The following is a 55,028-nucleotide window of genomic DNA, read 5'->3' on the forward strand; positions in this document are numbered from 1 at the left end:
CTGCAACATCTTCAACGACGGCGCCTTCGAGGTCCTCAAGGAGCCCGGCACCCGGGACGAGGCGCTGATCCGGCTGGAGCACGGGCAGCCGATCCGCTTCGGCGCGGACGGGGCCAACGGCGTCTTCCGGGGCACGGACGGCGAGCTGTTCACCGCCCCGGTGACGCCGGACAACGAGGCGCGGGTGCTGGTGCACGACGCCCACGCGGCCAGCCCGACCGGTGCCTTCGCGCTCTCCCGGATCGCCGACGCGGACACCCTGCACCACACGCCGATCGGTGTGCTGCGCGACGTCCGGCGCCCGGTCTACGACGACCTGATGGAGAGCCAGCTGGCCACCGCCGTCGCCCAGCGCGGGCCGGGCGACCTGGCGACCCTGCTGGCGGGCGGCGACACCTGGACGGTGGACTGACCCCCGCCTCGCCCTGCCGCGACGCGTCGGCGCCCCCGTCCCGGAGCGGACGGGGGCGCCTTCTCGTCGGTGGTGCGCGTCAGAAGACGCAGGGGATGCCGCCGTCCGAGGTGGCGTCGACGCCGGGGCCCTGCATCGGCAGGTTGGCGGCCGGGTTGCCCGTGGCGGGGCCGCCGGGGGCGGCGGACTTGTCGTCGGCACCGGTGAAGGAGGTGCCGAGGGTGACCACCACGTGGCCGGCGCCGGCGGTGGCGGACTCGGTGGCGGTGACGCCGTAGCGGGCGGCGATCTGGTCGGCGGCGTCCTTGGCGCCCTTGCCGTAGGTCACCGTGGTGGTCTTCGGCTTGCTGCGGGCCGGGCCGGTGGTGCCCTCCTTGAAGCCCATCGCGACCAGGGCCTTGGCCTCGGCGGAGGAGGAGACCCCGGCGGCGGAGGAGGCGTTGTACACGTCGACGGTGGCCGGGGCGGCCGCCTTGGCCGGGGCGGTCGCGCTCGGCGAGGGGGTGGCGGGGGCCTCGGTGGTCGGGGCGTCGGTGGCGCCGTCCGCCGGGGCGGCGGGGGCGGCCGCGTCGGCGTAGCCGAACAGCTGCTTGACCACCTTCTGGATCTTCGACGGGGTGACCAGGTTGACGTCCTGGCCGTTCCTGGTGCCGAAGCCGTCGAAGGTCAGGGTGTTGAACTCGACGTTGCCGCCGGTCAGCGCCGGGGCCTGCTGGGCGAAGTCCAGGACGTTCCACTCGTTGTCGATCACCAGGTCCTTCTGGACGACGCCGAACAGGTCCTTGAGCTTGCCGAGGTCGCTGATGATGCCGTCCTGCTTGAGCTTGTGCACGACGGAGGAGATGAAGGCCTGCTGGCGGTGGGTGCGGGCGAAGTCGCCGGTGTTGCCCTTGCCGTCGTCCAGGTTGTGGCGCTGGCGGACGAAGGCCAGCGCCTGGGAGGCGTTGAGGGTGTTGATGCCCTTCTTGAAGTCGGCGCCGGAGCCCTGGCCCTCCATCGCCGGGTCCTTGGTGTCGTGGGTCAGGCAGACCTGGATCGGCTCCACGGCCTTGGCGATGTCGTAGAAGCCCATCAGGTTGACCTCGGCGATGTGGTCCACCGGCTGGTTCACGAAGGTCTGGACGGTACGGATGGTGGCCGCGCGGCCGGCGTCGCGGCCGGCCTTCTCCAGGTCGGCGCCCTTGAGGCCCTTGGCCTTCGCGCTCCGGTCGAAGGCGTCCTTGGCGTTGCCGTACGCCTCCTTGATCTTGTGCATGCCCTGCTGGGAGCCGTCCCCGTTGTAGGTCATGACGTAGTCGTCGCGCGGGATGGAGACCGCCTGCACCTTGCCGCCGCCCGCCGGTATGTGCAGCAGGATCAGGGAGTTGGTGTTGTAGCCGCCGATGTCCGAGCTGTGGCCGGCGTGCAGTTCGTCCTGGACGAACTCCGGGGGCAGGTCGGAGCCGTCCATCGCCTTGCGGCTGTCCAGGCCGATCAGCAGCAGGTTGACCGAGTTGTCCAGGTGCTTCGGGGCGTCCTTCTTGGTCTCCGAGATCGCGTTGGACGTGGTCATCCCGTCGGTCAGCGAGGTGTACTCGTACCAGACCACCCCGCTGGCCGCGAACACCGCGAAGCCCACCGTGGTGGCGACCACCCGGCCGGCGATCAGCAGCGGGGAGCTGCGGCGGCCCGCCGGGGCTCCCGCGGCCCTGCGGTCGGCGGTCCGGCCGCCTTCCGGTCGTTCCCGTTCCCGTTCCCGTTCCTGTTCCCGCTCGCGCCCGTCAGCCATGCCGCTTCCTCCGGTCCAGGGCCACCCGGGCCACGATCACCAGCAGGGCCGCCACGGCGGCCTGCGCCATCACCGGGAAACCGTGCACCACCCACTTCGCGGAGCCGGTGGCCAGGGCCTTGCCCCGGTAGGTGTCGCCGTTCGCGGCCAGCTCGGCCGCGGCCGTCACGCCGAGCACCACCAGCGGGGAGGCGGCGACCACCCACCACCAGCCGCGGCGGGTGCTGAGCCCGGCCGCCAGGCCGGTGCCGAGCACCGCGCACACCGCGAAGGCCAGGCCCATGCCCGGCCCGGAGAGCTCGTCGACCACCGCGCCGACCAGCGGCAGCCCGAGGGCCGCCACCGCGGGCAGTGCGGGCCCGCCGGAGAAGGGACGGGTGGGGCCCGCGGGCCGGCTCGCCGTCCGCCGCCGTGAACCCTGGTCGGACGACCGTCCTCGCTGCCCCGCCACTCACTCACCCCCGGTGTTCCCGTGCTTCGCGCGCCACGTCGGCGCTGCGCCGGGTCTGCCGTGGGAGAGCGGTTGCGGCGCTGCCAGTACGGGACGCTGGTGTTCGGCCGGCCGGTTCCCGTTCGCGGTTTCCCGCTGCTGCTCGGGGGCAGGCACGTTTTCGGATTTGCTCTACAGAGGTGTAGAGATCGTACGCAGCATAGAGCACGCCTGTTCGGTGGCAAGTCCGCTCGTGAACGGGCCAGCAGACACTACACCGGGCAGTTTCTGAGCCGGTCGGCGGGGCGCCGACGGAGAAGGAGGAGGGTCGTGGCGACCACGGGCGCAGCGGGACGGCCGGAGAAGCGCAGGGCGATCACCGCGGCCGCGACCACGGTGTTCGGACGGGAGGGGTACGTCCGCGCCAGCATGGACGCGATCGCGGCCGAGGCCGGGGTGTCCAAGCGCACGGTCTACAACCACTTCGCCGACAAGGAGACCCTCTTCCTGTCGGTGGCGCTGCAGAACTCGGCGGAACTGGCCGAGCGGATGCGGGGGTTGCTGGCGGAGCACCTGGCGGGGGCGGTGGACGTGCGCAGCGCCCTCACCGCCTTCGCGGTGGAGCGGGCGAACGCGGCGCCGGCCGCGGGCGAGCTGGGGGCGCTCGGCCGGGCGATCCGGGCCGAGGTGGCCAACATCCCGGCGGACGTCCTGGAGGCCTGGCTGGAGACCGGCCCGGCGGCCGCCCAGCGCGCCCTCGCGCAGTGCCTGGCGGAGCTCGGCGGGCGCGGGCTGCTGACCGTCCCGGACCCGGGGCTCGCGGCCGAGCGGTTCACCCTGCTGACCTTCCACGGCGTGGCCGAGCGCTCCTTCTGGGGCGCCCTGCCGGTGGCCGAGGAGGAGGTCCGGCGGCTGGCCGGCTCCGGCGTGGACGCCTTCCTGCGGATCCACGGCGGGCCGGCCGCGGGCTGAGCGCGGGCCGGCCACGACTGACGGTGTGCCGGTGGGTGTGCCGGTGGGTGTGCCGGTGGGTGTGCCGGTGGGCGGGCGGCCAGGAGCCGCCCCGCCCACCGGGTCATCGCCGATCACTGACGGTCACCGTCGCCGGTCACCGTTCGACGGGTCACTTCCAGTTGACGCCCTTGCCCAGGGTGTACGGCTCGCCCCAGTACTCGGCGCCCGACACCTTGGTGGCCGTCGGGGCCAGCGCCAGCACGCAGGAGGTGATCGACTGCCCGTTGGTGAAGCCCTTCGGGAAGGAGGGGTGCGGGCACTTGTCGAAGCTGCCGATCAGCATCACCTCGGCGGCCTCCGAGCCGTCCGGCAGGGTGCCCTTCACCTGGGTCAGGCTGGAGAAGGACAGGTCGGTGCTGCCGGTGTTGGTGACCTTGAAGCGGATGTAGTACGGCACCATGCCCGCGGCCTTGTCGCCGAGCTTGAGCGGGGTGAGGTCGGCCGGGTCGCCCTTGTCGATCGAGGTGACCGCGAGCGAGACGGTGCCCTTGGTGCTGCCCGAGCTGAACGGGATGGTCGCCGCGTCGCCGATCTTCACCGTGGTGCCGGGCGCCGCCGTCGGACCGGCCTGGGCCGGGGCGCCGCCGGTGGTCCCGCCGGTGGTCCCGCCGGTGGCAGCGCCGGTCGGCGCGGCCGCCGAGGCGGAGGCGGCCGGGGTGGTCGGCGCGGCGGACGGCGCGGCCGGGGCCTGGGTGGCCGGCGGGGTGGTGGCGCTGTCGGACGACGCGGCGTCGTCGTTGCAGGCGGTCATGGTGAGCGCGCCGACCACGGCCAGGCCGGCCAGGGCCATGGTGCGACTGTTGCGGATGGTCTTCATGTGACGTCCCCCGTGCATGCGGACCGCCGTGGCGGCGGTTCTCCTGAGGGATGTTCATAGCGCAGGGGGAAAGCCGGGCGCCATTCCTTTGGTGCCGTCTTGACTGCGCCGTGACGAGTCCCACGCGGGTTCGTGACAAGGGATGCCGAGTCGTGATCAGTGGTGCCCGAACCGCCGGCCGCCCCGGGCCGGCGGAACGGGCCCCGTGGAACGGGCCCCGTGGGGCGGCTACTTGTGCCAGCGCTGGGCCGGGTCGCTGCCGTTGCAGGAGGTCACCGAGGTGTACTGGGCGATGCCGTTGCCCTTGAGGCACTGCCCGGTGGCGACGTTGCGGATCAGGTACCAGCCGCGGTCCTCGTCGGTCAGCCGCCACTTCTGGTTGGCGCCCATCCAGGCGCCGTTCTGCTGGTTGAGGCCGTCCCAGCCGCCGGGGGTGTCCCAGAGCTGGACGGCTCCGGTGCCGTGCGAGTCGAGGTCGAGCACCTTGCCGTTGCCGCCGTGCGAGATGGCGGTGGTGCCGTCGCAGTAGTCCCAGAACGTCCAGGTCTGGGCGGGGGACTGGTTGGCGGTGTAGGTGCCGACCCGCTTGCCGTTGGTCTCGTCGTTGGACGGCAGGTCGAGGGCGCCGGCGGAGCCGTTGAAGACGTTGACGGTGGCGCCGACCGACGGCCCGAGGTCGCAGGGCCCGGGCGTGGCGGCCTGGGCGGCGGGGGCGGCGACCAGGACGGTGGTGGCCAGGGCCGCGGCGGCGCCGAGGCCGGCGAGCAGGCGGCGGGTGGGAGTGGTCATCGGGGTTCTCCTTCGGGTGGGGTGCGGTGGGCGTCGGACCCTGGCCGTCAGACCTGGCCGAGGGTCAGCACGTAGCGGCCCGGGGCGCCGGAGCGGCCGGGGGCGAAGCCGGTGCCGAGGTGGTTGAAGCGCGGGTCGAGCACGGCGTCACGGTGCCGGGGGCTGTTCATCCACAGCTGTACGGCCTGGGGCACGCTGTCGGCCGGGGCGATGAGCTCGGCGGCGAAGCGGAACGCGAAGCCGGCCGCCCGGACCCGGCGCCAGGGCGTGCTGCCGTCGGTGCCGTCCTGCTGGAGGAGGTCGTGCGCGGCGAGATCGGCCGCGTGGCGCTGGGCGGCGGCGTCCAGCCGCCCGTCCGGGGCGAGCAGCCGGGCGCCGGAGTGGACCCGCCGGAAGTTGACGGAGGTCAGCAGTTCGGTGCGGAAGTCGACGCCGGGTCCGGTCAGGTCGGCTGCCGCGGGGGTCAGGACCCGGCCGCCGTGCACGAGCGTGGTCATGGTTCGCGCCTCTCCTCGGGGTGTCGCCCCGGGGCGGCGGGTGCCGCGGTCCGGGGCCGGATGAGGAGTACGGTCCCGGACCGCGGTAGACAGGCGGTCAACGCGCGTAGCGGGCGATCACCCGGGGCCGGTCACCCCAACTCGGCCAGTACGGCGCTGACCTGGGCCGCGTCCTCGTCGAGGCCGAGCCGCCGGTAGCCGTCCAGGGCGTCGGTGAGGCAGGCCCGGGCCTGGCGCGGGCGGCCGAGGCCGGTGAGGGCGGTGCCGAGGGTGCGCAGCAGCCCGGCCTCCAGGGCGGGGCTGGTGCGGCGGGCCTGCGGCAGGGCGGCCTCGGCGACGTCGGCGGCGAGCAGCCAGCGCCGGGCCTCGCCGTGGATCCGGGCGGCGAGCTCCCCGGCGGCGGCCTCGAACACGGTGACCTGGAGGGCGGCGAACTCGTCCCGGGCGCCGAGCGCGTGGGTGAGGGCGGCCTGGCCGTCCCCGCACAGCCGCAGCACCCGGGCCAGGTAGTAGCGGCCGGTGGCGGCGGAGACCGGTCCGGCGGCGGTCATCAGCCGGGCGCCGCGCTCGGCGGCCTCCCGGGCCTCGGCGAGGCGTCCGGTCTGGGCGGCGTTGAACGCGAACTCGCCGAGGGCGCTGCCTTCGGCGCGTTCGGCGCCGAGGCGGCGGAAGAGTTCGGCGGCCCGGCCGGTGTGTTCGGCGGCCTCGGCGTGGCGGCCGTGGACGCGGGCGTTGCCGCCGAGGTTGACCAGGGCCTTGGCGAGGATCCGTTCGGTGTCGGGCGTGGTGCAGAGGTCGACGGCGCGGCGCAGCTCCGCCTCCGACTCGGCGTAGTGGTTGACGTGCCAGAGCATGGCGCCGCGCAGGTAGCGGGCGAGGGCGAGCGGGCCGTGTTCGCCGCGGGCCTCGGCCTCGTCGGCGAGGCGTCCGGCGAGGTCGACGATGACGCCGGTCTGGGTGCGTTCGGCGAGCACGGCGCCCATCCGGTCGGCGAGTTCGGCGGCGCGGTCCAGCGGCAGGGCGGGGTCGGCGCAGCTGAGCGCGATGGCGGCGGCGTGCACCTCGGCCTGCTCGCGCATCCAGCGCACGGCCTCCTGGCCGTCGGCGATGGGCACGCCGGGGGAGGTCACGGGGGCGCGGAGCAGGCTGAGTTCGGCGTCCTCGGCCTTGCGGGCGGCCCGGTCGGCGCTGCGGGCGGCGGCGAGGCAGAAGTCGGTGAGCCGGTCGGCGGCGGCGGTGTGTTCGGCCGGTGGTTCCTCGGCGGCGAGCCGGCCGCGGGCGTAGTCGCGGACGAGGTCGTGGAAGCCGTAGCGGCCGAAGCGCGGGGAGTGCAGCAGGTTGAGGTCGACGAGGCTCTCCAGCAGCTGGTCGGCCTCGTCCTCGGTGCGGCCGAGCAGCGCGGCGGCGCAGGGCAGCGGGAGGTCGGGGGCGTCGGGCAGGGAGAGCAGGCGGAAGGCGCGGGCGAGTTCCGGGTCGAGGCGGTGGTAGGAGAGGGCGAAGGTGGCCTCCACGGTCCGCTCGCCGTCGCTGAGTTCGGCCAGCCGGTGTTCGCGGCGCAGCCCTTCGGCGAGGGCGGCGAGGGTGAGCCCGGGGTCGGTGGCGAGCCGGGAGGCCGCGATCCGGACGGCGAGCGGCAGCAGCCCGCAGGCCCGTACGACGTCCTCGGCGGCGGCCGGTTCGGCGGCGACGCGCTCGGCGCCGACGATCCGGGTGAGCAGTTCCAGCGCCTCGGCGGGCGGCAGGGTGTCCAGGCGCAGGTGGTGGGCGCCGGAGAGGCCGGTGAGCCGCTGTCGGCTGGTGATCAGGACGGCGCAGCCGGCCGCGCCGGGCAGCAGCGGTTCGACGTGGTCGAGGGTGGCGGCGTTGTCGAGGACGACGAGGACGCGCCGCCCGGCGAGGGCCGAGCGGTAGAGGGCGCTGCGTTCGCCGGTGTCGTTGGGGATCTCGCCGGGGGCGACGCCGAGGGCGCGCAGGAAGCCGGCCAGGACGGTGCCCGGGTCGGGCGGGGTGCGGTCGGCGCCGCGCAGGTCGGCGAAGAGCTGGCCGTCGGGGAAGCGGGCGCGGACCTGCCGGGCGGTGTGCACGGCGAGGGCGGTCTTGCCGACGCCGCCCATGCCGTCCAGGGCGGAGACCACCACGGCGCGCCCGCCGGCCCCGGCCAGCCGGTCGGTGAGGGCGTCCAGTTCCTCGGTGCGGCCGGTGAAGTCGGGCAGTCCGGAGGGCAGTTGGTCGGGCGCCTGCCAGGGCTCGGCGGCGGGTTCGGGGTCGGCGCCGGCGGCCCGGGCGGGCAGCAGGGTGGTGTCCTCGCGCAGGATGCGCAGCTGGAGTTCGGCGGCGGCCCGGTCGTGCGGGGGCAGGGCGGGGCGGGCGTCCTCGTAGACGGCGAGTGCCTCGGCCTTGCGTCCGGCCTGGTAGAGGGCGCGCATCAGCACGGCGGTGAGCCGGGGCCGGCCGGGGTGTTCGAGGGCGAGCGCGGTGGCCTCGGCGGTGAGGTCGGTGCGGTCGCCGAGGTCGGCGTCCAGTTCGAGCTGGGTCTCCTTGGCCGAGATGCGCTGTTCGGCGAGGCGGGCCCGGAGCGCTTCGGCGTGCGGTCCGGGGAGCCCGGCCAGGGCTTCGCCGGCCCACAGCCGCTGGGCGCGGCGCAGCACCTCCCGGACCTCCTGCCCGGGCGCGTCCGCCCGGCGCAGGTGCTCGGCCTCGGCGAGCAGGGCCTGCCACTGCTGGGCGTCGGTGGGGGCGGCGCGCAGGGCGTAGCCGTCGCCGACGCGGTGCAGCGGCAGTTGGTCCGGGTCGCCCGCGATGTGCGGCCTGAACGCGGCGCGCAGCCGGGAGACGGCCAGCTGGACGGCCTTGCGCGGGTCGGACGGCGGGGTGCCGCCCCACACCCCCTCGACCAGCACCGAGGTCGCGACCGTCCGCCCGGCGGCGCCGATCAGCACGGCGAGCAGCGCGCGCTGCTGCGGGCGGCCGAGCTCCACCTCTTCCGTCCCGTACCAGGCCCGTAGCGGGCCGAGCAGCGCGAAGCGCAGTCCGGTCCCCCCGATGTCCACCATGTCGTCCCGTTTCCTGATTCGTCCCGTGCCGGATTCTCGCCACTTCCGTCCGGACGGCGGCGCCCCCAAGTCCCGGCTTCTATGCTCTGTTCACAGATTGTGCCCCGGACGCCGGAATTCCGAGAGGGTGGGGAGTGGAGCTCGATTTCCGCGTGCTGGGGCCGTTGCGCGCCCGGTGCGAGGGCCGTGAGGCCGACCTCGGCAGACCGCAGCAGCGTGCGGTGCTGGCGGCGCTGCTGCTCGCCCCCGGGGAGCTGGTGTCGACGGATCGGCTGGTCGAGGGCGTGTGGGGCGAGGACGACGCGCACTGGCCGAAGGATCCGGTGGGCCAGATCGGCACCCACGCACACCGGTTGCGGCGGGCCCTGGACGCGCCCGGGCTGCTGGTCGCGGCGGCCGGCGGGTACCGGTTGTCGGTGCCGCGGGACGCGGTGGACCTGTTCCGGTACGAGGCCGCGGTGGCCGAGGCCGTCGCGCTGCGTCACCGGGATCCGCTGCGAGCGCGGGAGTTGCTGGTCGGGGCGCTCGACGCCTGGGAGGGGCCGCGGGCGCTGGACGGCGTACCCGGTCCGCTCGCCGAGCGGGCCCGGGAGCGGCTCGCGGCCGGGCGGCTGGCGGCGCTCAAGGTGCGGTACGACCTGGACCTCGCGCTCGGCGGCCACGAGCAGGCGCTGGAGCCGCTGGGCGAACTGGCGCGGGCGTACCCGCTGGACGAGGAGGCGCACCGGCTGCACCTGCTGGCGCTGCACCGCTGCGGCCGTTCCGAGCAGGCGCTGGCGGCGTACGAGGAGCTGCGGGAGCGGCTGGACCGGGAGCTGGGCCTCGAACCGGGGGCCGCGGTGGCGGAGCTGGCCGAACGGGTCCGGGGCGGGGAGCCGCCGGCGGCGGCCCGGGCGCTGCCCCGGCCGTGCCAGCTGCCGCCGGACATTCCCGACCTGGTCGGTCGGGCGGGGCTGCTGGGGGAGGCGGAGCGGGCGCTGCGGGCGGGCGGCTCGCCGGTGGTGGGGTTGTCGGGGCCGTCCGGCAGCGGGGCCTCGGCGCTGGCCGTGCACGTCGCGCACACGGTGCAGGACGCCTTCCCGGACGGGCAGTTGTACGCGGCCGGCGGGGAGGCCGGCGCGGTGCTGGCGGGCTTCCTGCGCGCCCTGGGGGAGCGGCCCGGCGACGGCGCGGGGGTCGGCGAACTCAGCGCGCGCTACCGCGAACTGCTCGCCGGGCGGCGGGTGCTGGTGGTGCTGGACGGGGTGGCCGACCCGGGGCTGCTGCTCCCGGAGGTGCCGGGCTGCGCCGTGGTGGTGGCGGGGGCCGAGCCCGGGGCGCTGCCCGGCTGCGCCGTGCGGCTCGCGGTGGGACCGCTGGAGCCGCACGACGCCTATGAGTTGCTGGCCCGGATCGTGGGCGCGGAGCGGATCCGCCGCGAGCCGGACGCGGTGGCGGGGCTGGCCGCGCTCTGCGGGTACCTGCCCGTCCTGCTGCGGACGGCGGCGACCCGGCTGGCGGCCCGCCCGCAGTGGTCGGTGGCCGACCTGGTGCGGTGGTTCGCGGGGCGGGGGTGAGCCCGCCTCAGCGGCCTCAGTACAGGTCGGAGGAGAGGGGAACGGTGTTGGAGTCGCCGCCGGTGCTGCTGCGGGGGATGATGCCGCCGTTCCAGTGGACGCCGGAGCGGCCGGCGTCGAAGACCATCAGCTTGGCGTGCGGGTGGCCGGCCGTGCCGAGGGACCAGCAGACGCCGCCGTTGGCGGAGTAGACCACGAGGTTGCCGTCGGACTGCATGACGGCCTTGTAGCCGCAGCCGACGGTGTTGCTGGCATAGGTGACCTTGGTGAACTGCCCGCTGCCGTCGTTCTGGTAGACGACGAAGTTGCCGTCGGGCTGCATGATGACGCGCGTGGTCAGGGAGTCGAGGTGCCAGCCCGGGTAGAGCGGCTCGTCGTCGTAGATCGCCTTGTAGCCGTTGCCCTGTTCGAGCGCCGCCTGGGCGGTGCCGGTGGTGGCCACCGTCCCGGCCAGGGCGAGCGCGGCGGTCGCGGCGGCCAGCGCCGCGTGGCGGAGGGTCTTCTTCGTCCTCATGTCCCGTGTCTTCCTTCGGTGTCTTCGGTGCCCGTGGTCCATCCGTGCTGAACGCCCGCGCGCCGCGCCTCACCCGCGCGCCGCGCCTCGCCCGCGCGCTGGGCCGGCGGGCGGGGGGGTGAGCGGTGGGGGTGAGCGGCGGGGCCCGGCGTCAGTACAGGTCGGAGCTGCGCAGGCTCGCCCACTCGACGCCGTGGGAGGGCGGGTTGGTGAGGGCGATCGCGAGCCCGCCCTTGTTGGCGACCACCAGCGTGGCCTTGCCGGCGGGGTTCGACTTGAAGGTGTTGCTGGCCCAGCAGGGCTGGTTGTAGGCGTTGTAGACGACGAAGTTGCCGTCGCCCTGCATGATCGCCTTGAAACCGCAGCCGAGGGTCTTCGGGGCGACCCAGACGGGGGTGGGGGCGCTCGGGACGCCCCGGTAGAGGACGAGGTTGCCGTCGCCCTGCATGATCAGGCTGGTGTCACCGGCGGTGAGGCGGTCCCCCTGGTAGAGGACCCCGGGCTCGTCCATCCCCACACTGTCGTCCGCCTGCGCGGTCCCCGCCGACACCATCGTCCCGGCCAGCGCCAGCGCACCGGCCGCCGCGGCCATGGCCATGTGCCGCACGGTCTTCTTCGTCTTCATGTCCCCGTGTGCCTCTTCTCGTACCTCGCGCCCGTGATCCCCCGGGGCGCCTCATGGAACGATCATGGCGCAGGGCGGTAGACAACCGATGAACGCCCCCGTCGGCCCGGCGGCCGGCCGTTCCCGGGCGAGGTCAAGGGCCGTGCGGCCGGCGACAGCAACTGGAAGCCGGTCCGGTCGACGAGGAACGGACGGACCGGCGAGCCCTGCTGAGTGATTCCGTACCGTCCAGGTGCAACCGAACACCCGTCGCCCTCCGTTTCAGCAGGTGTGAAGCTCACCGGCACGCCGTTCCTCGTCCTCGCGCTGCTCCTCGTCCCGCTCTCCGTGGGCCTGCTGATGTACCTGTGGAACCGGGTGCGCGGCCCACAGGCCCTGCGGTTCGGGGCGCGGCTGCTGATGGTGGCCTTCGCCCAGGTCACGGCGGTGACGCTGGTGTTCGTGCTGGTGAACAACGACAACCAGCTGTACGGCAGCTGGGACGACCTGCTCGGCACCGGCAACCACGTGCGCGCCGTGCCCGTCCCGCCCCCGGCGGACGCCACGGCGGCGGCGAACGCGCCCGACCAGCCCAAGGTGGTGCAGCAGTTCGGGCCGGTGGACGACAACGCCGTGCCGAAGGACGTGCGGACGACCCAGCTCAAGGGCCGGGTGTCCGGGGTGGACGGCGAGGTGCTGGTCTGGACGCCGCCGCAGTACGACGACCCGGCCTACAAGGACAAGAAGTTCCCGGTGGTCGAACTGCTCGCGGGCTTCCCCGGTTCGTCCAGCGCCTGGTTCGGCAGCATGAACGTCTCCAAGCAGCTGGGGCCGTTGATGAAGTCGGGGCAGGTCGCGCCGTTCATCCTGGTCTCGCCGCGGGTGGTGCTGCTGGGCAGCCACGTCGACACCGGCTGCGCGGACGTGCCGGGCAAGGTCAACGCCGAGACCTGGCTGGCGCGCGACGTGCCGCAGATGGTGCTGGACAACTTCCGCGCCGAGCCGGGCCCGGAGCACTGGGGGGTGGCCGGCTACTCGGCGGGCGCGCACTGCGCCGTCCGGCTCGCGCTGGGGCACCCGAACCGGTTCCACGCGGGCGTCAGCCTGTCCGGCTACAACGACCCGATGGGCGAGTCCGACTCGCTGACCGCCAAGGACGCGCACCTGCGCGAGGTCTCCAACCCGGTCTACCTGCTCCAGCACGCGCAGACGCCGCCCAACGTCGCCCTGTACGCGACGGGCAAGAAGGGCGACGGCCTCGAGGACGCCCTGGCGCTCCAGAAGAACGCCAAGGCGCCGACGGTGGTCACCCCGGTGGAGGTCAACGGCCCGCACCTGACCTCCACCTGGCAGCCGCTGGTGCCGTCGGTGTTCACCTGGCTGACCCAGACCATCGGCAAGACCGGCTGACGGTCTGCCCTCGGCCCTCGGCGGTCAGTGGACGGCGGTCAGCGCTGCGGCAGCTCGCAGCCGTCCGGCCCGCAGGCCTCGGCCTCGCCGGGCGTGCCGACCTGGACCAGCGGGGCCGGCACCCGGCTCGCCCAGGCCTGCTCCAGCGCCATGGTGAAGGTCTCGGCGGGCTGGGCGCCGGACACCCCGAGCCGCCGGTCGAGGACGAAGAAGGGAACGCCCGTCGCCCCCATGGCGCTCGCCGTCGCCTCGTCCTCGCGCACCGCCTCGGCGTACGCCTCCGGGTCGGCCAGCACGGCGGCCGCCGCCCCGCCGTCCAGTCCGGCCTCGACGGCCAGCTCGACCAGCCGCCCGGGGTCGAAGGCGGAGCGCTCCTCGGCGAAGTTCGCCCGGTACAGCGCGTCCAGCAGCTCGGCCTGCCGGCCGTGCTCGGCGGCGAAGTGCAGCAGCCGGTGCATGTCGAAGGAGTTCGCGGCGTCCCGGCCCTCGTCCAGGTACGGCAGTCCCTCGCCGCGCGCGTTCTCGGCGATCCGGGCCTCCGCGGCCTCGGCCTGCTCCAGGCTCATCCCGTACTTGGTGGCGAGCAGCGGGATCACCGGCCGGGCCGCGTCCGGCGCGTGCGGGTCCAGCTCGAACGAGCGGTGGACGACCTCCACCTCGTCGCGGTGCGGGAACGCCGCCAGGGCCCGCTCGAACCGGGCCTTGCCGATGTAGCACCACGGACAGTTGATGTCGCTCCAGATCTCCACGCGCACGGCGCCGCACTCCTTCTGCTTCCGCGCGGTCCCTCCGCGCCTGCGGTGGTGCCAACGCGGTCGAGGACCTGAATATTTCTTGCCCTGAAATATTCAGGTCCGGGGGTCGGCGACCGGGCGCTCGTAGCGGCTCATCCAGAGCACCGGGACGTCCTCCTTCGGCTGTCCCGGCAGGCCGAGCCAGCGGGCGTCGCCGCGGTGGGTGAAGCCGCGGCGCTCGTAGTAGTCGCGCAGCGAGCGGTTGTGGGAGACGCAGTCCAGGCGGAGGGCGGCCGCGCCGCGCTCGCGGGCGCGGTCCTCGGCCCAGGCGAGGATCACCGCGCCCAGGCCGCGGGCCGACCGGCGGACGGCGAGCCGGTGCACGTAGCCGGCCGTGCCGCCGACATCCGCCCACAGGTCGTCGGCCCAGTCCAGGGTGACCGTTCCGGCGGTCTTGTCGCCGACGTCCACCAGCCAGGTCTCGCCGCGTTCGATCGCCGCGGCCACCCACCCGGGCGGGAAGCGGTCCGGCCACTGGCGGATACCGCGCCCGCCCAGCCAGCCGGCCGCCTCGTCCAGCACCTCCAGCACCTCGCCGGTGTCCGCCGGGGCGGCGGGCCGGAAGGACACCCGGTCGCCGGCCCACTCGATCGGAGCGTTCGTCGTTGCCACAGTCCCTACCGTCCTACCGTCCTACCGTTCGGGTGCGAAGGCCGAGGCGAGATCCCCCGCCGTCCAGCGTTCCGGCTCCGCCGATTCTTCCGTCACCTCCAACGCTCCCGGTGCCCCTGGTGCTCCCGGCCCTTCCGGCACTCCCGGTGCTCCCGTAGCGGGCGGCCGGCCCGGGCGGACGGTCGGGTCCCAGAGGCCGGTGGCCTCGCCGCGCGCGAGGTGCTCGGCGTAGACGGCGGTCTTCCGGGCGATCACCGAGCGGCACTCCTCCAACGCCCGGATCCGCTCGTCGACGCGCTGCTGGTGGGCGTCGAGCAGGCGCAGCCGCTCGGCCTCGTTGCCCGGGCCCCGTCGCACCAGCTCGGCGAAGCGCCGCAGCTCGGCGAGCGGCATGCCGGACTCGCGCAGCTTGACGCAGATCCGCAGCCACTCCACGTCGAACGCGCCGTAGCGCCGACGGCCGCCCGCGGTGCGCCGGACCGGCTCGACCAGCAGGCGCTCGCGCTCGTAGAAGCGCAGGGCGTCCACGCTGAGCCCGGTCCGCTCCGCCACCTCGCCGATGCCCAGCTCCGCCGCGCCGTCCCCGTTCCCGTCCCTGTCCCCGTCCCCGTTCCCGTCACCCGCCATGGCGCCCAGCCTAGTTCGGAGGCGACGGACTTGAGCTGGACCGCACTCCAGCTCCTACCGTCCTCGCCATGACCACCGACGAACAGCAGCCGCTCGGCTCGCCCTTCTGCGCCACCAGCACCGCCGAGGCCGTCATGGCCGGCCTCGACCTCTCCGGCCGGACCGCCGTCGTGACCGGCGGCGCCTCCGGCCTCGGCCTGGAGACCGTACGGGCCCTGAGCGCGGCCGGCGCCCGGGTGATCGTGCCGGCCCGCCGGCCGGAGCCCGCCCGCGACGCGCTGCGCCACCTCGACGGCTGCGAGGTCGTTCCGGCGGACCTCACCGACCTCGACAGCGTGCGCGCCGCCGCCGAGCTGATCGCCGGGGCCACCCGGCACATCGACCTGCTGTTCGCCGTCGCCGGGGTGATGGCCACCCCGGAGCGGCGCGTCGGGCCGGGCTGGGAGGGGCAGTTCACCGCCAACCACCTCGGACACTTCGCGCTCGCCCGCGCGCTCCACCCGTTGCTCGCGGCGCGCGGGGCCCGGGTGGTCGTCAACAGCTCGGCCGGGCACGCCCTCACCGACATCCGGTGGCACGACCCGCACTTCCACCACGGGTACGACAAGTGGCTCGCGTACGGCCAGTCCAAGACCGCCAACGTGCTGTTCGCTGCGCACCTCGACGTGCTCGGGCGGGCGGACGGCGTCCGGGCCTTCGCGCTCCACCCCGGCAAGGTCATCACCGGCCTCCAGCGGGAGCTGACGCTCCGGGAGCAGGTCGACCGCGGCTGGGTGGACGAGCGGGGCGTGGTCGTCGGGGCGGACTTCAAGTCCCCCTCCCAGGGCGCCGCCACCGGCCTGTGGGCGGCGACCTCCCCGCTCCTCGACGGCCGCGGCGGGCTCTACCTGGAGGACTGCGAGGTCGCCCGCGTCGCCGCACCCGGGGAGCCGATGGACGACGGCGGCGTCCGCGCGTACGCCCTCGACCCCGGTTCGGCGGCCCGCCTCTGGGACGTCTCCCTCGCCGCGACCGGAGCCGCCCCGATCACCCGCTGAGGGCAGGACCGCCCCGCTACAGGCAGATCCAGCAGTACAGCCGTTCGCCCGCCGCCCGCGCCCGGCGGGCGAGGGCGATCAACTCCCCGGCCAGTGGGGCGAGATCCGCCGGATCCACCCCACCCCACTCCTCCGCCTCCGCCCACTGCCGGACGGCCTCCGGTATCCGCTCGTCGGGCAGCTCGGCGAGAGTGTCGCGGGTCGCGTCGTCGAGTTCGAACGCCCACGGGCCGGTCGCCCACGGATCGTCCTCGCCCCGGGGCCCGTCCGGGCCGGGGCGCGGGGTGGTCGGCCAGATCGGCGTGTCCTCCACGAGGTCGACCCGCCACGGCTCCGCCCGGATCGCCGCGACGAGCTGCGCCAGCACGACGCCCGGGTCGATCCGCTTGGCCTCGACCACGTCGAAGTCCGCGCGGACGGCGGCCAGTGAGCCGTCGGCCGCGTCCAACGCCCGCACCACGGCCTCCGCGTCAGGTGCGCGGAAGTAGTCGGTCAGCACACCCATCCCGGCTGCCACCTCCTCGTCTCGGTCCTGCGTGCAGTCCAGCAGACGCCACTGACACCGTTCACTCGATCGGCTGATGCCCGGAACGGGAAGTCGGCCGGTCCGACCTCCCGCTCCACAGACGGGCCGGGCCCGTCAGGCGAAGGACGGCCAGCGGGCGGCGGCCCAGGCGTGCCAGTCGGGCCAGGGGGCCGGGGGCGGGTCGAGGTGGTGGCCGGCCAGCTCGGCGGGGTCGGGCTCCTCGAAGTGGGCGCGGCCGTCGAGGATGTCGGCCTCGGTCATCGGGAAGGTCTCGTCCGGGGTCGCGGCCCAGCGGTGGGCGATCCGGGCGCGCTGGGTGTGCACGTCCACCGGGAGGTAGAGGAGTCGGCAGGACGCCCCGGCCGCGGCCGCCAGCCAGCGGATCGCGGAGCGTTCGTCGCGCCCCCAGCAGCCGAAGTCGACGACGACGTCGGTGCCCGCGCGCAGCGCCTCCAGGCCGAGCGAGAGCAGGCGGCCCTCCAGCACGTCCCGCTTGCCCTCCGCCTCGGCCGTGCCGAACAGCGGGAGCATCCACTCGTCCGGGCTCAGCCGGACCGCCCGGTGCTCCGCGGCGAGTCGGCGTGCCAGGGTCGTCTTTCCGGCGCCGGGCAGCCCGACCATCAGGAAGAGCGTCGTCACGCCCGCATGGTGGCAGCCGCGGCGTGGCGGGCGCGAACGCTTTTGCCCCGGGACGAAGCACCGGAGTCATCGTGGTGGCCGCTGCCCCGGAGCCGGACCCTTCTCAGGTCTGAACCACTGGTAAGGGTCTTGTCCGACGGGGCAGTTGTCCGCCGCGCCCATCGCGGGGTGATCATCCGCCAGTCATACGCACCGGATAGCCTCGTCCGCGCACGAGGACCGAGGAACCAGCGAACACCGCGCGACCGCGACCGGGGGACAGGGCATGGCGCACACCGACGACGACGGCGACGAACGGCTGGCGGCCGAGGGCGAGGTGGCCGTCGCCCGGCTGGCGATCGACTCCGGCGACCTCGGCCACGCCGCCGACCACCTCGCCGACGCCATCCTCGCCGACCCCCAGCTGCCCGAACTGCACGAGGCCCTGGCCGAGTTGTGCGCCGCCACCGGCGGCCCCGCCGCGGCCCGCGAGCTGTTCCCGCTGGACGGCGAGGTCTACCTGGGCACGGTCGTCTGCCGCGCCCACGTGGAGGCCGCCGCCGGGGACTGGGACACCGCCGTCGGCCTGCTCGCCTCGGCGATCCAGTACGAGCCGGCCCGCCCCTGGGCGCACACCGCCTGGCTCGCCCGCGAAGACCTGCCCACCCTGGTCGACCCGGACGCCGTCGCCCAGGCGGTGGCCCGCGCCGCCGGTGCGCTGCCGGACCCGCTGCCCGCCGAACTCGCCGACGCCGTGAGACCCTTCGAGCGCTTCCTGCGGGCCGTGGTGGCCCGCCACCCCGACCACCCGCTGCTGCTGGCGATGGCCTCCGGCCTGACCCGCCGCTTCGGCGCCACCGCCCGCGCCGTCGAACTCGCCGAGCGGGCCCACCGGCTGGCCCCCGACTACCTGCCCGCCGTGATGCTCGGCAACGCCCTGCGCGCCGACGGCCGCCCCGAGCACGCGCTCGCCGTCTGGGAGGCCGAACTGGCCCGGGTCGCACCGGCCGAGGGCAACTCCAGCGGCTACCTCGCCGTGGACGTCGCCGAGCTGTACGGCGTCCTCGGCCGGCCCGCCGAGGGCCTGCCCTGGCTGGAGCGGGTCCTCGCCGCCGAACCCGGGCACCCCAAGGCCGGCCCCGCCCTGTACGGGCTGCGGCACGCCGTCGACGGCGAGGCGGTCCACCTGCTCGCCCTCGCCGACCACCACCGGGACCACCCCGACCACGCCTACGCCCAGGACCTGCTGGAGCGGCTCAGCCACCGGGAGCCCTGGCTCGGCATGGTCTCCGGCACCACCGAGGCGACCGTCAACGTGCTGCACCAGGTGCTCGGTTCGTCCGGCGCCGGCCGCGACACCGAGGTCGACTGCACCGCCTCCGCCGTCGAGCCGCCCAGCTCGGTGCTGGCCGTGCACCTCGCGCTGCCGCGCTCCACGGTGTCCTACCGCTCCGTTGGCGAGCCCGACCCCCGGCTGCCGCTGACCGAGCCCACCACCCGGATCTGGGCCTGGGACGGCACCGACCCGCGCCCGGCCGTCGCCGCGCCCGCCCCGGCGAGCGCCGACCTCGTGCGCGCCACGGCCGAGATCGTCTGGCCGACCGTCCCCGCCGCCTACGACCACGCCGTCCGGCTGGCCGGGCTCCCGCTGGACGAGCTGCTCGGCGTGCTGGTCCACCCGCCACTGCCGCGCGAGGACGACCTCGGCCGCGCGCTGCTCGCCCACCAGCCCGAGCTGTGGGTGCGCGCCGTCCAGGCCTTCGCCTGCCTCGGCATCGCCCACCACCGCACCGACCAGCCCTGGGAGGGCTCCGAACGGCGCCGGGTGCTGCGCGACCTGCTGCTCGGCCCGGAGGACTGGGTGGTCGAGGCGGCCGGCTTCGCCCTGGTCGCGATCGGCTGGACCCACCCCGCCGCCCGCGCCGACATCGCCGCACTGCTGCGGCAGCGGCTGCACTACAGCGCCCGGGCGAGCCGCAGCCGGGTGGTGACGATCCTGCGCTCGTACTGCGCCCTGGTGCTGGCCGCGCCGTGGGTGGAGCGGTCCGACCGCGAGCTCGCCCGGCAGCTGCTGGCGGAGGCCGACGCCCGGGACGCCCGGGACGCCCGGGACGCTCGGGACGGCGAGGAGGCCGAGGAGGCCGAGGACGCGAAGGGACCGGAGGACGCCGAGGGCCCTGAGGGTGGCGAGGGTCCTGAGGCTGCTGAGCGCCCCGGGGACGCCGACGCGTCCGGCCCGGCGGTGCCCGAACCCCCGCAGCGGCAGCGGCAACGGCAACGGTCGGCGGAGTCGGGGCGGTCCCGCCCCGGTCTGCTCCGCCGCCTCTTCGGCCGCTCCTAGCACCGGTCCCCGGCCCGTCACGGGTCCCGGCCGGCGGCCTACACGCCCGGCAGGGTCTCCTGGTCCACGTCGAACCGGGCGACCCGCTCCGCCGGGTCCCGGCACTCCGGCCCGAGCCGGAGCATCCGCGACTCCGGGTCGTGCAGTGGCCGGTGACAGCGCCGGCAGGTGACCCGGGGGCGGAGGACCTGGGTGGTGTCCGTGCCGGGAAGCGGCTGAGGGCTGGTCATGGGGGAGACGGTAGCCGCCGCCTCCCGTGGGCGGAGCGCCACCCGGTGGCGGCCAGGGTGGGCGCCGCGGCGGGCGCGGCGCACGGCGGCGCGTACGACCCGGGCCACGCGTACGCCTTCGGCCTGGCCCGGGTGCTGGACGGGCTGGAGGCCCTGATCAGGGAGCGGTAGCCCGCCCGTCGTACTCCTCGCGCGCTGCGACCACGGCGGCCACCCGCCGCTCCGACCAGTGGGCGAGCGCCGCGACCAGCTCCGCCGCCTCCCGCCCGAGCGGGGTGAGGCTGTAGTCGACCCTGGGCGGGATCACCGGGTGCGCCTCGCGCAGCACGAAGCCGTCCCGCTCCAGCGTCTGGAGGGTCTGGGCGAGCATCTTCTCGCTGACCCCCGAGACCTGCCGCCGCAGTTCGCTGAACCGGTAGCCGCGCTCGCGCAGCGCGCCGAGGACGAGCACGCCCCAGCGGCTGGTGACGTGCTCCAGCACGCCCCGGGACGGGCACATCCGGTCGAAGACGTTCGCCGGGGGCGGCACCGCGTCGACCGGCGCCCCGCCCACCATCCGCATGCTGCTCACCTTCATGTCAGTACCCTACTTCGAAGTGCGTACTTTCGAAAGGTTAGTGCCGGTCCTAGGGTGAGTGTCGAGGTCAGAACCCGTCCAGAGGAGCACCCCATGTACGTCGTCACCGGAGCCACCGGCCAGCTCGGCCGCCTTGTCGTCGAAGGCCTGCTGTCGCAGGTCCCCGCGGGCGAGGTGGCGGTCGCCGTCCGCTCCGCCGGAAAGGCGGCCGACCTGGCCGCGCGCGGGGTCGACGTCCGGGTGGTCGACTACGACCGGCCGGAGAGCCTGGCCGGCGCCTTCGCCGCCGGGGACCGGGTGCTGCTGATCTCGGGCAGCGAGGTCGGCCGCCGGATCCCGCAGCACCGGGCCGTGGTCGAGGCCGCGCGGGCGGCCGGGGTCGCCCTGCTCGCCTACACCAGCATCCCGGCCGCGGCCACCTTCCGGCTGGCCGACGAGCACCGGGCCACCGAGGAGCTGATCCTCGCCTCCGGCCTCCCGTACGCCTTCCTGCGCAACGGCTGGTACACCGAGAACTACCTGGGCGACGCGGCCGGCACGGTCGGGCGCGGGGTGGTGCTCGGCAGCGCCGGGGAGGGCCGGGTGGCCACCGCCCCGCGCCGGGACTACGCCGACGCGGCGGTCGCCGTGCTGCTGGGCGGGGGTGGGAGCGACGACACGGGTGAGGGGGCGGGCGAGCGGGGCCGGGTGTACGAGCTGAGCGGCGACACCGCCTGGAGCCTGCCCGAGCTGGCCACCGAGCTGGCGCAGGCCTCCGGCAAGCCGGTCGTGCACCGCGACGTCACCCCGGCCGAACACCTGGCGGCCCTGGTCGGCGCGGGCCTGCCGCAGGGCTTCGCGGAGGCGCTGGTCGACGTGGACGCGGGCATCGCGCGCGGCGAGCTGGCCGGCACCCCGGGCGACCTGGCCCGGCTGCTCGGCCGCCCGACCACCCCGCTGGCGCGGTCCGTCCGCGAGGCGCTGGCGGGCGCCTGACCAGCGCGGTCGGCCGGCGCCTGAGCAGCCCGGCGACCGGCGCCTGACCGGCGCGGTCGCCGGAGCCGTCCAGCATTCAGGCAATGTCATGACCAAAATCCGGAAACGGAGATGACAGCCTGCCCTCCCGCCCGCTACCGTCGCATCGATATTCGCGCGCGCGGGAGGGCACTCGGCCATGCCACAGACGACCCAGCAGAACAGCGGCCGAGGCCTCTGGTACGGCATGGCGGCCTACGGGATCTGGGGGATCTTCCCCCTGTTCTGGCCGCTGCTGGAGCCCGGCGCCGCCGACGACATCCTCGCCAACCGGATGGTCTGGTCGCTGGTCGCGGTGGTGCTGATGCTGGTCGCCCAGCGGCACTGGAGCTGGATACGCCCGCTGCTGCGCCAGCCCCGCCGGCTCGCCATGCTGGCCGGTGCGGCCACCGTGATCTCCGTCAACTGGGGCGTCTACATCTGGGCCGTCAACAACGGCCACGTGGTGGAGACCAGCCTCGGCTACTTCATCAACCCCCTGGTCACCATCGGCTTCGGCGTCCTGGTGCTCAAGGAACGGCTGCGCACCGTGCAGTGGACGGCCGTCGGCATCGGCGCCGCCGCCGTCGCGGTGCTCACCGCCGCCTACGGTCAGCTGCCCTGGGTCGCGCTCACCCTGGCGCTCTCCTTCGCCACCTACGGCCTGTTGAAGAAGCAGGTCGGGCTGAGCGGGCTGGAGAGCCTGGCCGCGGAGAGCGCCTTCATGTTCCCCTTCGCCCTCGGCTACCTCGTCTACCTGGAGCTCAGCGGGCGCGGCACCTTCGGGCACACCGTGGCCGGCTCGTACGGCTGGGGGCACTCCGCGCTGCTGGTGGTCAGCGGGGTGATCACCGCCGTCCCGCTGCTGTTCTTCGGCGCGGCCGCCGTCCGGGTGCCGCTGACGGTGCTCGGCCTGCTGCAGTACCTGGCGCCGGTGTTCCAGTTCCTGATCGGCGTCGCGGTGTTCCACGAGTCGATGCCGCCCGCGCGCTGGGCCGGCTTCGCCCTGGTGTGGGCCGCGCTCGCGCTGCTCACCTGGGACGCGCTGCGCCAGGTGCGGGCGGACCGGGCCGGGCGGACCGCGACCGTGCCGCGGCCCGCCCCGGCGGGGGCGGCCAAGGAACCCGTCAGGCGCTGATGTCGCGGCTGGTGAACCGGGCCCAGGCCGCCGAGCCGAACACGGCGACGTAGGCGGCCTGGAGGCCGAGGTCCTTCCACACGCCGTCCCAGTACATCGGCTCGCGCAGCAGGTCCGAGAAGCTCATCCAGTAGTGGGTGAACAGGAACGGCCGGACCGCGTCCAGCTGCGGGAAGGCGTCCAGGATCTGCACCGTGATCACCAGCCCGACGGTCGCGGCCATCGCCGCGATGCCGCTGCCGGTGAGGGTGGAGACGAACAGCCCGATCGCCACCAGCCCGGCCAGGGAGGCGGCCACCACCCCGGCCACCAGCACCGCCCGCAGCAGGGCGTCGCCGAAGCCGATGGTGTCCCCGGAGATCAGGGTGACCTCGCCGAGCGGGAACAGGGTGGCGCCGGTGGCCAGCGCCGTCACCGCGACCGCCGCGGTGGCGGCCAGGCAGAACACCAGCCCGGCGGTGAACTTGGCGGCCAGCAGCCTGGTCCGCCCGGCGGGGGCGACCAGCAGGTAGCGCAGCGTCCCGGTGGCCGCCTCGCCCGCCACCGAGTCCCCGGCGACCACGCCGACCGTCATCGGCAGGAAGACCGGCAGGGCCACCGCCAGCGCGGTGAACACCAGGAACAGGCCGTTCTGGGTGGTCTGCGCGATGAAGCTCGGCGCACCGCCGCCACCGCCGCGCGGACTGTCGGTGTTGAGCTTGACGATCACCCCGATCAGGACCGGCAGCGCCGCCAGGATGCCCAGCAGCACCTTGGTGCGCATCCGGCGGAAGGTCAGGTGCAGCTCGTTGCGGAACAGCGCCAGGAAGCCGGACGCGGTCTGCGGCCGCCGTCCGGCGAGCAGCACCGTCCCGGCCGGGGCCGCTCCGTCCGCCGCCGTCCCGTCCGCTGTTGTCCCGTCCGCCGTCGTCGTTCCGCCCGTGGCCGTCCCGGCCGCCGAAGCCTCAGCCCGCGACATCGAAGCCCTCCCCGGTCAGCGCCACGAAGGCGTCCTCCAACGTGCCCCGCTCCAGCCCGAACCCGTGCACCCGGACCCCGGCCTCGACCAGCGCCGCACACAGCTTGGGCAGCGCCTCTTCGCCGCTCCCGCCCAGCTCGCCGTCGACCCGGCCCTCGCCGGGCACCAGCGCGCCCACCTGGTGGGCGGCCAGCACCTCGGCGGCCTGCGCCACGTCGGGGGTGCGGACCACCAGCCGGCCCTGGGCCCGGGCGGCCAGCTCGGCCACGGTGCCCTGGACGACCAGCCGGCCCCGGGACATCACGGCCGCGTGGGTGCAGACCTGCTCGATCTCGTCCAGCAGGTGCGACGAGAGGAACACGGTGGTGCCCTCCGCCGCGACCTCCCGCACCAGTGCCCGGATCTCCCGCATGCCCTGCGGGTCCAGCCCGTTGGTCGGCTCGTCCAGCACCAGCAGCTCGCGCGGCTGCAACAGCGCCGAGGCCAGGCCCAGCCGCTGCTTCATGCCGAGCGAGTAGGCGCGGGCCTTCTTCCCGGCGGCGGCGCTCAGGCCGACCCGCTCCAGCGCGGTCTCCACCCGCTGCCGGCGGGTGCGCGGGTCGGCGGTCGGGTCGGCCGCGTCGAAGCGGACCAGGTTGTCCCGGCCGGAGAGGAAGCCGTACAGCGCCGGGCCCTCGATCAGCGCGCCCACCCGGGGCAGCACGGTGGCGACGGACTGCGGCATCGACTCGCCGAGCACGGTGGCCGCGCCGGAGGTGGGGGCGATCAGGCCCATCAGCATCCGGATGGTGGTGGTCTTGCCGGAGCCGTTGGGGCCGAGGAAGCCGAACACGGAGCCGCGCGGTACGGCCAGGTCCAGGCCGTCGACGGCGAGTTGGCCGCCGCGGAAGCGCTTGGTCAGGCCGCGGGTCCTGATCACGTCGTCGGTGCGGTCGGTGCGGTCGGTGCGGTCGGTGCGGTCGGTGTGGGAGGCCGGAGGAGCGGAAGGAGCGGGGGCCGGGCGCGACGCGGCGCCCGGACCCCCGGCCGACTCCGTAACGTCCCCCGTTACGGGAGCGTCGGTCATTCGTCAGTTCACCCCGGCGGCGTGCTGGAGGACCGACAGGGTCACCGCACCGGCGAAGACCCGGCCGTCGTCGGTGAGTAGGACGTTGACGACCTTGGTGCTGATCAGGGTGCCGCCGCCGACCGGCTTGCCGAGCGACTTCACCAGCGCCTGCGGGTTCACCGACCGGCTCTGGTGCTTGCCCTGCCGCCCGTCGGCGTTCGGCGCCGCGGCGGGCGCCCCGACGGCGGCGGGCAGCTGGGTGGAGACCACGGCCGTCCAGCCCTCGCCGATCACGTTCACGCCGTCGTGGCCCTTGGCCTGCTCGCCCGCCGAGCCCTGGACGTCCTGGGCGCCCTGGTCGCGGGAGCCGTGCGCGCTCTTCGCCGCCGCGTCCGCCTTCCGCTCCGTCACCTTGGCGCCCTTGGGCACGGTGAAGTCGAAGGTCTTGGCGGCCGGCTTGGCGAAGGACACGTCGGTGAAGTGCACGTCCAGCACGGTGGAGCCGTCGGTGGACTTCACCACCACCGCGAGCGGCACCCCGTTGTCGGCCGCCACCGAGATCCGCACCTCGGAGATCGTCGAGCCGGACTGGGTCGGCTTGACGCTCAGCCGGTAGGCCTTCTGCCCGGCCACGTTGGCCGTCCCGTCGACCGTGACGGAGGTGGTGCCGGCGCTTCCGGTCAGGAACTGCTTCGCGGCCTCCTGCGGGGTGGTCGGCACCCCGGTCAGCGGGGCCTTCGGCTTCCCGGCGTGATCGGCGTGACCGGCGTGGTCGGCCGGACGCCCGGTCAGGTGCAGGGCGGTGTTGGTCGAGCTGTCCCAGGCCCAGCTCTGGTCCCCGTTGCGGACCAGGGTGTAGCCCGCCATGTTCTCCATCAGGTCGACCCGCTGACGGTCCGGGCCGTCCACCGCGACCCGCAGCGTCTGGTCGCCGCCGAGCAGGCCGAGCAGCTTGGCCTGCGGGTCCGCGCCCGCGCCGCCCCCGTCGTTCCCGCTGCCGTGTCCGGCCGCCGCACCGAGGCCGCCCGCGGCCGCGCCCAGCAGCTGGCTGGGCACCCCGAGGTCGGTGGAGACGGAGACCGTCCCGGACAGGGTCTGGGCGTCCGAGCCGAGCACCTTGGCCACCACCTGCTCGGCGGACAGCTGCGGCAGATCCGGCGGCGAGTCGGCGGCCAGCGCCGGCACCAGCCCGACCCCGGCGGCGATCACCGCGACCACCGCCACCGGCACCCCGACCCGCACCATGGTGCGCCGCCGTGAGCGGTACGGCACCCCGCCGTCCGAACGGTCTTCCCCTGCCGTCCCATTGGTCATGGCGTCCTCAACTCCTCTACGAACCCGTGCGATTGGCCGTGCTCCTCCATTAGAGGCCGGTGCCGCCGCCACGTCATCGCCCTGCAGGGGCACTTCGAGGTGAACCTGACGGGGTACGCCGACCCTGAGACGGCCTCAGGGTTGGGTCATCCTGCCGTACCACCCTGGCGTAGGGTCGCGCCATGGACGGAACCGCAACGGACGCAAGCAACCCTCCGACCGCGAACGCCATGCGGCGCGCCCTGCGCCGCGCCCGGGACGGCGTGGCCCTCGACCCGACCGAGGCCGCCGTACTGCTCCAGGCCAGAGGCGAGGACCTGCGCGACCTGTGTGCGAGCGCCGCCCGGGTGCGCGACGCCGGCCTGGAGGCGGCCGGCCGCCCCGGCGTCATCACCTACTCCAAGAGCGTGTTCATCCCGCTCACCCGGCTCTGCCGCGACAAGTGCCACTACTGCACCTTCGCCACCGTCCCCGGCAAGCTGCGCCGGGCCGGGCACGGGATGTTCATGTCCCCGGACGAGGTGCTGGAGGTGGCCCGGCGCGGAGCCGAACTCGGTTGCAAGGAAGCCCTGATCACCCTCGGCGACAAGCCCGAGGACCGTTGGCCCGAGGCCCGCGAGTGGCTGGACGCGCACGGCTACGACGACACCGTCGCCTACGTCCGGGCCATGTCCATCCGCATCCTGGAGGAGACCGGCCTGCTGCCGCACCTCAACCCCGGGGTGCTGAGCTGGACGGACTTCCAGCGCCTCAAGCCCGTCTCCGCCTCGATGGGCATGATGCTGGAGACCACCGCCACCCGGCTGTGGAGCGAGCCCGGCGGCCCGCACTTCGGCTCCCCGGACAAGGAGCCCGCCGTCCGGCTGCGGGTGCTGGAGGACGCGGGACGCAGCTCCGTCCCCTTCACCAGCGGCCTGCTGATCGGCATCGGCGAGACGTACGAGGAACGCGCCGAGTCGCTGTTCGCGCTGCGCAAGGTCTCCCGCGCCTACCACGGCATCCAGGAACTGATCCTGCAGAACTTCCGGGCCAAGCCGGACACCGCGATGCGCGGCATGCCCGACGCCGAACTGGACGAACTGGTCGCCACGGTGGCCGTCGCCCGGCACCTGCTCGGCCCGACCGCCTGCCTCCAGGCGCCGCCGAACCTGGTCGACGGCGAGTACGAGCGGCTGATCGCCGCGGGCATCGACGACTGGGGCGGCGTCTCCCCGCTCACCCCGGACCACGTCAACCCCGAGCGCCCCTGGCCGCAGATCGACCGCCTCGCCGAGCGCTCCGCCGCGGCCGGCTTCGAACTGCGCGAGCGCCTCGCCGTCTACCCCGAGTACGTGCTGCGCGGCGAACCCTGGCTGGACCCGCGGGTGCTGCCGCACGTCCGCGCCCTGGCCGACCCGGCCACCGGCCTGGCCAACCCGGACGCGACCGTCCTGGGCCGCCCCTGGCAGGAGCCCGAGGACCTGCCCGAGTCGTACGGTCGGACCGACCTGCACACCGCCGTCGACACCGAGGGCCGCACCGGCGACCGCCGGGCCGACTTCGAGGACGTGTACGGCGACTGGGAGGTGCTGCGCGAGCAGGTGCTGGCCAAGGGCGCGCCCGAGCGCCTCGCCGGGGACCTGCGCGAGGCGCTGGCGGTGGCCGCCGACGACCCGACGAAGCTCACCGACGACCACGCGCTGGCGCTCTTCCACGCGGACGGCCCGGCCCTGGACGCCCTGTGCCGGATCGCCGACGACGTCCGCCGGTCGGCGGTCGGCGAGGAGGTCACCTACTGCGTCACCCGGAACATCAACTTCACCAACGTCTGCTACACCGGCTGCCGCTTCTGCGCCTTCGCCCAGCGCCGCACCGACGCCGACGCCTACACCCTCTCCCTGGAGCAGGTCGCCGAACGGGCCGCCCAGGCCTGGGAGGTGGGCGCCACCGAGGTGTGCATGCAGGGCGGCATCCACCCGGACCTGCCCGGCACCGCCTACTTCGACATCGCCCGCGCGGTGAAGGAGAAGGTCCCCGGCATCCACGTGCACGCCTTCTCCCCGATGGAGGTGGTCAACGGGGCCACCAGGACGGGCCTGTCGATCCGCGACTGGCTGCAGCGGGCCAAGGAGTCCGGCCTGGACACCATCCCCGGCACCGCCGCCGAGATCCTCGACGACGAGGTCCGCTGGGTGCTCACCAAGGGCAAGCTGCCGGCCGCGACCTGGGTCGAGGTGGTCACCACCGCGCACGAGCTGGGCATCCGCTCCTCGTCCACCATGATGTACGGGCACGTGGACACCCCCGCGCACTGGCTCGGGCACCTGCGGCTGCTCGCCGAGATCCAGCAACGCTCGCTCGAATCCAACAGCAGCGGCGGCTTCACCGAGTTCGTCACCCTCCCGTTCATCCACACCAACGCCCCGGTCTACCTGGCCGGCATCGCCCGCCCCGGCCCGACCGCCCGGGACAACCGCGCCGTGGTCGCGATGGCCCGGCTGCTGCTGCACCCGCACATCCCCAACATCCAGACCAGCTGGGTCAAGCTGGGCGCCGAGGGCGCGGCCGAGATGCTCCGCTCCGGCGCCAACGACCTCGGCGGCACGCTGATGGAGGAGACCATCTCGCGGATGGCCGGTTCGGCGTACGGCAGCTACAAGTCGGTGCGCGACCTCCAGGCGATCGCCGAGGCCGCCGGCCGCCCGCACCGCCAGCGCACCACCGTCTACGGCGAGGTGTCCGCCGAGCGGCGGGCGGCGGCGCTCGCCTCGGACGGGCACCTGCCGGAGCTGCTGCCGGTCCTGGACTGAGGCGCCGGGCGTCCGGCCCGCCGCACCGTCGGCGGGCCGGACGTGGGCCGGACGTGGGCCGGACGTGTGGGCGCGCGGGGTGCGGTCGGCGGGCCGGGCGCGGGGGGCACGTGGGGGTGCGGTGGGCGGGCCGGCACCGGAGTGCGAGGGATCCCGTCGATCCGTTCGAACCTTCGAAGTACAGTGCCAGGGCGCGTCGGCGGCCGTGGTGTCGCACGCGGCCCCCGACCCCGACGAAAGGCGCCCCGTCGTGATGCCACTGTGGTCACGAGCCCAGCAGCAGGACTTCCGCAGCCGGGTGCGCGGCTGCCTGCTCGGCGGTGCCATCGGTGACGCGCTCGGCGCCGGCGTCGAGTTCGAGCCGCTGGAGAAGATCCGGGCCCAGCACGGCCCGCAGGGCGTCACCGGCTACCTCCCCGCCCACGGGCGCACCGGCGCCGTCACCGACGACACCCAGCTCAGCCTGTTCACCGTGGACGGCCTGATCCGCGCCCACATCCGGCGCGACACCGGCAGCTGGCACCCGCCCACCGACCTGCACCTGGCCTACCTGCGCTGGGCCGCCACCCAGCGCGACTGGGGCCCGGACGAGCGCCGCCCCGACCTCGGCTGGCTCGGCCGCGAGGAGTGGCTGTACGCCCGGCGCGCCCCCGGCCAGGGCTGCCTGACCGGCCTCACCGGCCCGGACGGCGAGCGCCTCGGCACCCTGGACCGGCCCAAGAACCCGCACTCCAAGGGCTGCGGCACGGTGGTGCGGGCGGCGCCCTTCGGGCTGCTCACCACCTGGGAGCCGGGCCTGGTGTTCCAGCTCGCGGTGGAGTGCTCGGTGCTCACCCACGGCCACCCCACCGGCTACCTCGCGGCGGGCGCCTTCGCGGTGATCGTCCAGGCCGTCGCCCGCGGCGGCACCCTGGAGGAGGGCGTGCACCTGGCGCTGGCCCTGCTCTCCGAACGGCACGCGCACGAGGAGACCACCGCCGCGCTGCGCGCTGCGCTGGACGCGGTCCGGGCCGGCGAGCCGTCCGCCGAACGGGTCGAGGCCCTGGGGGAGGGCTGGGTCGCCGAGGAGGCGCTCGCCATCGGGGTCTACTGCGCGCTGGTCGCCCACGACGTCCGCTCCGGCCTGCTGCTGGCCGTCAACCACTCCGGGGACAGCGACTCCACCGGCTCGATATGCGGCAACCTGCTCGGGGTGCTGCACGGCGACACCGCGCTACCGCCGGGTCTGGTGGCGGGGCTGGAGGGGCGCGGAGCGATCCTCGAACTCGCCGACGACTTCACCCTGGAGCTGATGCACGGCACCGAACTGCACGACCCGCAGAGCCAGGAGGGGGCCGACTGGGCCACCCGCTACCCGGTGGCGCACTGAACGCCGGGGCACTGAACGGCGGCGCGCGGGCCGCTCGCGTACAGGCCGCTGTCGTACGGGCCGCTCTCGTACGGGCGGCTGTCGTACGGGCCGCTCTCGTACGGGCGGCTGTCGTACGGGCCGCCGGCCGTACGGACGAGGGCCCCCGGAACGGCAGTTGCCCGTAGCTCCGACCGCCGCCGCTCGGGGCGACGGACAGCGCTACGGGCAACTGGGCCGAGCACGGATCCCGTTCAGACCTCGCCGAAGGCCCCCGCCGCCGCGGCGGACGCGAAGGCGTTCCAGGCCTGGGTGGAGAAGCGCAGCTGCGGACCGGCCGGGTCCTTGGAGTCCCGGACCGCGACCGCACCCGCGGCCGGTCCGGCGATCTCCACGCAGGCGCCCTGGCCTCCACTGTGACTGCTCTTGCGCCAACGGGTTCCGTGCTCGGCGGCGGTGCTCATTCGTGGTATCCCTCTTCGATGTCGGCTATCAGCGACCGGCTCTCCGCGACACCGAGTGCGGCCGCTCTCAGGTAGTCGTACAGACCGGTATAGCGGCGCACATCGGCCTCCTTCTCCAGGTAGAGATCGCTCGTCACACCTTCGAAGTAGACAACCGTGGAATCGGCTGACTCCGGGAACTCCAGCAGGGAGAATGTCCCGGTCATGCCGGGGTGGGCGCCGTGCGAGAACGGGATCACCTGGATGGTGATGTTCGGGCGCAGGCTCAGCTCCAGCATCTGCCGCAGCTGGCGGGCCATGATCTCGCGACTGCCGACCTCGCGGCGCAGCGCCGCCTCGTCTATGACGGTCCACAGGCTGCCGAGCTGGTTGTCGCCGTGGACGCGCTCCTGGCGCTTCATCCGCACCTGGACCCGGCGCTGCACCGCGATCGCGTCGGTGTCCGGCTGGGTGCCCTCGACCACCGCCTGGGCGTACTGCTCGGTCTGCAACAGGCCGGGGATGAAGGAGGACTCGTACGCGCGGATCGAGGAGGCCTCGGCCTCCAGCCCGATGTAGACGCTGTACGGGGTCGGCATGTCGTTGAAGTCGTGCCACCAGCCGCGCTGGCGGGACTCCTTGGCCATCTCCATCAGGCTGCCGCGCATCTGCTCGTCCGCCACGTTGTACACGTCGCAGAGATCGCGCACGTCGCGCTGGCTGATGCTGCGGCGGCCGTTCTCCAGCCGACTGATCTTCGACTGGGAGACCATCAGACGGCCGGCCACCTCCTCCGCCGTCATGCCCAGGCCCTCGCGGAGTTTGCGCAGCTCGGAGCCGAGGCGTCGGCGGCGCACGGTGGGATTGATGTTCGCGGACACGTCGACCTCCGGCCGAACCTCTGGTGATCGTTGGAACGGCAGCCCTCGGAACACTTCGGACATTGGGACCAACCCCCCTGACTTGGAGCAGCATGTCACCTTGGGCCAGGTCGGCGCCGGGGAATCACAGCAGCGCAGTAGAACAGATCATCGGAAAAGCGCGTCTGTGAGACAGCGAAAGCCCCCAGGTGGTAATGCGGCTCGGCGGCTCGAACCGGTAGTTGCGGTGGGCCCCGACGGGCCTGCGGGAACGGCAGAGGGGCGGTCGCCGGGCGACTTGCGTCGCGGGGCGACCGCCCCTCTGTGCTCCTGGTGCTTCTCGTGCTTCCGGTGTTCCCGGTGCCTCCGGCGGTGCCGGTGGCGCCGGTGGTACCGGTCGTCCTGGTGGTGCGGAGATGTGCGAAAGGTCGTTCAGCGCCGCCGAGGGGCGCGAACGGTGCGCTGCGCGCTGCCGGGCGCTCCGTCGGACGACCTGTCGGACGTATGGTCCGGGTTGTCGCCCGGTACGGGGCCGGGGGTCCGGGTCAGCGCACCCCGACCCGTGGTGCGGGGACCCGCCCGCCCGGGGCCCGGCCCGTGGCACGGGCACCGGAGCGCCCGGAACCGGCTCCGGCTGTGGCCCCGGAACCCTGGGATGAACGGTTCTGCTGCGCCGGCAGGCCGTTCTGCACGTCCATCACGGCGTGCGCGACCATCCCGCCCAACGGGTCGTACCGGATCAGATCGCGCAGCCGCGACCGTGAGGACCGGCCCTCGTTGCCCGGGTACAGGTGCTTGCCCAGCCCCACCGAGTGGGCGAGGGCCGCGAGCGCGGCCGTCCGCGGGTCCGGCGGCACGCCGGTGCGGATCGCGGTGTCCAGTCGCTGCTTGATCGCGGCGTTGGTGCAGTCGTCGGACGCCTGGTACCGGGTCGTCGGCAGTACCCCGCACACCTGTCCCGGCACGGCCGTGACCATGCCGCAGCGCTCCAGGTGCGCCAGGTACGTCTGTCGCAGCCCCAGCCGGGGCCCGCCGATCCAGTGCGCCGCGCGGACCGGACTGCCGCGTCGGCGCAGCAGTTCCAGTGCGTGGTCGAGGGTCGGGTCGCCGGTCGGCCGTGCGAGCACGACGGCGATCCGGTCACCCTCCGGTACGATCCGTCCGGCCAGGGACAGCTCGACGAGCTGGGCCCCGGCGAGTCCGAGGTCGAGGGTCTGCGGCTGCGCCGTGGTACCCGTGGTCGGGTCCAAAGCGAGCAGCAAGAGTTCCTCGGGAACAGTTCTGCGGCTCTTGCCCATCCAAGCCTCCCCGCGTGGATGAGAGACAGGGTGACGCCTCTCACACGGGCTTGTCGAGTACGCCTCCGAATCGTGACCTTGCGGTGAAGGCGCGGAACCGGCGGCCTCGGGCCCGGCGTCTGACCCTCGAACAGACCGCGTTGCGGCCGTGCGGCGGCAATAAGCGCCGGTCGGGCGGGGTGTGCGCGGCCGGACGGCCGTCGGTGGCGGAGACTGTACAGGTACACGGGGCGGGGCGTCGGCTTCCCGAAATCGGGTCTGCCGGTGCCCCGCCGGGCGTTGAGGAGGCTGGGATACGTGGGCGAGTCCCCCGACAGGGTGCTGAGGGACGGCGAGCGGGAGCGGGACCGCGAGCGCGAACGGGCGGGCGCGGCGGCTGCCGGGGAGTCAGCCGGGGAGTCAGCCGGGGCTGTCCGGCCCTCGGCCGACGCCTCGACCGAGGTTGCTGCCGACGCGTCCGCTGACGCCTCGCCCGCTGCCGACACCGCTACTGGTACCTCTGCCGACACCGCTGCCGGCTCCTCCGTCGACGCGCCGAAGGCGGGCGCCAAGGGCGGCCCGACGGTGGAGCTCCGTGTCCGGGATGTGGACAGCCGGACGACCACGCTGCGGCTGCCGACGGACGACCGGACCACCGCCCTGCGGCTGCCGGTGGACAACCGGACCACCGCCCTGCGGCTGCCGGTGGACAACCGGACCACCGCGCTGCGACTGCCGGACGAGCTGCGCAAGCCCGCGGACAAGGGCGGCTCCGACGACGGCGCACAGAAGGAGAAGGACGCGCCGGAGGCCGACGGCGAGCAGGGGAGCGCCGAGCGGCCGCCCGCCGCCGACCCGCGTCTCGCCATCCGGACCGCCGCAGCGGCGGAGCCGGCCGACGGTGAAGCCGACGAAGCCGACGAAGCCGACCGGCCCGATGAGGCGGCGAAGGCCGCGAAGGCCGCGAAGCCCGCAGGATCCGAGCAGCCGGAGAGCGCGAAGCGGGCGGAGGCCGGGAAGGCCGACACGCCCGACGACGCCACCGCCTCCGCCGCCGGGAAGGCCGACGCGCCCGGGACCCTCGGAACCTCCGAGACCCCCGACACCCCCGACACCACCGCGCCCGTCGCACTGACCGGGAACGGGCAGCCCGGTCAGCGGCCGGGCGGGGCGGGGCAGTCGGGCCGGTCCGGGAAGCTGGAGAAGCCCGCGCCGCTCCGTACTCCCGCAGCCCCGGCGGCGGCGCCCGCCGCCGGTACCGTCCCCGAGCCCCCGGAGCCCGCTCCGCTGCCGGAGCCGGACCCGGCCCCCGAACCGCTGCCCCGGCCCGCCCCGAAGCCGGCCCCCACCCCCACCCCTCCGCCGACACCGCTGCCCGAACCGGACCGGCGCCCGGTGCCGCCCGTCCCGCCGCTGCCCCGGCCCGAGCCGCTGCCCTCCCAGCAGGTGCCGCCGCGGCCGGCGCCCCGGCCGGAGCCCGAGCCCGAGCCGGAGCCCCAGCCGCTGCCCTCGCCGGAGAACACCGCCGAGGCGATGGAGGTGCTCGCCACCCTCAACGCCCGCCCGGTCTCGCCGCTGCGCCGCGCGCTCAAGCGGATCACCATCTGGACGGCCTTCCTGGCCGTGGTGCTCGGCGTGCTCGTGGTGGCCCAGCTGCTGCGCCCGCTGCCGGACCCGAAGATGCGGATGACGACCGCGGGCAGTTTCAGCTTCGCCGGTGACCAGTTGGACCTCGCCTGGCCGGCCAAGGGCCAGTCCGCCGCCGAGGTGGTCGGCGTCGGCAGCCTGGGCAGCTCGGGGCAGGAGACGCCGGCCCCGATCGCCAGCGTCACCAAGGTGATGAACGCCTACCTGATCCTGCAGAAGTACCCGCTCAAGAAGGGGGAGAGCGGCCCCAAGATCAAGGTCGACAAGCAGGCCGCGCAGGAGTCCGGCAACGCCGACGAGTCCCGGGTGACCCTCGTCGAGAACCAGGAGCTCACCGAGTACCAGGCGCTGGAACTGCTGATGCTGCCGTCCGCCAACAACGTGGCCCGGCTGCTCGCCCGTTTCCACTCCGGCTCCGAGGACGCGTTCGTCAAGCAGATGAACGACACCGCGGCCAAGTTCGGCATGACCAACACCACCTACGCCGACCCGGCGGGCTTCAACGCGGATACCAAGTCCACCGCGAAGGACCAGCTCAAGCTGGCCGAGCAGGTCATGCAGGACGAGATCTTCCGGCAGATCGTCTCCACCCCGGACACCACGTTCAACAACGTGAAGATCCCCAACACCAACAACCTGATCAACCCGAAGACCGGCGTCATCGGCGTCAAGACCGGCTCCAGCACCCCGGCCGGCGGCTGCCTGATGTGGGCCGCGTACAAGGAGATCGGCGGCGTGAAGCGGCTGATCCTCGGCGTCACCCTGGGCCAGCAGGCCACCGGCCCGAACGTCGGCGACGGCATCCTGCCGACCGTGCTCAAGGTCAGCGGCAAGCAGATCCAGGCCGCGCAGAACGGGCTGACCGGCCAGACCGTGGTGAAGAAGGGCGACGTGGTCGGCAGCGTGGACGACGGCCTCGGCGGCAAGGTCGCGGTCGTCGCCACCAACGACCTCGTGGTGCCCGGCTTCCCGGGCGTCACCGGCACCGTCACCCTGGACCCGTCCGCGTTGGGCCACAACGAGAAGGCGGGCAAGGAGGTCGGCACGCTGCGCGTGGGCGCCGGCGACAGCCGGACGGAGGTCCGGGTGGCCCTCCAGAGCGACCTGAACCCGCCGTCCATCGAGTCCCGCCTGCTGCGCCTGCTCTGACCCTCCCGGCGCGGGGGGGAGCCGGGCCCGCCCGACTCCCCCCGCGCTGTCCCCCCGTCAGACCCCGGCATCCCCTCCTCCCGGTCCGCCACCCCCGGCCGACCCCAGATCCGGTACGCTGTGAACGGCCTGGTCACCGACCGGCCACGCCTCAGTAGCTCAGGGGATAGAGCACGGCTCTCCTAAAGCCGGTGTCGCAGGTTCGATTCCTGTCTGGGGCACATACAGAACCGCAGTTCGCAGGCCCTCCGCCCACCCGGGTCGGAGGGCCTGTGGCGTTCCCGCGGCCTCCGTACCCTCGGTCCTCCGGCGCTGCCCGCCAGGGGGCGGATCAGCGGACCGGACCGTCCAACTCACTGTCCTCCAGCGGCCCGTCGGCCTGCGGTGCCCGGACGGACGGCACGATGACCCGCTGGACCCTGGGCCTGGTGCGCCAGTTGACCCGGCGGACGTCCCGGGCCAGGGCGCCCGGCCGCCAGATTTCGATCACGGCCGTCACGGCGCCGAGCACGGCGCCGGCGGCCAGCCAGCCGGCCAGCACGTCGCTGGGCCAGTGCACCCCGAGGGCGGTCCTGGTCCAGCCGATGGTCAGCACCGTCACCGCGGCCACCACGCAGGCGGCGGTCCGGCCGCGTCGGCCGACCCGGTACCAGAGCAGGCCGACCAGGACGGCACAGGAGATCGCCGAGGCCATGGCGTGCCCGGAGGGGAAGGCCGGACCGCCCGCGTGCGACACCGGGTCGGAGAAGGCGGGCCGCTGCCGGCCGACGGCCAGCTTGAGTGCCCACTGGGCCGCCCAGCCGACCAGTGCCTGGGCGGCCACCCAGCCGGCCAGCACCCGGGCGCCGATCAGCAGGAGCCAGGCGGCCGCGCAGCCCAGCAGGATACGCATCGTGACGGGGCCGCCGATGTCGGAGAGGGTCTGCACCGCGGCGGTCCAGATCCGGTGATCGCGGGCGTAGGAGTGCAGTCCGTCGATCCAGTCCTGGTCGAACTCGTGCAGGGGGCTCCAGCGGCTCGTCACCAGTGTCGCCAGAAGGCCGAACAGCGCGGCGCAGCCCAGCGCGACCGACGCGTCCCGGAGGAGGCGGCGATGACGCACGGTGACGGGTCTCGTGCTGTTGGTCAGGTGCATGCCTGACACCTTCCCAGTGCGCTGCGCCGATCGGGAGCTGGAGTGATAGCGATTCGGCATCATTTGTGCGGAGGACCTGCGTGCGCCGGGGGGCGGGCGCGGGCGGAAGTCGGGGGCGCGCGGGAACGTCCACGAGCGTTCGCCTGTTCAACCAATGGGCGACGGTTGCGTGTGCGGGCGGTGAAGAAGCGCTCCACGAGCGGTCGCGAACGGGCACTCGAGGTGCCCGGGCGGTCACCGAGTGTCCAGAACCGGGGTGAAAACCGGCAGGATACTGCATCCCGAGGAAGAATCTGAACGACTTGGGAATGTTGTCCGGAATCTGTTCGTTGGATCGTTACGTGTGAGCCCCTGGGGGCCCGCACTTCTTGCCCTCCAGGGGGCAGGCAGGCAGACCTCGGCAACACCAGCAAAGGGAGCAAGCATGGCCACCCGTGCCGTCGTTCGCGACAGGGCCGACCGGACTCGCGCGGCCCGCCCGACCAACCTTGAGGCCGACCGTGACCTGGTCGGTATGTACCTCGACGAGATCGCCAGGACGCCCCTGCTCGATGCCGCCGAGGAGGTCGAGCTCTCGCTGCGGATCGAGGCCGGTGTGTACGCCCAGCACCTGCTGGAGGAGAGCGAACTCCCCGACGGTCAACTCCCCGACGGCGTCACGCGCGAGGAGCTGGAGGTGATAGCCGCCGACGCCGAGCGTGCCAAGGACGTCTTCATCCGCTCGAACCTCCGCCTGGTGGTGGCCGTCGCCCGGCGCTACCCGCGCAGCGGCCTGCCCCTGCTGGACCTCATCCAGGAGGGCAACGCCGGCCTGGTGCGCGCCGTCGAGAAGTTCGACTACGCCAAGGGCTTCAAGTTCTCCACCTATGCGACGTGGTGGATCCGGCAGGCGATCACCCGCTCGATCGCCGACCAGTCCCGGACCATCCGGCTGCCCGTGCACCTGGTCGAGGAACTCGGCCGGATCCGCCGGGTGCAGCGGGAGAAGTCCAAGGAGCTGGGCCGCGAGGCGGAGCCGGCCGAGATCGCGGCCGAGCTGGACACCACCGAGGCCCGGATCAAGGACGTGCTGGACTGGGCGCGCGACCCGGTCAGCCTCAACATGTCGGTCGACGACGAGGGCGAGACCCAGTTCGGTGACCTGGTGGAGGACACCGGGGCGACGTCCCCCGAGGACGCCGTGATGGTCATGCTCCGCCGTGAGGAACTGGACGATCTGATCGGGCGGCTGGACGACCGCACCGCCTCGATCATCCGCTCCCGGTACGGCATGGAGGACGGCCGCGAGCGCACCCTCACCGAGGTGGGCAAGCAGCACGGCCTCACCCGCGAGCGGATCCGGCAGATCGAGAAGCACGCCCTCGCCGAACTGAAGAAGATCGCCGACCATGCGGGCTTCGAAGCCGCCTGACGGCCGGCGGCCGAGGTCGACCACCCGGGCCCGGGGGGGGGGGGGGGGGGGGGGGGGGAGGGGGGGGGGGGGGGGGGGGGGGGGGGGGGGGGGGGGGGGGGGGGGGGGGGGGGGGGGGGGGAACGGGGGGGGGGGGGGGGGGGGGGGGGGGGGGGGGGGGGGGCCTCTCCCCCCCCCCCCCCCCCCACCGCCGTTTCGTCACGATTCGCCGCGCGCGCCCCTCCCGCACCGCCGGACCATCGCGGGGTCCTCCTCGTCCCGGCGCATCCGGTGCGGCAGGATGTCCGGCATGACGTCGAGCGATCGTGACGAAACCGGCGGCCCGGACGGGCCCGGCGCCGCCGCAGGGACCACCCCGGCAGCCGTCGCCACGGCCGCGCCGCCGGCCAACACCGTGGTCGTCCCGGCCGACGAGGACCGGGTGGCGGCAGCCGGCAGCGAGGTGTTCGGCGGCCCGCCCGGCCGACGGGCGCTGCTCGGCGTCTCCTGGTGGATCCCGGTGCGGGTGCTGGCCCTGGTGGTGATCGTGGTCTCCGCGCTCGGCATGGTGCACAACCTGCCCTGCTACGACCAGGCCTGGTTCCAGCCGGGCTCGCCGCAGTACATCCACGCTTGCTACAGCGACGTCCCGCACCTGTTCTCCGGTCGCGGCTTCGCGGCCGGGCTGCACCCGTACGTGGACCGCATCCCCGGCACCACGGGGGACCTCCAGTACCTGGAGTACCCGGTGCTGACCGGCCTGTTCATGCAGGTCGCGGCCTGGCTGACGCCCGGCGGTGGCACCGAGCAGGCCCAGGAGCAGTGGTTCTGGGCGATCAACGCCGGGCTGCTGATGGCCTGCGCGGTGGTCGCCGCGGTCGCGCTCTCGCGCACCCACCGCCGCCGCCCCTGGGACGCGATGCTGTTCGCGCTCTCGCCGGTCCTGCTGCTCAACGGCACGATCAACTGGGACCTGCTCGCGGTCGCCCTGGCCGCCGTGGCGATGGCCTGGTGGGCCGGCTCCCGGCCGGGCTGGGCCGGGGTCTTCATCGGCCTGGCCACCGCGGCCAAGCTCTACCCGCTGCTGCTGATCGGCCCGCTGCTGGTGCTCTGCTGGCGGGCCGGCAAGTGGCGCGAGTTCCGGGTGGTGCTCGGCGGCGCGGTGGGGGCCTGGCTGGTGGTCAACCTGCCGATCATGCTGGCCAACTGGCAGGGCTGGTCGACGTTCTACGTGTTCAGCAAGCACCGGGGCGAGGACTACGGCTCGTTCTGGCTGATCCTGATGCAGCAGCGCGGCGTGGGGCTGGCCGACCTCGACCTCTACATCGGCGTGCTGATGGTGCTGGGCTGCGCGGCCATAGCGTGGCTCGGCCTCTCGGCGCCGCGCCGGCCGCGGTTCGCGCAGCTGGCCTTCCTGGTGGTCGCGCTGTTCGTGCTGGTCAACAAGGTGTACTCGCCGCAGTACGCGCTCTGGCTGCTGCCGCTCGCGGCGCTGGCCCGGCCGCGCTGGCGCGACCTGCTGATCTGGCAGGCCTGCGAGGTGCTGTACACCCTGGGCATCTGGTCCCACCTGGGCTTCGTCACCGGGCCCAAGCAGCACGGCATCGGCGAGAACTGGTACCACTTCGCGATCGCGCTGCACCTGCTCGGCACGCTCTACCTGGTCGTGCTGGTGGTCCGGGACGCCCTGTACCCGGACCGCGACCCGGTCCGCTGGGACGGCACCGACGACCCCTCCGGCGGGGTGCTGGACGGCGCGCCGGACGCCTTCGCGCTGGGCACCGCCCGGCGGCTGGAGGAGGAGCGGAGCTACGCCGGACACGCGTCGGCCGGCTCCTTCGAGCAGTGGCTGGACGAGCCACGGCAGTCGGAGCCGGCCGAGGAGAAGCAGCGGTAGCGCCCGGGGGCCGCCGCACCTTCTAGCGGTCCACCACCCGGTCGAAGTGGGTGGTGGTGTGCCGGACCTGGAGGCCCAGCTCCTCGCCGATCGCGGGGGGCGCGGTCTCCCCGTCCAGGAACAGCAGCGAGACCTGCATGTGCGGCGGCTCGGCGAACCAGAGCTGCTTGCCCGCCCAGTGGAACGGCGACTTGGTCTTGTTGACCGTCGCCAGACCGGCTCGGGCGATGCCCTTGGCGCGTGCGCCCATGCTGGCCACGTACTTGGGGGCCTCCAGGCCGATGCCGTGCGCGGTGCCGCCGGCGACCACCAGGATGTGGCCGTCGGTGGGCGCCGGGTGCTGGCGGTAGCCGTAGCGCTCGCCCTTCTTGAGCGGGGTGACGTCCAGGACCGTGGCCCGGACCTCCAGCGCGCCGTGGTCGCCCAGCCAGAGCCGGGTGCCGATCCGGGCCCGGAACACGGTGCCCGGGTAGCGCTGGGCCAGCTGCTCCATGCCGGCCGCGCCCAGGTGGCTGACGAAGACGGTGTGCACCGGGATGCCGGCCGCCAGCGCGGTGTCCACCCAGTACACGACCTCCTCGACCGGGCTGGAGCCGTCCGGCCGGTCCATCGGCAGGTGCAGGGCGAGGCCCTCGAAGGAGACGCCGTCCAGCTCGGCGGCGACGGTGCGCAGGTCGGCGGCGCTCACGCCGTGCCGGCGCATGGTGGTCATGCACTCCAGCACCACCCGGGCGCCGTGCAGCGAGCGCAGCGCGTCCACGCCGGCCACCGTGCGGATCACCCGGGCGTGCGGCAGCGGGAGCACCTCCTCGCCGACCCGGTAGGGGGTGAGCACCAGCAGCTCGCCGCCGTACCACTCGGCGGCGTCGGCCGCCTCGTAGGCGGTGCCGACGGCCAGCACACCGGTGCCGAGCAGCGTCGCCTCCTCGGCCAGCCGGTGGTTGCCCAGGCCGTAGCCGTTCCCCTTGGCGACGGGCACCAGGCCGGGGAACTCGGCCAGGACGGAGCGCTGGTGCGCGCGCCAGCGTTCGGTGTCGAGGTAGAGCGACAGCGTCATCGGGGCAGCCTCCTCAGCGGCGGGACATGTAGAGGTCGAGGGCCTTGTGCAGCAGCTTGTTGAGCGGGAAGTCCCACTCGCCGAGGTACTCGGCCGCCTGGCCGCCGGTGCCGACCTTGAACTGGATCAGACCGAACAGGTGGTCGTTCTCGTCCAGGGTGTCGCTGATGCCGCGCAGGTCGTACACGCCGCCGCCGAGGGCGTAGGCGTCGCGCATCATCCGCCACTGGATCGCGTTGGACGGCTTGACCTCGCGCTTGTGGTTGGCCGAGGCGCCGTAGGAGTACCAGACGTGCTCGCCGACCACCAGCATCGTGGTCGCGGCCAGCGGCTCGCCCTCGTGGTAGGCGATGTAGAGCCGCATCCGGTTCTGGTCCTCGGCGGTGAGGGCCTGCCACATCCGCTGGAAGTAGGACAGCGGGCGCGGGGTGAACTTGTCGCGCTCGGCGGTGACCAGGTAGAGCTGGTGGAAGATCGGCAGCTCGTCGTAGCCGCCCTGGTACACCTCGACGCCGCTCTTCTCGGCCTTCTTGATGTTGCGGCGCCAGAGCTGGTTGAAGTTCTTGTGGATGTCGTCCAGCGAGCGGTTGGCCAGCGGCACCTGGAAGACGTAGCGCGGCTGGACGTCGCCGAAGCCGGCGCCGCCGTCCTCGCCCTGCAGCCAGCCGGCCTTGCGCAGCCGGTCGGCCACCTCGAAGGCGCGGGCCTCGTACCAGTCGGCCTCGACGTCGCGCAGGCGCTTGGCCTGCTTGGCGGCGATGGCCTCCTTGATGGTGGGGGCGTTCCAGCGGCGGATGACGATCGGCGGGCCCATCTTCACCGAGAACGCGCCCTGCGACTTGAGGTGGGCGAGCATCGGGGAGAGCCAGCGGTCGAGGTCCCGGTCGAACCAGTCGATGACCGGGCCCTCGGGCAGGTAGGCGAGGTAGCGCTTGACCTTGGGCAGCTGGCGGTAGAGCACCAGGCCCGCGCCGACCAGCTGGTTGGCGTCGTCGAACCAGCCGATCGACTCCGAGCGCCACTCGGCCTTCACGTCGCCCCAGGACGGCACCTGCATGTGGCTGGCCGAGGCACGGCTCCTGATGAAGGCGAGGTGCTCCTCGCGGGTGATCGTCCTCAGGCGCAGGCTCATTGCTCGGTGCTCCTCGTCGGTCGGGCTGCGGTGGCCCCAGGTTCTCGGGCTCGACCCTATCGTCCGGGGCCCGGCCGCCCGGCGCTGCGGGCACGACGGCGCCCCCGGCGGGTACCTGTCTGATGCAGATACGCGACGGGGGCGCCGAGGGTTCCTGGAGCTGGGTGTTCAGCCCCACAGGCCGCCGCGGGCGATGCCGAGGTAGAAGCCGATCGCGGAGGCGCCGAGCGTGATCATCAGGACGAAGCGCTCGGCGGTGGTGACCGAGACGAACATGCCCCACAGGCCGGTGACGATCCCGGCCAGGCCGGTCCACGAGGTCAGCAGGTGCAGGTTGTAGAAGAACGAGGTGGTGAAGGCGATCACGCCCAGCACGGCCGTCAGGGCCACCAGGGTGTTCTCGCGGGGGTGCGGGTGGCCGTCGGTGTTCAGCGTGAGGGCGGGCATGCGGTGGACGGACTGGGCCATGAGTCCCACCTCCTGGCGTGGAGACGAACGGGCAGGAATCCCGTTCCGTCCAGATTGCGGCGGCCTCGTCCGTCTCACAACCCCTGTGCGTTTTGTTCGGCCGTCCGGGTGCAGGTAGGCTGTGCCGTCTGCACTGGTGTAGTTGTGCCCCCTTGCGCCCTCTTCCGGGTGACACCCCTGGCGGGTGTACGGGGCCCGATTGTCCGACCCGGCCGCTACCGTGGGCCGGAGTCGTCACCGCACCGGTGCCGACGCTACGCACAACCCTCCTGCCACGGAGAGACCGTGGCCGCTGAGTCCAAAGGAGGTGGGTTACTCATGCGTCACTACGAGCTGATGGTCATCCTCGACCCGTCGGTCGAGGAGCGCGCTGTCTCCCCCCTGATCGAGTCCTTCCTGGCCGTCGTCCGCAACGCCGGCGGCAAGGTGGAGAAGGTCGACACCTGGGGTCGTCGCCGTCTGGCTTACGAGATCAACAAGCAGTCCGAGGGCATCTACTCGGTCATCGACCTCAAGGCCACGCCTGAGGTCGTCAAGGAGCTCGACCGCCAGCTGGGCCTGAGCGAGTCGGTTCTGCGGACCAAGGTCCTGCGCCCGGACACCCACTGAGCCACCTCTGAGGCCTTCGGGTCTCGGGTAGCTCGCGTCCGCTGTTTCACGTGAAACAGCGGTGAACGGACATCTTCCCGAGAGGTCATCACCACCATGGCAGGCGAGACCGTCATCACCCTCGTCGGCAATCTCGTCGACGACCCCGAGCTGCGCTTCACCCCGTCGGGTGCGGCGGTCGCGAAGTTCCGCATCGCGTCCACCCCCCGCACCTTCGACCGTCAGACGAACGAGTGGAAGGACGGCGAGAGCCTCTTCCTCACGTGCAACGTCTGGCGGCAGCCGGCGGAGAACGTGGCCGAGTCGCTGCAGCGCGGCATGCGCGTCATCGTGCAGGGCCGACTGCGCCAGCGGTCTTACGAGACCAAGGAAGGCGAGAAGCGGACGGTCTTCGAGGTCGAGGTCGACGAGGTGGGTCCGAGCCTGCGCTCGGCGACCGCGAAGGTCACCCGGGCCAACCGGTCCGGCGGTCCCGGCGGCGGCTTCGGCGGCCAGCAGGGCGGCGGCCAGGGCGGTAGCTGGGGCGGTGGCAACGGTGGCGGCCAGCAGGGCGGCGGCAGCTGGGGTGGAAACTCCGGCGGCGGCCAGTCCGGCCCCTCCGACGACCCGTGGGCGTCCAGCGCCCCGTCCGGTGGAAACCAGGGCGGCGGCGGCTGGGGCGGCGCCCCGTCCGGTGGCGGCTACTCGGAAGAGCCCCCGTTCTAAGAGCTGACAGATTTCGTGCGGCCCGGCCGCAGGCGTCCCCGGACGCCGGTCGGGCCGTGAACCCCAAATGGAGCACACCATGGCGAAGCCGCCTGCTCGCAAGCCGAAGAAGAAGGTTTGCGTCTTCTGCAAGGACAAGGTCAACTACGTTGACTACAAGGACACGAACCTGCTGCGGAAGTACATCTCCGACCGCGGAAAGATCCGTGCCCGCCGTGTCACCGGCAACTGCACCCAGCACCAGCGTGACGTCGCCACGGCCGTGAAGAACAGCCGTGAGATGGCGCTGCTGCCCTACACCAGCACCGCGCGCTAAGAGAGGGTGACCGAGTAATGAAGATCATCCTCACGCACGAGGTTCCGGGTCTCGGCTCCGCCGGCGAGGTCGTCGAGGTCAAGGACGGCTACGCCCGCAACTTCCTGGTCCCGCGTGGCTTCGCCATCCGCTGGACCAAGGGCGGCCAGAAGGACGTCGACGCGATCCGTCGCGCCCGCAAGATCCACGCGATCCAGACCCTGGACGCGGCCAACGAGGTCAAGGGCAAGCTCGAGGGCGTCCAGGTCAAGCTGGCCGTTCGCTCGGGTGACGCCGGCCGTCTGTTCGGCTCGGTGACCCAGGCCGACGTCGTCGAGGCCATCAAGGCCGCCGGCGGCCCGGCCGTGGACAAGCGCGCCGTCGCGATCGCCTCGCCGATCAAGACCGTGGGCACCCACAAGGTCTCGGTCAAGCTGCACTCGGACGTCGTGGCCAACCTCGACGTCGCCGTCGTGGCTGCCTGAGTTCCGTAGCACCGGCTGAGGGCCGGACTCCCCCCGGGGAGTCCGGCCCTCGGTCGTTCCCGGGCCCCCTCGGTCGTTCCCGGGCCCCCTCAGCCGCGCACGGCTCCGGTGACCAGCCAGCGGCCGCCGCGGGCGCGGGCCACCAGGAAGACCGCGCGGACCAGCATGAACAGGTTCATCGCCCACCACAGCCCGGCCAGTCCGGTGCCGGTGGCCGGCACCAGGAACGCGGCCGGGGTGAACACCGCCAGGGTGGCGAGCGCCGCCCGGGCCAGGTAGGGGCCGTCCCCGGCGCCCATCAGCACGCCGTCCAGCACGAAGACCAGGCCCGCCACCGGCTGGCTGAGCGCGAGCAGCAGCAGGGCCGTGTGCAGCTGCCCCTGGACCACCGGGTCGGGGGTGAACAGCGGGACGTACAGCGGGCGGGCGAGCACCACCAGCAGGCCCAGCACCACCCCGGAGCCCAGGCCCCACTCGACCATCCGCCGGGTGGCCGCGCGGGCGCCCGGGACGTCCGAGGCGCCCAGGTAGCGGCCGATGATGGCCTGGCCGGCGATCGCGATGGCGTCCAGCGCGAAGGCCAGGAAGCTGAACAGCGTCATGGCGATCTGGTGCGCGGCGACCTGGTCGTCGCCCAGCCGGGCGGCCACCGCGGTGGCGATCATCAGCACCGCGCGCAGGCTGACCGTGCGGACCAGCAGCGGCCCGCCCGCCCTGGCCCCGGCCCGGATGCCCGCCGCGTCCGGCCGCAGCGAGGCCCGCTCCCGGCGGGCGCCGCGGACCACCACGACCAGGTAGACCGCGGCCATCCCGGTCTGGGCCAGCACGGTGCCCCAGGCCGAGCCGGCCACCCCGAGCCCGGCGCCGTACACCAGGCCGGCGTTCAGCCCGATGTTGGCGGTGAAGCCGCCGACGGCCACCAGCAGCGGCGTACGGGTGTCCTGGAGGCCGCGCAGCACGCCGGTGGCGGCCAGCACCAGCAGCATCGCCGGGATGCCCAGGGAGCTGATCCGCAGGTACGTCACGGCGTACGGCGCCGCGGTCGGCGAGGCGCCCAGCAGTTCGGCCGCCCGGGGAGCCAGCAGCAGGGTGAGCAGGACCACCGGGACGGCCAGGCCGACGGCGAGCCAGAGCCCGTCGACGCCCTGCTGGACGGCGCCCCGGCGGTCCCCGGCGCCGATCCGGCGAGCCACCGCGGCGGTGGTGGCGTAGGCGAGGAAGACGAACACCCCGGTGGCCGTGGTGAGGGCGGCGGAGGCGACGCCGACCCCGGCGAGCTGGGGGGTGCCGAGGTGGCCGACGATCGCGGAGTCGGCCATCAGGAACAGCGGTTCGGCGACCAGGGCGCCGAAGGCGGGCACCGCCAGGGCGAGGATCTCGCGGTCGTGGCCGCGTGCGTCGCGGGTGCGTCTGGAGGGCTCGGCGGGGGCGGTGCTCATGCGCTCCAGGGTACTCATCCACAGGTAAGAGGCCAATGGTCCTGTCAGTCATTACTCGAACCTGTGGGCGGCGCGCTCCGGCCGGTCCGCGCCCACTGCCGTTCGGCGGTGTGTGAAGAATTTCTCATGCACAGGTCCCGAACGAGGTAATCGCAGGTCAGCAGGTTGACGACGGATCGATCGTCCGGTTATCCACAGGAGCTTCCACAGGGGTGTCCACAGCTTTGCGGCAGTTCTCCACAGCCCGGAGCCAGTCGTCCACACCCCCTGTGGATAACCGCCTTGGCGCGAGGGCGTCCGGCGCCTTAGCGTGGGCCCTCCACCCGACACTCCCACCGGCCCCGGCGTCCGATTTGTCGGTGCCGTGGCGTACAAAGAGGAGCGGCTCCGCTCGCTCCACCCAGCCACCGGCAAGGCCCGCTCCAACTTCGCACCACTCGCTGATCGGGGAACACGCGTGACCGGCCCCCAGTACGACGACCACGACGCCCCGCCGCCGGAGGAGGACTGGCAGCCCGCCGAGGACCCCTTTCCGGCCGGCGCCTTCGACGACGCCCCGTTCCCGGACGGTCCCGGCGACCGGCTGCCGGTCTCCCGCAACCGCGGCGGCCAGGGTGGCGGCGGGGGCCAGGGCGGCAACCGGGGCGAGGGCTTCCGCAAGGGCGGCGACTTCAACGGCAGGGGCGGCAAGAACGGCAAGGGCGGCGGCGGCCGGGACGACCGCCGGGACGACGAGGGCCGCGGCGGCGTCGACGGCTTCGAACGCGTCCCCCCGCAGGACCTCGCGGCCGAGCAGTCCGTGCTGGGCGGCATGCTGCTCTCCAAGGACGCCATCGCCGACGTGGTCGAGGTGCTCAAGCCGGCCGACTACTACAGGCCCGCGCACGAGATGGTGCACGGCGCGATCCTCGACCTGTACGCCCGCGGCGAGCCGGCCGACCCGATCACCGTGGCCGGCGAGCTCACCAAGCGCGGCGAGCTGCAGCGGGTGGGCGGCGCCGCCTACCTGCACACCCTGGTCAACTCCGTCCCGACCGCGGCCAACGCCGAGTACTACGCCCAGATCGTCGCCGAGCGCGGGGTGCTGCGCCGGCTGGTCGAGGCCGGCACCCGGATCGCCGGCATGGGCTACGCCGCCGAGGGCGACGTGGACGAGATCGTCAACGCCGCCCAGGCGGAGATCTACGCCGTCACCGAGCAGCGCACCAACGAGGACTACGCGCCGCTGGCCGACATCATGGAGGGCGCCCTCGACGAGATCGAGGCGATCGGCTCCCGCAACGGCCAGATGTCCGGCGTGCCGACCGGCTTCGCCGACTTCGACGCGCTCACCAACGGGCTGCACCCCGGCCAGATGATCGTCATCGCGGCCCGCCCCGCGATGGGCAAGTCCACCCTGGCGCTGGACTTCGCCCGGGCCTGCTCGATCCACCACAAGCTGCCGAGCGTGATCTTCTCGCTCGAAATGGGCCGCAACGAGATCGCCATGCGCCTGCTCTCCGCCGAGGCCAGGGTCGCGCTGCACCACATGCGCTCCGGGAACATGACGGACGACGACTGGACGCGGGTCGCCCGCCGGATGCCGGACGTCAGCGAGGCGCCGCTGTTCATCGACGACTCGCCGAACCTGTCGATGATGGAGATCCGGGCCAAGTGCCGCCGGCTCAAGCAGCGCAACGACATCAAGCTGATCGTCATCGACTACCTCCAGCTGATGCAGTCCGGCGGCTCCCGCCGGGCCGAGAACCGTCAGCAGGAGGTCTCGGACATGTCCCGTAACCTCAAGCTGCTGGCCAAGGAGCTGGAAGTGCCGGTCATCGCGCTGTCCCAGCTGAACCGTGGTCCCGAGCAGCGCACCGACAAGCGGCCGATGGTCTCCGACCTGCGCGAGTCCGGCTCGATCGAGCAGGACGCCGACATGGTCATCCTGCTGCACCGCGAGGACGCCTACGAGAAGGAGTCCCCGCGCGCGGGCGAGGCCGACCTGATCGTCGCCAAGCACCGTAACGGTCCGACCGCGACCATCACCGTCGCCTTCCAGGGCCACTACTCGCGCTTCGTCGACATGACCCGGGACTGACCCCCGGCCCCCGGCCCGCTCCCGGTGCGGAACCGGATTCGGGGCGGGCGGGGGCGGCCGGTCAGAACCAGGACAGGCAGTGCGGCGGGCGCTCGGTGCGGAACAGGGCGTCGGCCAGGGCGGCCGCCTCCGGTCGGTGGGCCCGGACGTGCCCGGCCCGCACCAGCGTGCTCACCGGGGTGCCGCCGAGGTAGACCGCGCCCAGGTCCCGCACGTCCAGCGAGAGGTCGGGCTCCCGGTCGGTCGGGACGCAGGTGGCCTCGCCGCCCCGGACGGTCAGCAGGTGGCGGGCGCGCTCGCCGAGGAACGGGTCGTCCACGTCGAGGACGAGCTCGCCGTCGGCGGACCAGCCGCGCGCGGTCAGCGCCCGGGGGACGTCCAGCAGCCGGACCCAGAGCCACTCGGTGCTGTTGCCCACCTGGGCGGCGCCGAAGTCCGCGAGCTGCCAGCGCAGCGGGTGCTCGGCGGTGAAGTGCTTGAAGACGACCTGGTCGACCAGGTCGTGCCCGAGCAGGACCCGGGACAGGGCCGAGGTGACGGCGTCGTCGACGGCGATGGTCTCGTCCACCATCAGGGTGCCCCCGTCCAGCGAGTAGCTGGCGTAGCCGTCCGGGGTGCCGTCGGCGTCCCGGTGGAGGGCGATGTAGCGCGGCGCCGCGGAGACCGGGGGCTGCCCGGCGTTCAGGGCCCACCAGCGGTGCGGCCGGGACAGCGCGCCGGGCCGGGCACGGCGGTAGCGGTCGTAGAGCTCCTCCAGGAGGTCCCGGCAGTCGGCGCGCCGCAGCACCTCGACCGAGCCGGTGTCCGTGCCGCCGGCCCTCGGGGCGGCGAGGACGGCCCGGTGGCGCGGCACCGTGAGCCGCCCGGTGTACGTCGCCGGGCCGTAGCCGAACCGGCCGTAGATCGAGGCCTCGGAGGCCAGCAGCACGGAGAGGAACTCCCCGCGGGCCCGCAGGTCGGCGAGTTGGCGCCGCATCATCGCGGTCAGCACGCCCCGGCGGCGGTGGGTGGGCAGGACGCCGACGAAGCTCACCCCGGAGACCGGGGTGAGCGCCCCGCCGGGCAGGGTGAGCTCGAAGGAGTACGCGCCGGCGGTGCCGACCGGACGCCCCTCGGCGGTCTCCGCGAGCAGGCAGCGCTCCGGTTCGATCGCCGACCACCAGAGCCCGCCGCCGTCCTCGGCCGGGGTCTCCGGGAAGCGGCCGAACGCGGCGTGGACGGTGTCGACGAAGACGTCGAGGTCCTTCTCGGTCGTGGAACGGATTTCCATCGTTGCTGTGCTCTCCCCTGGGTACGGCCCGCGCTTCGTGGGCCGCCGGACAGTCCAGCCGTGACCGGCGGGCGGAGCAAACGAATTTCGACCGGCCGTGGCCGAGCCGGTGCGAAGCCGGTGCGAACGCGGTGCGGGGGAGGGGCAGGTGCGGCGGTGGATCAGACGGTGACGGTGGCCCGGAAGAGGGTGGCGCCGGTGCCGGAGAGCCGGGTCGGGGTGCCGGTGGCGGGCAGGAAGGCGGACTGGCCGCGGGCGAGGTCCAGCACGGCGCCGTCGGCGGCGGTGAGCCGGACGGCACCCTCGGTGCAGAGCAGGATCTGCGGGGTGCGGCCGTCGATCTCCCGCCGCACGCCGTCCAGTTGGAAGCGGGACAGCCGGAACTCGTCGATCGGGACGGGGTAGAGCTGCTCGCCGGGGGTGCCCTCGACCGGGACGGGGTGCACCACCTCGGGGGCACCGGGTTCAAAGAGCACGACCTTCAACAGTTCCGGGACGTCGATGTGCTTGGGGGTGAGCCCGGCCCGCAGCACGTTGTCCGAGTTGGCCTGGAGCTCCACGCAGACGCCGGACAGATAGGCGTGCGGCACCCCGGCGCCCAGGTAGAGCGCCTCGCCGGCCCGCAGCCGGACGTGGTTGAGCAGCAGGCCGGCGATCACGCCGCGGTCGTCCGGGAAGTCCTTGGCGATCCGGGCGTACGGGGCGTGCGGGCCGTCCGGGTCGGTGCCGGCCAGCGCGGCGACGGTCTCCCGGACGGTCCGCCCGGCGGTCTCGTCGTCCATGGTGAGCAGGGTGGCCAGGGTGCGGCGCAGCGCCTCGGCCTCGGCCTCGGCGCCGCCGTCCTCGCCGACCGCCAGCAGGGCGATCAGCGGGTCCAACCCGGGCACCCCGAGGGCGGCCATCAGCGCGGCCGCCTCGGCGGGCCGACGGAAGCCGCACAGACCCTCGAACTCGCCCAGCGCGCACACCATTTCGGGCTTGTGGTTGTCGTCGCGGTAGCTCCGCTCGGGGGCGTCTGGCGCGATGCCGAGGGCGTTCTCGGCGGCGAAGCCGGCCCGGGCCTGCTCCGTCGTGGGGTGGGCCTGGATGGACAGCGGGATGCCGGCGGCGAGCACCTTGAACAGGAACGGCAGGCTCGGCCCGAACCGGGCCACGCTCGCCGCGCCGAGCTCGCCCTCCGGATCGGCCGCGATCAGCTCGTCCAGCCGGCGCGGGCCCTCGCCGCGGTCGGCCCGGGACGGGTCGCCGGGGTGGGCGCCCATCCACAGCTCGGCCTGCGGTTCTCCGGTCGGCTCCTGGCCGAGCAGCTCGGGCAGGGCCGTGAGCGACCCCCAGGCGTACGGGCGGACGGTGTTGACGAGCCTGTCCATGCGCGCGGTCCTACTCCTTCGCTGACGGGGCTGCCCCGGACGTCCCGGGTCGGGTCGGCGGTGCGGGCCCGGCGGTGCGGGCGGTCCGGGCCCGGGCAAGGGCATCGACCCTAGCTGACCTGGGTCGCCCGCGGGGAAACGGCGGGTATCAGGTGGGACTGCCGTGGTCCGAGCGGTGGTTCCCGGGCGCGGTAGTAGAATGCCAGGACGCAGTATTATCCGCCCCCCGCAGCATTCTCCACCGTGGTCATCCCGTCGGCGGGCTGTCGGCGGGGCCGCGTTCCAGAGTGCGGGCGACGGTGTTCTGACACTCCCCGCCATCGGCCGAGAGGTTTGTACGTGACCGTGAACCAGCAGAGTTTTGCTGATCTCGGCAGGGTCCTGGTGATCATCCCGACCTACAACGAGGCGGAGAACGTCGAGCGGATCGTCGGCCGGGTCCGTGCTGCGGTGCCCGAGGCCCATGTGCTGGTCGCCGACGACAACAGCCCCGACGGCACCGGTGAGCTGGCCGACAAGCTGGCCGCCGAGGACAGCAACGTCCACGTCATGCACCGCAAGGGCAAGGAGGGCCTGGGCGCCGCCTACCTCGCGGGCTTCCGCTGGGGCATCGACAACGGCTACGACGTCCTGGTCGAGATGGACGCGGACGGCTCGCACCAGCCCGAGGAGCTGGACCGGCTGCTGAGCGCGCTGCGCGGCGCCGACCTGGTGCTCGGCTCGCGCTGGGTGCCGGGCGGCCGGGTGGTGAACTGGCCGAAGTCGCGCCTGCTGCTCTCCCGCGGCGGCTCGACCTACTCGCGGCTGATGCTGGGCGTGCCGATCCGGGACGTCACCGGCGGCTACCGGGCCTTCCGCAAGGAGACCCTGCTGGGCCTGGGCATGGACGAGGTGGCCTCGGCCGGCTACTGCTTCCAGGTCGACCTGGCCTGGCGCACGGTGAAGGCCGGCTTCAAGGTCGCCGAGGTGCCGATCACCTTCGTCGAGCGCGAGCTCGGCGCCTCCAAGATGAGCCGCGGCATCGTGGCCGAGGCGCTCTGGCGGGTGACCTCCTGGGGTGTCGCCGACCGGGTGTCCCGGGCGCGCGGCGGTGCCGCGAAGGGCTGAGCCGCCCCCTGATCGTGTGAAGGGTCCGTCCGCCGGGATACGGCGGACGGACCCTTCGTCGTACCCGGGGGGCGGGCCGGGGGCCGGTGGCCCGCCGGTGAGCGGCCGGGGGCCGGCCGGTCAGCAGCCGCCCCGGAGGGCGCTCTCCGGCAGGTAGCGGTCGGCCCAGACGGCCAGTTCGTTGAGGGCCGGTTTCAGGGCGACGCCGCCCTCGGTGAGCCGGTAGCTGACCCGCAGCGGCGGGCCGGGGTCGACCTCGCGGACGACCAGTCCGGCCTCGGTCAGTTCGGTCAGCCGGTCGGAGAGCATCCGCTCGCTGATGCCCGGGACGGCGCGGCGCAGCTCGGAGAAGTAGGCCGGACCGCCGTTGGTGAGCACGCCCAGCAGCATGCCGGTCCAGCGCTTGCCGAGCAGGGTGAACACCCGGTGGAGGGCCAGGTCGACGTTGGCGCAGCCGCCGCGGTCGGCAGGGGCGGCGCACGCGTCGACCCCGGTCGATACTGCGTCGGTCACTACCTCGGGCTCCGCCATGGATCCAGCGTACTCGACTCGCCACTAGTGACTATAGAAAAGTAAGCTGCTACCGTACTTACAGCTGCAAGGGAAAAGGCAGCTACTTATTCTCTGGAGGACCGGCATGCCCACGCTTCTGCACATCGACTCCTCGGCGCTCGCCGACGGCTCCGTCTCCCGCGAGGTCACGGCCGCCTTCCGGGCCGCCTGGGAGGCCGAGCACCCCGGTGGCACGGTGGTTCACCACGACCTCGCCGCCGACCCGCTGCCGCACCTGGACGCCGTCGGCATCACCGCCGGATACCTCCCGGCCGAGGCGCGCACCGCCGAGCAGGCCGCCGCCTTCGCGCTGCGCGAGCGGCTGATGGTCGAGCTGGAGACCGCCGACGCGGTGCTGATCGGCGCCCCGATGTACAACTTCACGATCCCGTCGACCCTCAAGGCCTGGCTGGACCAGGTGATCCTGATGGGCCGCACCGCCGGCGAGCAGCCCTCCGCCAAGGGCACCCCGGTCACCGTGGTCGCCTCCCGCGGCGGCTCGTACGGCCCGGGCGCCCCGCGCGAGCCGTTCGAGTTCGTCACCACCTACCTGGAGAAGGTGCTGGCCGGCGGGCTCGGGCTGGAGGTCGACTTCATCGTCCCGGAGTTCACCATGGCGCCGAACGTCCCGGCGCTGGCCGAGTTCGTCCCGGCGGCCGCCGAGTCCAAGGCCAGGGCTCTGGAACTGGCCGCCACCCGGGGCAAGGAGCTCGCCGCCCGGGCCGCGGTGTGACGTGCGCCGGACGGCGCGCCCCGCCGGGCGCGCCTTCCGCGCAATCGGCCGCCGGTACTCCCATGCTGTAGGGCGCAGGAAGTCCGACCGCCGACCAGAGGGAGCAGCCCGTGACGTCGTCCCCGCCCGAGGAGAGCGCCGGCGCGGAACGGGTGGACGCCGAGCCCGTCGCGGCCGGACTCCCCGACGACACCGAGCGGACCGCCCGGCCGCTGGAGGTCGCCGTCTTCACCGGGCCCGAGTCGGCCTTCTTCGCCACCTCCACGCTGATCCTCGGCGAGCACACCGCGATCCTCGTCGACGCCCAGCTCACCCGCAGCGCCGGGCGCGAACTGGCCGAATGGGTCGCGGGCAAGGGCCGCCGGCTGCTCGCCATCGTGGTCACCCACCAGCACCCGGACCACTACTTCGGGGCCGAGGAGGTGCTGAGGCTCTTCCCGGACGCCCAGCTGCTGGCCGCCCCGGCCGTGGTCGAGGGCATCCGGCGCACCGTCGCGGCCAAGGTCGCCCAGTGGAAGCCGGTCTACGGCGACGACATCCCGGACCACCCGCTGGTGCCCGCCCCGCTGCTGCCGCAGCCGCTGATGCTCGACCGCCAGGTCATTCCGGTGCTGCTGCTCGGCCAGGCCGACTGTGGGGAGTCCACCGTCGTCCACGTGCCGAGCATCCGGACCGTGATTGCCGGGGACTTCGTCTGCAACGGCACCCATGTGTGGACCGCCGACACCACCCCGGCCCAGCGCACCACCTGGGGCCACAACCTCGGCCGGATCGCCGACCTCGGCGTGGACCGGGTGATCGCCGGGCACCGCGCCCCCGAGCAGGGCGACGACGCGGCCCGGGTGCTCGCCTTCACCGGGGAGTACCTCCGGGACTTCGACCGGCTGCTCGCCGAGCACCCGGACGACCCGGAGGCGCTGGTCACGGCGATGAACGAGCGGTACGGGGAGCTGACCCTGCCGGCCTTCCTGGACCTGGGGGCGGCCGCCAACACCGCCCGGTCCGCCGCCGCTTCGGCGGCCGGGGCGGAGACCGGGGCCGAGGCCGAGGGTGAGGGCGAGGGCAAGACGGCCGGGACCGAGGGAGAGGCCGGGACGGACCGGGACGGGGACGGCCGGTAGGGCGGGATACTGGCCGCATGACGACGCCGTACGACGTGATCGTTCCGGCGGGCGGCGCGGCCCGGAGGCTGGGCGGCGTCGACAAACCAGGCCTGACCGTCGGCGAGACCACCCTGCTGGACCGGGTGCTCGCCGCCTGCACCGGCGCCCGGACCACCGTGGTGGTCGGCCCCGCCCGGCCCACCGCGGGCCCGGGCGTCCGCTGGACCAGGGAGCAGCCGCCCGGCGGCGGGCCGGTCGCCGCCGTCGCGGCCGGGCTCGACCTGGTCACCGCGGACACCGTGCTGCTGCTCGCCGCCGACCTGCCCTTCCTGGACCGCCGTACGGTGGACCGGCTGGTCGCCGCCCTCGACCGGGCCGGACCGCACGTCGACGCCGCCGTGCTGGTCGACGCGGGCGGCCGCGACCAGCCGCTCGCCGCCGCCTACCGCACCGCCCCGCTGCGCGCCGCGCTCACCGCGCTCGGCGACCCGGTCGGGCAGCCGCTGCGCCGCCTGGTCGGCGGGCTGAACGGGCTGCGGGTCGCCGACACCGACAACGTCGCGTACGACTGCGACACCTGGGAGGACCTGGAACGGGCCCGGGAGCGGGAGAAGTCCTGACCTGGGGCCGGGCGGTGGGCGGGCCTCACCCGGCCGGGCCGCCGGTGGTGCGGGAAGCGACGCGCGCCGCACACGGGGCGAACACCTCGGGGAAACCACCGATCGGGCAGCATGGGCGCATGGAGCGCACGCTGGAAGACTGGATCGCCGAGGTCAAGGCCGACCTGGGCATCGACCTGGACGTGGACGTCCGGGGACTGCTCGACCTGGCCCGGGTGGTCGCCCACGGGGTGGCCCGGCCCGCGGCGCCGCTGACTGCCTTCCTGATCGGCTACGCGGCCGCGCAGCAGGGCGGCGGGGCGCAGGCCGTGGCCGAGGCGTCCCGGCGGACCGCGGCGCTCGCCGAGCGGTGGAGCCCGGCCGACGGCCCGGGGGAGCCGTGAGCGAGGTC

Annotated in this window: 50 protein-coding genes, 1 tRNA gene and 4 pseudogenes (1 of these 55 running past the window's edge); 26 read left to right on the plus strand and 29 right to left on the minus strand. The window is 73.9% G+C overall.

Annotation, left to right across the window (positions count from 1 at the left end):
- A pseudogene (locus ACZ4W5_RS06865) lies at positions 1-412 on the plus strand (2-oxoacid:ferredoxin oxidoreductase subunit beta); the annotation flags it as partial.
- A gap of 79 nt (positions 413-491) precedes the next feature.
- Here the strand turns inward: ACZ4W5_RS06865 and ACZ4W5_RS06870 are convergent.
- Together ACZ4W5_RS06870 and ACZ4W5_RS06875 are read right to left on the minus strand one after the other, a co-directional pair.
- Entirely contained in the window at positions 492-2,180 is a 1,689-nt protein-coding gene (locus ACZ4W5_RS06870; RefSeq protein WP_465653402.1) for an LCP family protein, read from the minus strand.
- Entirely contained in the window at positions 2,173-2,523 is a 351-nt protein-coding gene (locus tag ACZ4W5_RS06875) for a DUF6542 domain-containing protein (RefSeq protein WP_465653404.1), read from the minus strand. Before ACZ4W5_RS06875 ends, ACZ4W5_RS06870 begins: the two co-directional genes overlap by 8 nt.
- A gap of 417 nt (positions 2,524-2,940) precedes the next feature.
- On the opposite strand from ACZ4W5_RS06875, the gene ACZ4W5_RS06880 reads away from it, so the two are divergent.
- Positions 2,941-3,582, plus strand: a complete 642-nt coding sequence (locus ACZ4W5_RS06880; RefSeq protein ID WP_465653406.1) for a TetR/AcrR family transcriptional regulator — start codon at positions 2,941-2,943, stop codon at positions 3,580-3,582.
- A gap of 151 nt (positions 3,583-3,733) precedes the next feature.
- On the opposite strand, the gene ACZ4W5_RS06885 is transcribed toward ACZ4W5_RS06880, so the two are convergent.
- The 4 genes from ACZ4W5_RS06885 to ACZ4W5_RS06900 all read right to left on the minus strand — a co-directional run bounded on the left by ACZ4W5_RS06885 (position 3,734) and on the right by ACZ4W5_RS06900 (position 8,780).
- Complete coding sequence (locus ACZ4W5_RS06885) at positions 3,734-4,441, minus strand: hypothetical protein (protein WP_465653408.1); 708 nt, start codon at positions 4,439-4,441, stop codon at positions 3,734-3,736.
- 228 nt (positions 4,442-4,669) lie between these two features.
- A complete protein-coding gene (locus ACZ4W5_RS06890; RefSeq protein WP_402486806.1) occupies positions 4,670-5,230 on the minus strand; it encodes an RICIN domain-containing protein in 561 nt (186 codons plus the stop codon).
- A 47-nt stretch (positions 5,231-5,277) separates the two neighbouring features.
- Positions 5,278-5,727: a CAP domain-containing protein gene (locus ACZ4W5_RS06895; protein WP_360244886.1), complete on the minus strand. Its 450-nt coding sequence runs from the start codon at positions 5,725-5,727 to the stop codon at positions 5,278-5,280.
- 131 nt (positions 5,728-5,858) lie between these two features.
- Complete coding sequence (locus ACZ4W5_RS06900) at positions 5,859-8,780, minus strand: AfsR/SARP family transcriptional regulator (RefSeq protein ID WP_465653411.1); 2,922 nt, start codon at positions 8,778-8,780, stop codon at positions 5,859-5,861.
- 134 nt (positions 8,781-8,914) lie between these two features.
- On the opposite strand from ACZ4W5_RS06900, the gene ACZ4W5_RS06905 reads away from it, so the two are divergent.
- Positions 8,915-10,336 (plus strand): AfsR/SARP family transcriptional regulator, encoded by a 1,422-nt coding sequence (locus ACZ4W5_RS06905; protein ID WP_465653413.1) that lies wholly within the window; start codon positions 8,915-8,917, stop codon positions 10,334-10,336.
- 16 nt (positions 10,337-10,352) lie between these two features.
- On the opposite strand, the gene ACZ4W5_RS06910 is transcribed toward ACZ4W5_RS06905, so the two are convergent.
- Both ACZ4W5_RS06910 and ACZ4W5_RS06915 read right to left on the minus strand, forming a co-directional pair.
- Complete coding sequence (locus tag ACZ4W5_RS06910; protein ID WP_465653415.1) at positions 10,353-10,850, minus strand: hypothetical protein; 498 nt, start codon at positions 10,848-10,850, stop codon at positions 10,353-10,355.
- Positions 10,851-11,001: 151 nt separating this feature from the next.
- A complete protein-coding gene (locus ACZ4W5_RS06915; protein ID WP_360244899.1) occupies positions 11,002-11,475 on the minus strand; it encodes a hypothetical protein in 474 nt (157 codons plus the stop codon).
- 270 nt (positions 11,476-11,745) lie between these two features.
- Between ACZ4W5_RS06915 and ACZ4W5_RS06920 the strand changes: the two genes are divergently transcribed.
- Positions 11,746-12,864: an alpha/beta hydrolase gene (locus ACZ4W5_RS06920; RefSeq protein WP_360244902.1), complete on the plus strand. Its 1,119-nt coding sequence runs from the start codon at positions 11,746-11,748 to the stop codon at positions 12,862-12,864.
- Between the two features lie 38 nt (positions 12,865-12,902).
- Here the strand turns inward: ACZ4W5_RS06920 and ACZ4W5_RS06925 are convergent, their stop codons facing one another.
- The 3 genes and pseudogenes from ACZ4W5_RS06925 to ACZ4W5_RS06935 form a co-directional block, all read right to left on the minus strand.
- Entirely contained in the window at positions 12,903-13,619 is a 717-nt protein-coding gene (locus ACZ4W5_RS06925; RefSeq protein ID WP_465653418.1) for a DsbA family oxidoreductase, read from the minus strand.
- Between the two features lie 93 nt (positions 13,620-13,712).
- Entirely contained in the window at positions 13,713-14,270 is a 558-nt protein-coding gene (locus ACZ4W5_RS06930; protein WP_465653420.1) for a GNAT family N-acetyltransferase, read from the minus strand.
- A 180-nt stretch (positions 14,271-14,450) separates the two neighbouring features.
- Positions 14,451-14,897, minus strand: a pseudogene (locus tag ACZ4W5_RS06935) (MerR family transcriptional regulator); the annotation flags it as partial.
- A 68-nt stretch (positions 14,898-14,965) separates the two neighbouring features.
- On the opposite strand from ACZ4W5_RS06935, the gene ACZ4W5_RS06940 reads away from it, so the two are divergent.
- Positions 14,966-15,934, plus strand: coding sequence for an oxidoreductase (locus ACZ4W5_RS06940; RefSeq protein WP_465653422.1), 969 nt, complete (start codon positions 14,966-14,968; stop codon positions 15,932-15,934).
- A 16-nt stretch (positions 15,935-15,950) separates the two neighbouring features.
- Here ACZ4W5_RS06940 and ACZ4W5_RS06945 read toward each other — a convergent pair whose 3' ends face one another.
- Both ACZ4W5_RS06945 and ACZ4W5_RS06950 read right to left on the minus strand, forming a co-directional pair.
- Positions 15,951-16,439 carry a hypothetical protein gene (locus ACZ4W5_RS06945; protein ID WP_360244914.1) on the minus strand — a complete coding sequence of 163 codons (489 nt, stop codon included), beginning with the start codon at positions 16,437-16,439 and terminating at the stop codon, positions 15,951-15,953.
- Between the two features lie 135 nt (positions 16,440-16,574).
- Positions 16,575-17,099, minus strand: coding sequence for a P-loop nucleotide/nucleoside kinase family protein (locus ACZ4W5_RS06950; protein WP_465653424.1), 525 nt, complete (start codon positions 17,097-17,099; stop codon positions 16,575-16,577).
- A gap of 265 nt (positions 17,100-17,364) precedes the next feature.
- On the opposite strand from ACZ4W5_RS06950, the gene ACZ4W5_RS06955 reads away from it, so the two are divergent.
- The gene (locus ACZ4W5_RS06955; RefSeq protein WP_465653426.1) at positions 17,365-19,419 is read left to right on the plus strand and encodes a tetratricopeptide repeat protein; all 2,055 of its coding nucleotides are present in this window, start codon (positions 17,365-17,367) and stop codon (positions 19,417-19,419) included.
- A 38-nt stretch (positions 19,420-19,457) separates the two neighbouring features.
- Here ACZ4W5_RS06955 and ACZ4W5_RS06960 read toward each other — a convergent pair whose 3' ends face one another.
- Positions 19,458-19,649 (minus strand): DUF6011 domain-containing protein, encoded by a 192-nt coding sequence (locus tag ACZ4W5_RS06960; protein ID WP_465653428.1) that lies wholly within the window; start codon positions 19,647-19,649, stop codon positions 19,458-19,460.
- A gap of 45 nt (positions 19,650-19,694) precedes the next feature.
- On the opposite strand from ACZ4W5_RS06960, the gene ACZ4W5_RS06965 reads away from it, so the two are divergent.
- Positions 19,695-19,820, plus strand: coding sequence for a hypothetical protein (locus ACZ4W5_RS06965; RefSeq protein ID WP_465653430.1), 126 nt, complete (start codon positions 19,695-19,697; stop codon positions 19,818-19,820).
- Here the strand turns inward: ACZ4W5_RS06965 and ACZ4W5_RS06970 are convergent.
- A complete protein-coding gene (locus ACZ4W5_RS06970; RefSeq protein ID WP_402486848.1) occupies positions 19,807-20,226 on the minus strand; it encodes a winged helix-turn-helix transcriptional regulator in 420 nt (139 codons plus the stop codon). The genes ACZ4W5_RS06965 and ACZ4W5_RS06970 overlap by 14 nt on opposite strands.
- 93 nt (positions 20,227-20,319) lie before the next feature.
- Between ACZ4W5_RS06970 and ACZ4W5_RS06975 the strand changes: the two genes are divergently transcribed.
- Positions 20,320-21,201: an SDR family oxidoreductase gene (locus ACZ4W5_RS06975; protein WP_465653432.1), complete on the plus strand. Its 882-nt coding sequence runs from the start codon at positions 20,320-20,322 to the stop codon at positions 21,199-21,201.
- Positions 21,202-21,379: 178 nt separating this feature from the next.
- Positions 21,380-22,357, plus strand: a complete 978-nt coding sequence (gene rarD / locus ACZ4W5_RS06980) for an EamA family transporter RarD (protein ID WP_360245760.1) — start codon at positions 21,380-21,382, stop codon at positions 22,355-22,357.
- Here the strand turns inward: rarD and ACZ4W5_RS06985 are convergent.
- The 3 genes from ACZ4W5_RS06985 to ACZ4W5_RS06995 are packed head-to-tail and all read right to left on the minus strand — an operon-like array spanning position 22,347 to position 25,677.
- Entirely contained in the window at positions 22,347-23,315 is a 969-nt protein-coding gene (locus tag ACZ4W5_RS06985; RefSeq protein ID WP_465653434.1) for an ABC transporter permease, read from the minus strand. The genes rarD and ACZ4W5_RS06985 overlap by 11 nt on opposite strands.
- Entirely contained in the window at positions 23,302-24,381 is a 1,080-nt protein-coding gene (locus tag ACZ4W5_RS06990; RefSeq protein ID WP_465653436.1) for an ABC transporter ATP-binding protein, read from the minus strand. Before ACZ4W5_RS06990 ends, ACZ4W5_RS06985 begins: the two co-directional genes overlap by 14 nt.
- Positions 24,382-24,384: 3 nt before the next feature.
- Complete coding sequence (locus tag ACZ4W5_RS06995; RefSeq protein WP_465653438.1) at positions 24,385-25,677, minus strand: LolA family protein; 1,293 nt, start codon at positions 25,675-25,677, stop codon at positions 24,385-24,387.
- A 182-nt stretch (positions 25,678-25,859) separates the two neighbouring features.
- Between ACZ4W5_RS06995 and ACZ4W5_RS07000 the strand changes: the two genes are divergently transcribed.
- Positions 25,860-28,466 (plus strand): bifunctional FO biosynthesis protein CofGH, encoded by a 2,607-nt coding sequence (locus ACZ4W5_RS07000; RefSeq protein ID WP_402486864.1) that lies wholly within the window; start codon positions 25,860-25,862, stop codon positions 28,464-28,466.
- 253 nt (positions 28,467-28,719) lie between these two features.
- Positions 28,720-29,835 (plus strand): ADP-ribosylglycohydrolase family protein, encoded by a 1,116-nt coding sequence (locus ACZ4W5_RS07005; RefSeq protein WP_465653501.1) that lies wholly within the window; start codon positions 28,720-28,722, stop codon positions 29,833-29,835.
- 233 nt (positions 29,836-30,068) lie between these two features.
- Here the strand turns inward: ACZ4W5_RS07005 and ACZ4W5_RS07010 are convergent, their stop codons facing one another.
- The 3 genes from ACZ4W5_RS07010 to ACZ4W5_RS07020 all read right to left on the minus strand — a co-directional run bounded on the left by ACZ4W5_RS07010 (position 30,069) and on the right by ACZ4W5_RS07020 (position 32,415).
- On the minus strand, positions 30,069-30,278 hold the full coding sequence (locus ACZ4W5_RS07010) for a DUF397 domain-containing protein (RefSeq protein ID WP_360245742.1): 210 nt from the start codon (positions 30,276-30,278) through the stop codon (positions 30,069-30,071).
- Positions 30,275-31,138: a helix-turn-helix domain-containing protein gene (locus tag ACZ4W5_RS07015; protein WP_360245739.1), complete on the minus strand. Its 864-nt coding sequence runs from the start codon at positions 31,136-31,138 to the stop codon at positions 30,275-30,277. Before ACZ4W5_RS07015 ends, ACZ4W5_RS07010 begins: the two co-directional genes overlap by 4 nt.
- Positions 31,139-31,662: 524 nt before the next feature.
- Positions 31,663-32,415 (minus strand): GOLPH3/VPS74 family protein, encoded by a 753-nt coding sequence (locus ACZ4W5_RS07020; protein ID WP_465653441.1) that lies wholly within the window; start codon positions 32,413-32,415, stop codon positions 31,663-31,665.
- A gap of 297 nt (positions 32,416-32,712) precedes the next feature.
- Between ACZ4W5_RS07020 and ACZ4W5_RS07025 the strand changes: the two genes are divergently transcribed.
- Positions 32,713-35,190: a D-alanyl-D-alanine carboxypeptidase family protein gene (locus tag ACZ4W5_RS07025; RefSeq protein ID WP_465653443.1), complete on the plus strand. Its 2,478-nt coding sequence runs from the start codon at positions 32,713-32,715 to the stop codon at positions 35,188-35,190.
- Between the two features lie 148 nt (positions 35,191-35,338).
- Positions 35,339-35,411, plus strand: a tRNA-Arg gene (locus tag ACZ4W5_RS07030).
- 110 nt (positions 35,412-35,521) lie between these two features.
- Here ACZ4W5_RS07030 and ACZ4W5_RS07035 read toward each other — a convergent pair.
- A complete protein-coding gene (locus ACZ4W5_RS07035) occupies positions 35,522-36,325 on the minus strand; it encodes a phosphatase PAP2 family protein (protein WP_465653445.1) in 804 nt (267 codons plus the stop codon).
- 424 nt (positions 36,326-36,749) lie between these two features.
- Here ACZ4W5_RS07035 and ACZ4W5_RS07040 point away from each other — a divergent pair, with 424 nt between their 5' ends.
- Complete coding sequence (locus ACZ4W5_RS07040) at positions 36,750-37,736, plus strand: sigma-70 family RNA polymerase sigma factor (RefSeq protein WP_360245727.1); 987 nt, start codon at positions 36,750-36,752, stop codon at positions 37,734-37,736.
- Positions 37,737-38,025: 289 nt separating this feature from the next.
- Complete coding sequence (locus ACZ4W5_RS07045) at positions 38,026-39,612, plus strand: glycosyltransferase family 87 protein (protein WP_465653447.1); 1,587 nt, start codon at positions 38,026-38,028, stop codon at positions 39,610-39,612.
- Positions 39,613-39,634: 22 nt separating this feature from the next.
- Here ACZ4W5_RS07045 and ACZ4W5_RS07050 read toward each other — a convergent pair whose 3' ends face one another.
- From ACZ4W5_RS07050 to ACZ4W5_RS07060, 3 genes are all read right to left on the minus strand, one after another.
- A complete protein-coding gene (locus ACZ4W5_RS07050; RefSeq protein WP_360227577.1) occupies positions 39,635-40,669 on the minus strand; it encodes an alanine racemase in 1,035 nt (344 codons plus the stop codon).
- 13 nt (positions 40,670-40,682) lie between these two features.
- Positions 40,683-41,801 carry a lipid II:glycine glycyltransferase FemX gene (locus ACZ4W5_RS07055; RefSeq protein WP_350506554.1) on the minus strand — a complete coding sequence of 373 codons (1,119 nt, stop codon included), beginning with the start codon at positions 41,799-41,801 and terminating at the stop codon, positions 40,683-40,685.
- Between the two features lie 168 nt (positions 41,802-41,969).
- Positions 41,970-42,269, minus strand: coding sequence for a hypothetical protein (locus ACZ4W5_RS07060; protein WP_030059643.1), 300 nt, complete (start codon positions 42,267-42,269; stop codon positions 41,970-41,972).
- Positions 42,270-42,587: 318 nt separating this feature from the next.
- Here ACZ4W5_RS07060 and rpsF point away from each other — a divergent pair, with 318 nt between their 5' ends.
- From rpsF to rplI, 4 genes are all read left to right on the plus strand, one after another.
- On the plus strand, positions 42,588-42,878 hold the full coding sequence (gene rpsF, locus ACZ4W5_RS07065; protein ID WP_188298654.1) for a 30S ribosomal protein S6: 291 nt from the start codon (positions 42,588-42,590) through the stop codon (positions 42,876-42,878).
- A 96-nt stretch (positions 42,879-42,974) separates the two neighbouring features.
- Positions 42,975-43,583, plus strand: coding sequence for a single-stranded DNA-binding protein (locus tag ACZ4W5_RS07070; protein ID WP_402485143.1), 609 nt, complete (start codon positions 42,975-42,977; stop codon positions 43,581-43,583).
- Positions 43,584-43,662: 79 nt separating this feature from the next.
- Positions 43,663-43,899: a 30S ribosomal protein S18 gene (gene rpsR / locus ACZ4W5_RS07075; protein WP_030059640.1), complete on the plus strand. Its 237-nt coding sequence runs from the start codon at positions 43,663-43,665 to the stop codon at positions 43,897-43,899.
- A gap of 17 nt (positions 43,900-43,916) precedes the next feature.
- Positions 43,917-44,363: a 50S ribosomal protein L9 gene (gene rplI / locus ACZ4W5_RS07080; protein WP_360227569.1), complete on the plus strand. Its 447-nt coding sequence runs from the start codon at positions 43,917-43,919 to the stop codon at positions 44,361-44,363.
- An 89-nt stretch (positions 44,364-44,452) separates the two neighbouring features.
- On the opposite strand, the gene ACZ4W5_RS07085 is transcribed toward rplI, so the two are convergent.
- Positions 44,453-45,802 carry an MATE family efflux transporter gene (locus ACZ4W5_RS07085; protein WP_360227566.1) on the minus strand — a complete coding sequence of 450 codons (1,350 nt, stop codon included), beginning with the start codon at positions 45,800-45,802 and terminating at the stop codon, positions 44,453-44,455.
- 457 nt (positions 45,803-46,259) lie between these two features.
- Between ACZ4W5_RS07085 and dnaB the strand changes: the two genes are divergently transcribed.
- Positions 46,260-47,882, plus strand: coding sequence for a replicative DNA helicase (dnaB, locus tag ACZ4W5_RS07090; RefSeq protein WP_465653451.1), 1,623 nt, complete (start codon positions 46,260-46,262; stop codon positions 47,880-47,882).
- Between the two features lie 61 nt (positions 47,883-47,943).
- On the opposite strand, the gene ACZ4W5_RS07095 is transcribed toward dnaB, so the two are convergent.
- Entirely contained in the window at positions 47,944-49,152 is a 1,209-nt protein-coding gene (locus ACZ4W5_RS07095; protein WP_360227563.1) for a GNAT family N-acetyltransferase, read from the minus strand.
- Between the two features lie 161 nt (positions 49,153-49,313).
- Positions 49,314-50,522 (minus strand): mannose-6-phosphate isomerase, class I, encoded by a 1,209-nt coding sequence (gene manA / locus ACZ4W5_RS07100; protein WP_465653454.1) that lies wholly within the window; start codon positions 50,520-50,522, stop codon positions 49,314-49,316.
- 339 nt (positions 50,523-50,861) lie between these two features.
- On the opposite strand from manA, the gene ACZ4W5_RS07105 reads away from it, so the two are divergent.
- Positions 50,862-51,629: a polyprenol monophosphomannose synthase gene (locus ACZ4W5_RS07105; protein WP_360227557.1), complete on the plus strand. Its 768-nt coding sequence runs from the start codon at positions 50,862-50,864 to the stop codon at positions 51,627-51,629.
- A gap of 120 nt (positions 51,630-51,749) precedes the next feature.
- Here the strand turns inward: ACZ4W5_RS07105 and ACZ4W5_RS07110 are convergent, their stop codons facing one another.
- The gene (locus ACZ4W5_RS07110; RefSeq protein WP_465653456.1) at positions 51,750-52,160 is read right to left on the minus strand and encodes a winged helix-turn-helix transcriptional regulator; all 411 of its coding nucleotides are present in this window, start codon (positions 52,158-52,160) and stop codon (positions 51,750-51,752) included.
- A 106-nt stretch (positions 52,161-52,266) separates the two neighbouring features.
- Between ACZ4W5_RS07110 and ACZ4W5_RS07115 the strand changes: the two genes are divergently transcribed.
- The 5 genes and pseudogenes from ACZ4W5_RS07115 to ACZ4W5_RS07135 form a co-directional block, all read left to right on the plus strand.
- Positions 52,267-52,914 carry an FMN-dependent NADH-azoreductase gene (locus tag ACZ4W5_RS07115; protein ID WP_465653458.1) on the plus strand — a complete coding sequence of 216 codons (648 nt, stop codon included), beginning with the start codon at positions 52,267-52,269 and terminating at the stop codon, positions 52,912-52,914.
- A 110-nt stretch (positions 52,915-53,024) separates the two neighbouring features.
- Positions 53,025-54,035, plus strand: coding sequence for an MBL fold metallo-hydrolase (locus tag ACZ4W5_RS07120; RefSeq protein WP_465653459.1), 1,011 nt, complete (start codon positions 53,025-53,027; stop codon positions 54,033-54,035).
- 17 nt (positions 54,036-54,052) lie between these two features.
- Positions 54,053-54,625, plus strand: a pseudogene (gene mobA, locus ACZ4W5_RS07125) (molybdenum cofactor guanylyltransferase); the annotation flags it as partial.
- A 113-nt stretch (positions 54,626-54,738) separates the two neighbouring features.
- Positions 54,739-55,020 (plus strand): annotated as a pseudogene (locus tag ACZ4W5_RS07130) (DUF6457 domain-containing protein); the annotation flags it as partial.
- Positions 55,017-55,028: the start of a molybdopterin molybdotransferase MoeA gene (locus ACZ4W5_RS07135; protein WP_465653460.1), read on the plus strand. The gene runs 1,197 nt beyond the window's last position; 12 of the gene's 1,209 nt are visible here — the first part of the coding sequence; the start codon lies at positions 55,017-55,019; the stop codon falls past the right edge of the window. The pseudogene ACZ4W5_RS07130 and the gene ACZ4W5_RS07135, both read left to right, overlap by 4 nt.

Source organism: Kitasatospora sp. NPDC029367, assembly GCF_055569135.1.

Coding starts and splice junctions, on each gene's coding strand:
- ACZ4W5_RS06870 (WP_465653402.1), bottom strand. CDS start 2,180: ATGGCTGACGGGCGCGAGCGGGAACAGGAACGGGAACGGGAACGGGAA.
- ACZ4W5_RS06885 (WP_465653408.1), bottom strand. CDS start 4,441: ATGAAGACCATCCGCAACAGTCGCACCATGGCCCTGGCCGGCCTGGCC.
- ACZ4W5_RS06890 (WP_402486806.1), bottom strand. CDS start 5,230: ATGACCACTCCCACCCGCCGCCTGCTCGCCGGCCTCGGCGCCGCCGCG.
- ACZ4W5_RS06895 (WP_360244886.1), bottom strand. CDS start 5,727: ATGACCACGCTCGTGCACGGCGGCCGGGTCCTGACCCCCGCGGCAGCC.
- ACZ4W5_RS06900 (WP_465653411.1), bottom strand. CDS start 8,780: ATGGTGGACATCGGGGGGACCGGACTGCGCTTCGCGCTGCTCGGCCCG.
- ACZ4W5_RS06910 (WP_465653415.1), bottom strand. CDS start 10,850: ATGAGGACGAAGAAGACCCTCCGCCACGCGGCGCTGGCCGCCGCGACC.
- ACZ4W5_RS06915 (WP_360244899.1), bottom strand. CDS start 11,475: ATGAAGACGAAGAAGACCGTGCGGCACATGGCCATGGCCGCGGCGGCC.
- ACZ4W5_RS06940 (WP_465653422.1), top strand. CDS start 14,966: ATGACCACCGACGAACAGCAGCCGCTCGGCTCGCCCTTCTGCGCCACC.
- ACZ4W5_RS06945 (WP_360244914.1), bottom strand. CDS start 16,439: ATGGGTGTGCTGACCGACTACTTCCGCGCACCTGACGCGGAGGCCGTG.
- ACZ4W5_RS06955 (WP_465653426.1), top strand. CDS start 17,365: ATGGCGCACACCGACGACGACGGCGACGAACGGCTGGCGGCCGAGGGC.
- ACZ4W5_RS06960 (WP_465653428.1), bottom strand. CDS start 19,649: ATGACCAGCCCTCAGCCGCTTCCCGGCACGGACACCACCCAGGTCCTC.
- ACZ4W5_RS06970 (WP_402486848.1), bottom strand. CDS start 20,226: ATGAAGGTGAGCAGCATGCGGATGGTGGGCGGGGCGCCGGTCGACGCG.
- ACZ4W5_RS06975 (WP_465653432.1), top strand. CDS start 20,320: ATGTACGTCGTCACCGGAGCCACCGGCCAGCTCGGCCGCCTTGTCGTC.
- rarD (WP_360245760.1), top strand. CDS start 21,380: ATGCCACAGACGACCCAGCAGAACAGCGGCCGAGGCCTCTGGTACGGC.
- ACZ4W5_RS06985 (WP_465653434.1), bottom strand. CDS start 23,315: ATGTCGCGGGCTGAGGCTTCGGCGGCCGGGACGGCCACGGGCGGAACG.
- ACZ4W5_RS06990 (WP_465653436.1), bottom strand. CDS start 24,381: ATGACCGACGCTCCCGTAACGGGGGACGTTACGGAGTCGGCCGGGGGT.
- ACZ4W5_RS06995 (WP_465653438.1), bottom strand. CDS start 25,677: ATGACCAATGGGACGGCAGGGGAAGACCGTTCGGACGGCGGGGTGCCG.
- ACZ4W5_RS07000 (WP_402486864.1), top strand. CDS start 25,860: ATGGACGGAACCGCAACGGACGCAAGCAACCCTCCGACCGCGAACGCC.
- ACZ4W5_RS07005 (WP_465653501.1), top strand. CDS start 28,720: ATGCCACTGTGGTCACGAGCCCAGCAGCAGGACTTCCGCAGCCGGGTG.
- ACZ4W5_RS07010 (WP_360245742.1), bottom strand. CDS start 30,278: ATGAGCACCGCCGCCGAGCACGGAACCCGTTGGCGCAAGAGCAGTCAC.
- ACZ4W5_RS07020 (WP_465653441.1), bottom strand. CDS start 32,415: ATGGGCAAGAGCCGCAGAACTGTTCCCGAGGAACTCTTGCTGCTCGCT.
- ACZ4W5_RS07035 (WP_465653445.1), bottom strand. CDS start 36,325: ATGCACCTGACCAACAGCACGAGACCCGTCACCGTGCGTCATCGCCGC.
- ACZ4W5_RS07040 (WP_360245727.1), top strand. CDS start 36,750: ATGGCCACCCGTGCCGTCGTTCGCGACAGGGCCGACCGGACTCGCGCG.
- ACZ4W5_RS07045 (WP_465653447.1), top strand. CDS start 38,026: ATGACGTCGAGCGATCGTGACGAAACCGGCGGCCCGGACGGGCCCGGC.
- ACZ4W5_RS07050 (WP_360227577.1), bottom strand. CDS start 40,669: ATGACGCTGTCGCTCTACCTCGACACCGAACGCTGGCGCGCGCACCAG.
- ACZ4W5_RS07055 (WP_350506554.1), bottom strand. CDS start 41,801: ATGAGCCTGCGCCTGAGGACGATCACCCGCGAGGAGCACCTCGCCTTC.
- ACZ4W5_RS07060 (WP_030059643.1), bottom strand. CDS start 42,269: ATGGCCCAGTCCGTCCACCGCATGCCCGCCCTCACGCTGAACACCGAC.
- rpsF (WP_188298654.1), top strand. CDS start 42,588: ATGCGTCACTACGAGCTGATGGTCATCCTCGACCCGTCGGTCGAGGAG.
- ACZ4W5_RS07070 (WP_402485143.1), top strand. CDS start 42,975: ATGGCAGGCGAGACCGTCATCACCCTCGTCGGCAATCTCGTCGACGAC.
- rpsR (WP_030059640.1), top strand. CDS start 43,663: ATGGCGAAGCCGCCTGCTCGCAAGCCGAAGAAGAAGGTTTGCGTCTTC.
- rplI (WP_360227569.1), top strand. CDS start 43,917: ATGAAGATCATCCTCACGCACGAGGTTCCGGGTCTCGGCTCCGCCGGC.
- ACZ4W5_RS07085 (WP_360227566.1), bottom strand. CDS start 45,802: ATGAGCACCGCCCCCGCCGAGCCCTCCAGACGCACCCGCGACGCACGC.
- ACZ4W5_RS07095 (WP_360227563.1), bottom strand. CDS start 49,152: ATGGAAATCCGTTCCACGACCGAGAAGGACCTCGACGTCTTCGTCGAC.
- manA (WP_465653454.1), bottom strand. CDS start 50,522: ATGGACAGGCTCGTCAACACCGTCCGCCCGTACGCCTGGGGGTCGCTC.
- ACZ4W5_RS07110 (WP_465653456.1), bottom strand. CDS start 52,160: ATGGCGGAGCCCGAGGTAGTGACCGACGCAGTATCGACCGGGGTCGAC.
- ACZ4W5_RS07115 (WP_465653458.1), top strand. CDS start 52,267: ATGCCCACGCTTCTGCACATCGACTCCTCGGCGCTCGCCGACGGCTCC.